Source organism: Rhizobium sp. PDO1-076 (genome assembly GCF_000247475.1).
GTDB lineage: Bacteria > Pseudomonadota > Alphaproteobacteria > Rhizobiales > Rhizobiaceae > Allorhizobium.
In genome coordinates, this window is the sequence record NZ_AHZC01000397.1 from 1 (window position 1) to 56768 (window position 56768).

General features: G+C 61.2%; 54 protein-coding genes and 1 tRNA gene (1 of these 55 running past the window's edge). 35 read left to right on the forward strand and 20 right to left on the reverse strand.

Translation table 11 applies throughout. From position 1 onward, the window contains the following. Positions 1–3: 3 nt before the first annotated feature. From PDO_RS20315 to mnmA, 3 genes are all read right to left on the reverse strand, one after another. Complete coding sequence (locus PDO_RS20315) at positions 4–588, reverse strand: transglycosylase SLT domain-containing protein (RefSeq protein ID WP_007606308.1); 585 nt, start codon at positions 586–588, stop codon at positions 4–6. Positions 589–845: 257 nt separating this feature from the next. Beyond that, a tRNA-Met gene (locus PDO_RS20320) sits at positions 846–922 on the reverse strand. 134 nt (positions 923–1056) lie between these two features. Then, complete coding sequence (mnmA, locus tag PDO_RS20325) at positions 1057–2253, reverse strand: tRNA 2-thiouridine(34) synthase MnmA (RefSeq protein ID WP_037074888.1); 1197 nt, start codon at positions 2251–2253, stop codon at positions 1057–1059. A 201-nt stretch (positions 2254–2454) separates the two neighbouring features. On the opposite strand from mnmA, the gene dgcA reads away from it, so the two are divergent. Beyond that, on the forward strand, positions 2455–3438 hold the full coding sequence (gene dgcA / locus PDO_RS20330; protein ID WP_007606310.1) for an N-acetyl-D-Glu racemase DgcA: 984 nt from the start codon (positions 2455–2457) through the stop codon (positions 3436–3438). A gap of 12 nt (positions 3439–3450) precedes the next feature. On the opposite strand, the gene PDO_RS20335 is transcribed toward dgcA, so the two are convergent. Further along, complete coding sequence (locus PDO_RS20335) at positions 3451–4143, reverse strand: spermidine synthase (protein ID WP_007606318.1); 693 nt, start codon at positions 4141–4143, stop codon at positions 3451–3453. A gap of 169 nt (positions 4144–4312) precedes the next feature. On the opposite strand from PDO_RS20335, the gene PDO_RS20340 reads away from it, so the two are divergent. Both PDO_RS20340 and PDO_RS20345 read left to right on the forward strand, forming a co-directional pair. Beyond that, positions 4313–5083 (forward strand): HpcH/HpaI aldolase family protein, encoded by a 771-nt coding sequence (locus PDO_RS20340; protein ID WP_037074893.1) that lies wholly within the window; start codon positions 4313–4315, stop codon positions 5081–5083. Between the two features lie 17 nt (positions 5084–5100). Then, entirely contained in the window at positions 5101–6093 is a 993-nt protein-coding gene (locus PDO_RS20345) for an Ldh family oxidoreductase (protein ID WP_007606321.1), read from the forward strand. 29 nt (positions 6094–6122) lie between these two features. Here PDO_RS20345 and PDO_RS20350 read toward each other — a convergent pair whose 3' ends face one another. Next, positions 6123–7487 carry a sigma-54-dependent transcriptional regulator gene (locus tag PDO_RS20350; RefSeq protein ID WP_007606322.1) on the reverse strand — a complete coding sequence of 455 codons (1365 nt, stop codon included), beginning with the start codon at positions 7485–7487 and terminating at the stop codon, positions 6123–6125. Next, positions 7484–9346 carry an ATP-binding protein gene (locus tag PDO_RS20355; RefSeq protein WP_052023483.1) on the reverse strand — a complete coding sequence of 621 codons (1863 nt, stop codon included), beginning with the start codon at positions 9344–9346 and terminating at the stop codon, positions 7484–7486. The genes PDO_RS20350 and PDO_RS20355 overlap by 4 nt, the downstream gene beginning before the upstream one ends. 243 nt (positions 9347–9589) lie before the next feature. Here PDO_RS20355 and PDO_RS20360 point away from each other — a divergent pair, with 243 nt between their 5' ends. Next, entirely contained in the window at positions 9590–10921 is a 1332-nt protein-coding gene (locus PDO_RS20360; RefSeq protein WP_007606328.1) for a dicarboxylate/amino acid:cation symporter, read from the forward strand. Positions 10922–10992: 71 nt separating this feature from the next. Here PDO_RS20360 and PDO_RS20365 read toward each other — a convergent pair whose 3' ends face one another. Then, complete coding sequence (locus tag PDO_RS20365; RefSeq protein ID WP_007606331.1) at positions 10993–11301, reverse strand: ribbon-helix-helix domain-containing protein; 309 nt, start codon at positions 11299–11301, stop codon at positions 10993–10995. 236 nt (positions 11302–11537) lie between these two features. On the opposite strand from PDO_RS20365, the gene PDO_RS20370 reads away from it, so the two are divergent. From PDO_RS20370 to PDO_RS28070, 9 genes are all read left to right on the forward strand, one after another. Next, positions 11538–11933, forward strand: coding sequence for a VOC family protein (locus tag PDO_RS20370; RefSeq protein WP_007606332.1), 396 nt, complete (start codon positions 11538–11540; stop codon positions 11931–11933). Between the two features lie 133 nt (positions 11934–12066). Beyond that, positions 12067–12597, forward strand: coding sequence for a hypothetical protein (locus tag PDO_RS20375; RefSeq protein ID WP_007606333.1), 531 nt, complete (start codon positions 12067–12069; stop codon positions 12595–12597). A gap of 125 nt (positions 12598–12722) precedes the next feature. Further along, a complete protein-coding gene (locus PDO_RS20380; protein WP_007606334.1) occupies positions 12723–14294 on the forward strand; it encodes a GMC family oxidoreductase in 1572 nt (523 codons plus the stop codon). 138 nt (positions 14295–14432) lie between these two features. Then, entirely contained in the window at positions 14433–15125 is a 693-nt protein-coding gene (ung, locus tag PDO_RS20385; protein WP_007606335.1) for a uracil-DNA glycosylase, read from the forward strand. Positions 15126–15276: 151 nt separating this feature from the next. Further along, positions 15277–16563 carry an NAD(P)/FAD-dependent oxidoreductase gene (locus PDO_RS20390; RefSeq protein ID WP_007606336.1) on the forward strand — a complete coding sequence of 429 codons (1287 nt, stop codon included), beginning with the start codon at positions 15277–15279 and terminating at the stop codon, positions 16561–16563. A gap of 131 nt (positions 16564–16694) precedes the next feature. Continuing rightward, positions 16695–18122, forward strand: coding sequence for an aldehyde dehydrogenase family protein (locus tag PDO_RS20395; protein ID WP_007606337.1), 1428 nt, complete (start codon positions 16695–16697; stop codon positions 18120–18122). Between the two features lie 39 nt (positions 18123–18161). Then, positions 18162–19067, forward strand: coding sequence for a DMT family transporter (locus PDO_RS20400; protein ID WP_007606339.1), 906 nt, complete (start codon positions 18162–18164; stop codon positions 19065–19067). A 199-nt stretch (positions 19068–19266) separates the two neighbouring features. Beyond that, positions 19267–19665: a DUF1236 domain-containing protein gene (locus PDO_RS20405; protein WP_007606341.1), complete on the forward strand. Its 399-nt coding sequence runs from the start codon at positions 19267–19269 to the stop codon at positions 19663–19665. A gap of 100 nt (positions 19666–19765) precedes the next feature. Next, a complete protein-coding gene (locus PDO_RS28070) occupies positions 19766–20122 on the forward strand; it encodes a hypothetical protein (RefSeq protein ID WP_007606343.1) in 357 nt (118 codons plus the stop codon). A gap of 136 nt (positions 20123–20258) precedes the next feature. Here PDO_RS28070 and PDO_RS20415 read toward each other — a convergent pair whose 3' ends face one another. Then, on the reverse strand, positions 20259–21149 hold the full coding sequence (locus tag PDO_RS20415) for a DMT family transporter (protein WP_458574665.1): 891 nt from the start codon (positions 21147–21149) through the stop codon (positions 20259–20261). Between the two features lie 213 nt (positions 21150–21362). On the opposite strand from PDO_RS20415, the gene PDO_RS20420 reads away from it, so the two are divergent. Both PDO_RS20420 and PDO_RS20425 read left to right on the forward strand, forming a co-directional pair. Further along, positions 21363–22661 (forward strand): adenylosuccinate synthase, encoded by a 1299-nt coding sequence (locus PDO_RS20420; protein WP_007606351.1) that lies wholly within the window; start codon positions 21363–21365, stop codon positions 22659–22661. A 59-nt stretch (positions 22662–22720) separates the two neighbouring features. After that, the gene (locus tag PDO_RS20425) at positions 22721–25126 is read left to right on the forward strand and encodes a hypothetical protein (protein WP_007606353.1); all 2406 of its coding nucleotides are present in this window, start codon (positions 22721–22723) and stop codon (positions 25124–25126) included. A gap of 72 nt (positions 25127–25198) precedes the next feature. Here PDO_RS20425 and rpoH read toward each other — a convergent pair whose 3' ends face one another. Together rpoH and PDO_RS20435 are read right to left on the reverse strand one after the other, a co-directional pair. After that, a complete protein-coding gene (gene rpoH, locus PDO_RS20430) occupies positions 25199–26101 on the reverse strand; it encodes an RNA polymerase sigma factor RpoH (protein WP_007606354.1) in 903 nt (300 codons plus the stop codon). Between the two features lie 174 nt (positions 26102–26275). After that, entirely contained in the window at positions 26276–27511 is a 1236-nt protein-coding gene (locus tag PDO_RS20435) for an NAD(P)/FAD-dependent oxidoreductase (RefSeq protein WP_007606356.1), read from the reverse strand. Between the two features lie 212 nt (positions 27512–27723). Here PDO_RS20435 and PDO_RS20440 point away from each other — a divergent pair, with 212 nt between their 5' ends. Continuing rightward, complete coding sequence (locus PDO_RS20440; protein WP_007606358.1) at positions 27724–28605, forward strand: DMT family transporter; 882 nt, start codon at positions 27724–27726, stop codon at positions 28603–28605. A 26-nt stretch (positions 28606–28631) separates the two neighbouring features. Here the strand turns inward: PDO_RS20440 and PDO_RS20445 are convergent, their stop codons facing one another. Further along, positions 28632–29657 (reverse strand): RluA family pseudouridine synthase, encoded by a 1026-nt coding sequence (locus tag PDO_RS20445; protein WP_007606360.1) that lies wholly within the window; start codon positions 29655–29657, stop codon positions 28632–28634. A gap of 185 nt (positions 29658–29842) precedes the next feature. Between PDO_RS20445 and PDO_RS20450 the strand changes: the two genes are divergently transcribed. Beyond that, complete coding sequence (locus PDO_RS20450) at positions 29843–30232, forward strand: hypothetical protein (RefSeq protein WP_007606361.1); 390 nt, start codon at positions 29843–29845, stop codon at positions 30230–30232. Positions 30233–30238: 6 nt separating this feature from the next. Continuing rightward, positions 30239–31072, forward strand: coding sequence for a TrmH family RNA methyltransferase (locus PDO_RS20455; RefSeq protein WP_007606363.1), 834 nt, complete (start codon positions 30239–30241; stop codon positions 31070–31072). A gap of 11 nt (positions 31073–31083) precedes the next feature. Here PDO_RS20455 and PDO_RS20460 read toward each other — a convergent pair whose 3' ends face one another. Together PDO_RS20460 and PDO_RS20465 are read right to left on the reverse strand one after the other, a co-directional pair. Continuing rightward, a complete protein-coding gene (locus PDO_RS20460; RefSeq protein ID WP_007606365.1) occupies positions 31084–32229 on the reverse strand; it encodes a hypothetical protein in 1146 nt (381 codons plus the stop codon). A gap of 199 nt (positions 32230–32428) precedes the next feature. Then, on the reverse strand, positions 32429–32959 hold the full coding sequence (locus PDO_RS20465; RefSeq protein ID WP_442981145.1) for a DUF1134 domain-containing protein: 531 nt from the start codon (positions 32957–32959) through the stop codon (positions 32429–32431). A gap of 248 nt (positions 32960–33207) precedes the next feature. On the opposite strand from PDO_RS20465, the gene chpT reads away from it, so the two are divergent. Both chpT and PDO_RS20475 read left to right on the forward strand, forming a co-directional pair. Then, complete coding sequence (gene chpT, locus PDO_RS20470; RefSeq protein WP_007606368.1) at positions 33208–33849, forward strand: histidine phosphotransferase ChpT; 642 nt, start codon at positions 33208–33210, stop codon at positions 33847–33849. Positions 33850–33964: 115 nt separating this feature from the next. Then, positions 33965–34327: a response regulator gene (locus tag PDO_RS20475; protein ID WP_007606369.1), complete on the forward strand. Its 363-nt coding sequence runs from the start codon at positions 33965–33967 to the stop codon at positions 34325–34327. A gap of 175 nt (positions 34328–34502) precedes the next feature. Here PDO_RS20475 and ctrA read toward each other — a convergent pair whose 3' ends face one another. Further along, on the reverse strand, positions 34503–35204 hold the full coding sequence (gene ctrA / locus PDO_RS20480; protein WP_007606371.1) for a response regulator transcription factor CtrA: 702 nt from the start codon (positions 35202–35204) through the stop codon (positions 34503–34505). A gap of 439 nt (positions 35205–35643) precedes the next feature. Between ctrA and PDO_RS20485 the strand changes: the two genes are divergently transcribed. After that, the gene (locus PDO_RS20485) at positions 35644–35994 is read left to right on the forward strand and encodes a hypothetical protein (RefSeq protein ID WP_007606373.1); all 351 of its coding nucleotides are present in this window, start codon (positions 35644–35646) and stop codon (positions 35992–35994) included. Positions 35995–36114: 120 nt separating this feature from the next. On the opposite strand, the gene PDO_RS20490 is transcribed toward PDO_RS20485, so the two are convergent. Next, positions 36115–36402 carry a GNAT family N-acetyltransferase gene (locus tag PDO_RS20490; protein ID WP_007606375.1) on the reverse strand — a complete coding sequence of 96 codons (288 nt, stop codon included), beginning with the start codon at positions 36400–36402 and terminating at the stop codon, positions 36115–36117. 105 nt (positions 36403–36507) lie between these two features. Here PDO_RS20490 and PDO_RS20495 point away from each other — a divergent pair, with 105 nt between their 5' ends. Further along, a complete protein-coding gene (locus tag PDO_RS20495; protein WP_007606377.1) occupies positions 36508–36987 on the forward strand; it encodes a paraquat-inducible protein A in 480 nt (159 codons plus the stop codon). 84 nt (positions 36988–37071) lie between these two features. Here PDO_RS20495 and sciP read toward each other — a convergent pair whose 3' ends face one another. After that, positions 37072–37347 (reverse strand): CtrA inhibitor SciP, encoded by a 276-nt coding sequence (sciP, locus tag PDO_RS20500; protein ID WP_007606379.1) that lies wholly within the window; start codon positions 37345–37347, stop codon positions 37072–37074. Between the two features lie 459 nt (positions 37348–37806). On the opposite strand from sciP, the gene PDO_RS20505 reads away from it, so the two are divergent. Continuing rightward, positions 37807–38484: a helix-turn-helix transcriptional regulator gene (locus PDO_RS20505; protein WP_244426493.1), complete on the forward strand. Its 678-nt coding sequence runs from the start codon at positions 37807–37809 to the stop codon at positions 38482–38484. A gap of 83 nt (positions 38485–38567) precedes the next feature. Here the strand turns inward: PDO_RS20505 and PDO_RS20510 are convergent, their stop codons facing one another. Both PDO_RS20510 and cysQ read right to left on the reverse strand, forming a co-directional pair. After that, positions 38568–39593, reverse strand: coding sequence for a DUF2793 domain-containing protein (locus PDO_RS20510; protein WP_007606382.1), 1026 nt, complete (start codon positions 39591–39593; stop codon positions 38568–38570). Between the two features lie 136 nt (positions 39594–39729). Next, positions 39730–40536 carry a 3'(2'),5'-bisphosphate nucleotidase CysQ gene (gene cysQ / locus PDO_RS20515; RefSeq protein WP_007606384.1) on the reverse strand — a complete coding sequence of 269 codons (807 nt, stop codon included), beginning with the start codon at positions 40534–40536 and terminating at the stop codon, positions 39730–39732. A 237-nt stretch (positions 40537–40773) separates the two neighbouring features. On the opposite strand from cysQ, the gene PDO_RS20520 reads away from it, so the two are divergent. From PDO_RS20520 to PDO_RS20575, 12 genes are all read left to right on the forward strand, one after another. Then, a complete protein-coding gene (locus tag PDO_RS20520; RefSeq protein ID WP_007606385.1) occupies positions 40774–42027 on the forward strand; it encodes a sarcosine oxidase subunit beta family protein in 1254 nt (417 codons plus the stop codon). A 9-nt stretch (positions 42028–42036) separates the two neighbouring features. Then, positions 42037–42318 (forward strand): sarcosine oxidase subunit delta, encoded by a 282-nt coding sequence (locus PDO_RS20525; protein ID WP_007606387.1) that lies wholly within the window; start codon positions 42037–42039, stop codon positions 42316–42318. Then, complete coding sequence (locus PDO_RS20530) at positions 42315–45269, forward strand: sarcosine oxidase subunit alpha family protein (protein WP_007606389.1); 2955 nt, start codon at positions 42315–42317, stop codon at positions 45267–45269. The genes PDO_RS20525 and PDO_RS20530 overlap by 4 nt, the downstream gene beginning before the upstream one ends. Positions 45270–45280: 11 nt before the next feature. After that, positions 45281–45835 carry a sarcosine oxidase subunit gamma gene (locus PDO_RS20535; RefSeq protein ID WP_007606391.1) on the forward strand — a complete coding sequence of 185 codons (555 nt, stop codon included), beginning with the start codon at positions 45281–45283 and terminating at the stop codon, positions 45833–45835. Positions 45836–45954: 119 nt separating this feature from the next. Further along, on the forward strand, positions 45955–47076 hold the full coding sequence (locus PDO_RS20540; RefSeq protein WP_007606392.1) for a metallophosphoesterase: 1122 nt from the start codon (positions 45955–45957) through the stop codon (positions 47074–47076). 148 nt (positions 47077–47224) lie between these two features. Then, complete coding sequence (locus PDO_RS20545; protein WP_007606393.1) at positions 47225–49651, forward strand: GcvT family protein; 2427 nt, start codon at positions 47225–47227, stop codon at positions 49649–49651. 278 nt (positions 49652–49929) lie between these two features. Then, positions 49930–50832: a branched-chain amino acid ABC transporter permease gene (locus PDO_RS20550; RefSeq protein ID WP_007606394.1), complete on the forward strand. Its 903-nt coding sequence runs from the start codon at positions 49930–49932 to the stop codon at positions 50830–50832. Between the two features lie 4 nt (positions 50833–50836). Beyond that, positions 50837–52228: a high-affinity branched-chain amino acid ABC transporter permease LivM gene (gene livM, locus PDO_RS20555; protein ID WP_007606396.1), complete on the forward strand. Its 1392-nt coding sequence runs from the start codon at positions 50837–50839 to the stop codon at positions 52226–52228. After that, entirely contained in the window at positions 52228–53112 is an 885-nt protein-coding gene (locus PDO_RS20560; protein ID WP_037074874.1) for an ABC transporter ATP-binding protein, read from the forward strand. Before livM ends, PDO_RS20560 begins: the two co-directional genes overlap by 1 nt. After that, the gene (locus PDO_RS20565) at positions 53112–53840 is read left to right on the forward strand and encodes an ABC transporter ATP-binding protein (protein WP_007606399.1); all 729 of its coding nucleotides are present in this window, start codon (positions 53112–53114) and stop codon (positions 53838–53840) included. The genes PDO_RS20560 and PDO_RS20565 overlap by 1 nt, the downstream gene beginning before the upstream one ends. A gap of 18 nt (positions 53841–53858) precedes the next feature. Then, a complete protein-coding gene (locus PDO_RS20570; protein ID WP_007606401.1) occupies positions 53859–54212 on the forward strand; it encodes a DUF6867 family protein in 354 nt (117 codons plus the stop codon). Positions 54213–54353: 141 nt separating this feature from the next. Beyond that, positions 54354–55469 (forward strand): branched-chain amino acid ABC transporter substrate-binding protein, encoded by a 1116-nt coding sequence (locus PDO_RS20575; protein ID WP_007606404.1) that lies wholly within the window; start codon positions 54354–54356, stop codon positions 55467–55469. Positions 55470–55593: 124 nt separating this feature from the next. Here PDO_RS20575 and PDO_RS20580 read toward each other — a convergent pair whose 3' ends face one another. Both PDO_RS20580 and PDO_RS20585 read right to left on the reverse strand, forming a co-directional pair. Further along, positions 55594–56517 carry a response regulator gene (locus tag PDO_RS20580; protein ID WP_007606407.1) on the reverse strand — a complete coding sequence of 308 codons (924 nt, stop codon included), beginning with the start codon at positions 56515–56517 and terminating at the stop codon, positions 55594–55596. After that, positions 56510–56768, reverse strand: the 3' end of a protein-coding gene (locus PDO_RS20585; protein ID WP_007606410.1) for a hybrid sensor histidine kinase/response regulator. 3125 nt of this gene lie beyond the right edge of the window; the window shows 259 of its 3384 coding nt (coding positions 3126–3384); its start codon lies beyond the right edge, outside the window — the gene reads right to left on this strand; the stop codon is at positions 56510–56512. Before PDO_RS20585 ends, PDO_RS20580 begins: the two co-directional genes overlap by 8 nt.

Below are 56768 nucleotides of genomic sequence, written 5' to 3' on the forward strand. Positions count from 1 at the left end.
ACCTCAGCCCGGGCACTGCTTCAGCTGGGACGCATAGGTATAAGTAATGCTGGTGAAGCGCTTGGCGCCTTTCAAGGCTTCCGGGCGGTTCTTGTAGGCGCCGCGCAGATAGCCGGCCTGGCCGGAATGATAGGCGAGATAGAGCTTGTAGGGGTCGTTCAGCGGGATGCCGGTCTTGGACGCGCTTTCGCGGTGGTACCAGCCGATGAACTGCATGGCATCGCCGAAATCGGTGCGGCGGGCGCCCCAGCGGCCGGTTTCGCGCTGGTAACGCTCCCAGGTGCCGTCGAGCGCCTGCGAATAGCCATAGGCGCTGGATTGCCGTTTCCACGGGATGAAGCCCAGGAGCTTCTTGCGCGGCGGTCGCGCCGTCGCGCGGAAACTCGATTCGGTATAGATCGTCGCCATCAGGATCGGCACCGGAACGCCATATTCGCGTTCGGCCTTTTGCGCCGCACTGCGCCAGTTGTTGAACAGCCCGTCGCGCTGCTCGAAGATCGCGCAGGCATTGCGGGTCTGGCTCGGGGGCTTGGCACAGGCCGACAGCATCAGCATGACGCCAATGGCGGAAACAACAGCGGTACGCATAACAAAACCTCGCTTCGTCCGGCTCAGTTTATTACCTAAAATTTAACGAAAGGTTTTCTTAACAGACCGGATCTTGCATCACCGGAAATGGTGATGACGGGTACGAGGAGCACGCTATCCATTGGTGGACGCACATCCCGCGTGCTTGTCGTGACATGTCAGGTCCAGAGGCGGTGCATCAGCAAAGTGCATACACTTCATTGCTGGCCACAAACCGAATTGCACCGTTGATCTTGCCAAATTGCATTTGAGAAATTTGGTAGCGGGAGGCGGACTTGAACCGCCGACCTTGGGGTTATGAATCCCACGCTCTAACCACCTGAGCTATCCCGCCACACATTCGGATCATTGGCTTTTGCGGCCCGCCGTCCGAAGCGTTGGGCGGCTTATAAGGCGTTGCTCCGACCAAAGTCAAGCGCAGTGAAAGCAAAAAGAACTCTGCTTTCACTGCCTTTTTCTTTCCCGACCTTAAGCTGCGACCGGGCTTGCCAAAAGTGCCTTGAGCGAGGCTTCGGCGCTGTCCGAGCGGGCCGAGCGCTCGATGAAGCCGCCGCCATAGACGCGGGCGTCGGGGCCGGGGGCCGAATAGAGCACGCAGGCCTGGCCGGGGGCGACGCCGGCTTCGCCGATTTCGAGATCGACATAGACGCCGGTTGCGTCTGCATGCAGCACGGCCGGTGTCGGCGGGCGGGTCGAACGGACCTTGGCAAAGCAGGCAAAACCGCTGGCTGCTTCTTCTTCCAGGGTGAAGTCGCCAAGCCAGTTGATGTCACGCAGATAGACGCGGTGCGTCTCCAGCGCTTCCTTCGGGCCGACGATGACGCGGCGCGAGCGGGCGTCGAGATAGACCACGTAGAGGGGATCGCCGGTGGCAACGCCGAGGCCCTTCCGCTGGCCGATCGTGTAGTGCAGGATGCCTTCGTGCTGTCCCAGAATTCGGCCATCCAGATGCACGATGTCGCCGGCCAGAGCCGCATTCGGCTTCAGCTTGTTGATGATATCGGCATATTTGCCCTGTGGCACGAAACAGATGTCCTGGCTGTCGGCCTTCTTGGCGACGACGAGGCCCATGTCTTCGGCGAGCGCCCGGGTTTCGGCCTTGGACAGGCCGCCAAGCGGGAAGCGCAAATAGTCGATCTGTTCCTGGGTCGTGGCGAACAGGAAGTAGCTCTGGTCGCGCTCGTTGTCGATCGGGCGGAACAGGGCGCGGTGGTTGGGATCGTTGGCCAAGGGCACCGATTTCGAGCGGATATAGTGGCCGGTTGCGAGCGCATCGGCGCCGAGTTCCTTGGCGGTCGCCAGGAGATCGGCGAACTTGACTGTCTGGTTGCAGGCAACGCAGGGGATCGGCGTTTCACCGGCGACGTAACTTTCCATGAACGGGTTGATCACCGTGTCGCGGAAACGCTGTTCGTAGTCGAGCACGTAATGGGGAATGCCGAGCGTCTCGCAGACGCGGCGGGCATCGTCGATATCCTGGCCGGCGCAACAGGAGCCAGCGCGGTGGACCGCGGCGCCATGATCGTAGAGCTGCAGCGTGATGCCGAGCACGTCATAACCTTCGCGTTTCAGGATGCCGGCCACGACGGAGGAATCGACGCCGCCCGACATGGCGACGACAACGCGCGTATCTTCCGGTCTCTTGTCAAAATCCAGCGTGTTCACGGGCTTCGTCTCTGTGCGTTCGAAAGACCGTTTGTCGCCGCCATTTTGCGGGATCAGGGCGTATTCCAAAGGGCGAAAACCCATTTGCCGATACCGGTCCGATTGTTGAGGGATATAGAAAGGAATGCCCCTTCATGCAAGAGCGCTGATTCGCACAAAGCCTTGTGGCCGGGGCGAATGTGCCGAGGAGACCATAGCACCATGTCCGTCATGCTTACCGTCAGCCCCGAAATTTTCCCGATTGCCGGCGCTTTTACCATCTCGCGGGGGTCGCGGACCGAAGCCAGGGTGGTGACGGTGACGCTCACGGATGGTCCTCATGTTGGTCGCGGGGAATGCGTGCCCTATGCGCGCTACGGTGAGACGGTCGAGGGTGTGGTGGCGACGATTGCGGCCGTGGCGGACGAGATTGCCGGCGGACTTGACCGCATCGGCCTGCAGGCGCGGTTGGAGCCGGGTGCTGGGCGCAATGCGCTCGACTGCGCCTTCTGGGATCTGGAGGCCAAGCGGGCGGGCCAGCCCGTCTGGCAATTGGCGGGGCTTGGCGCACCCGGGCCGCTGCAGACCACCTATACACTGTCGCTCGGAACGCCAGCCAGCATGCGGGCAGCGGCCGAGCGCGAGGCGGGCAGGCCGCTTTTGAAGGTCAAGCTCGGCGGAGAGGGCGATATCGAACGGATCGAAGCCGTCCGCTCCGGCGCGCCGCAATCGGCGATCATCGTCGATGCCAACGAGGGCTGGACGCTGGATCAATACAAGGCGCTGGCGCCGGTTTTCCTCAAACTTGGCGTGACACTGGTCGAGCAGCCGTTTCCGGCCGGGGCCGACGATGCGCTGCTCGGGCTGGAACGGGTGCTGCCGGTCTGCGCCGACGAAAGCTGCCATGACCGGCATTCGCTGGACGCGCTGACGGGCAAATATGATGCGGTGAACATCAAGCTCGACAAGACAGGTGGCCTGACCGAGGCGCTTTTGATGCGCGACGCAGCCATGGCCGCCGGGTTCGAGATCATGATCGGCTGCATGGTCGGCACGTCGCTGGCTATGGCGCCTGCCTTCCTGGTTGGCCAGGGGGCGGCTTTCGTCGATCTCGACGGGCCGTTGCTGCTCGCAAAGGATCGTGATGCGGCGATCGTCTACGAGGGGTCGACGATGCAGGTGCCACCCACCGCACTTTGGGGATGACGTAGCGCAGCCTCAGCGCCTGACGGGCGCTGCCGGGCCGTTGACCGCAAGCCAGATCATATGTTTCGCCCCGCCGCCCTTGCGGCTGGCCCGGGTCGGCACTTCCTCGGCGGCAAAGCCGCATTCCTTGATACGTTTGGTAAAGCGCGGATCGGGGCCTGACGACCAGACGGCGAGCACGCCGTTGTTGCGCAATGCGGCTTTGGTCGCGCGCAGGCCGCGCAAATCATAGAGGCTGTCGTTTTCTGCGCGGGTCAGGCCATCCGGGCCGTTGTCGACATCGAGCAGGATGGCGTCATAGGTGTCGCGCGACCTGGCGATCAAGGCCCCGACATCGCCGACATGAATGCTGACGCGCGGATCATCGAGACTGCCCTTGTAGATCTCGGCCATCGGACCGCGTGCCCATTCGACAACGCCCGGCACCAGTTCGGCAACTGTCACTTTTGCGTCTTCAGGCAGGACATCCAGCGCCGCGCGCAGGGTAAAACCCATGCCGAGGCCGCCGATCAGGATATGGGCCTTACGGGTCTCTTTGATGCGATCCCAGGATAGGGTGGCCAGCGCTTCTTCCGAGCCGCTCAGCCGACTGTTCATCAGTTCGTTGGCGCCGAGCATGATGGAAAACTCGCTGCCGCGCTGTTTCAGGCGCAGTTCACCGCCGCCGGGGATACTGGCGCTATCGAGCTGGATCCAGGGAAGCATGGTGTTCTCTCATTGCTGGCAAGATGGGCCGTCGCCGGCAAGAGCAGCCGTCCTATCACGAGGCTTGCTGCCATTTCAATTGCGGCGCGTCTGCGACCGGGTTTTGTCTTGGACAGGGCCGATGGTTTCGCTATCGTCGCGGCCATCTGTTCACGAGATTCTGGAAATCATGCCCGCACCTGTCAATACTTTCAAACGCGCTCTGGCCGCGAACGATACCCTGTTGGTTGGCCTCTGGGTGGCCCTTGCCAGTCCGCATGCTGCGGAAGTCTGTGCCGGTGCCGGGTTCGACTGGCTGCTGATCGATGGCGAGCATGGACCGAACGATATCCCGCTGATCGCAAGCCAGCTTGCAGCGATGGCGCGGCATTCGGCCCATGCGGTGGTCAGGCTCGTCGTCGGTGAGCCCTGGTTGATCAAGCAGGCGCTTGATGTCGGCGCGCAGACACTGATGATCCCGATGGTCGAGACCGGCGCGCAGGCGGAACTTCTCGCCAAGGCCTGCCGCTATCCGCCGGAGGGTATGCGCGGTATGGGCGCAAGCCTCGGCCGGGCATCGGATTTCGGCCGGATTTCCGACTATGCCGAAACCGCCAATCGCGAGATCTGCCTGATTGCCCAGATCGAAAGCCGGATGGGTATCGACAATGCCGATGCGATCATCGCCACCGAAGGGGTCGATGCGATCCTGATCGGTCCGGCGGATCTCGCCGCCGACATGGGCTTTCCCGGCCGGTCGACTGCGCCGGAGGTCATGGCAGCGGTGGATGCCCTGATCCGCAAGATCGTCGCGGCCGGCAAGCCGGTCGGCATCATGTCCGGCGATCCGGCGATGATTGCGCTGGCGAAAGCAGCGGGCATCCGGTTCCTTGCGACCAGTTCCGATGTCGGGCTGCTGATGAAGGGTGCCGCGGCGCTTGCAACCTCGATGCGCAGCTAAGCGGTAGTGGATTTCTGATGAAGCTTTCTCTTGATGCCGCGCAGTCCCTTGTGGTCGGCGCTCTCTTGCGGTCCGGCGTGGATGCTCACAATGCCGCATCGGTCGCCCGGGCGCTGGTCAGTGCCGAGGCCGCCGGCCAGGGCGGCCACGGGCTGCGGCGCGTGCCGGCCTATTCGGCGCAGGCCAAGGCCGGCAAGGTCGATGGACAGGTGATGCCGCGTGCTGTGTCACCACGCCCTTCCGTGCTGGCCATTGACGCAATGAACGGCTTTGCCTACCCGGCACTGGATCTGGCGGTGGCCGAACTGCCGGAAATCGCCAAGGCACAGGGCATTGCGATTGCCTCGATCTATCGTTCGCATCATGCCGGCGTGATGGGGCTCACCGTCGAACGGTTTGCCGAACAGGGGCTGGCGGCGATGATGTTTGCCAATGCGCCGGCATCTATTGCGCCGTGGGGCGGCAAGAAGGCGCTCTATGGCACCAATCCGATCGCATTTTCAGTGCCGATCGCGGGCGGCGATCCGATCACCGTTGATCTCGCTATTTCCAAGGTTGCGCGCGGCAAGATCATGGCGGCGCGGCAGAAGGGCGAGGCCATTCCGGACGACTGGGCGTTCGACCTCGACGGCAATCCGACCACCGACGCCGAAGTTGCGATGACCGGCATGATGGCGCCGCTCGGTGGCGCCAAGGGTGCGGCGCTGGCGATGATGGTCGAGATCCTGTCGGCCGGGATCACCGGGGCCAATTATGCCTTCGAGGCCTCGTCGCTGTTCGACGACAAGGGACCGCCGGTGGCGCTCGGCCAGACGATCATCGCCATCGATGCCACAGCGACCGGTGGCGCGGGCGTGTTCAAGCGGCTGGCGCTTTTGGCCGACGAGATCGATGCGCAGGAGGGTGTGCGTATTCCCGGCCGTCGTGGCCAGGGGCTTTCGCGCACGGCCGAGGCCGAGGGCATCGAGATCGAAGACGACGTGATTGCCGCGATCGACGCCATCGCCTGAGTTTTGCCGCAAGGGCCATGTGGAGGGGATCAGTCCTGATCGGTGTAGTCGTTGCGGTTGATGCCGTGGCGCTGCAGCTTGTCGTAGAAGGTCTTGCGCGGAATGCCGAGCGCTTCCAGCGTCCTTCGCACGTCACCGTCATTGTCGCGCAAAGCCTTGCGGATCAGGTTGCCTTCGTGGCGTTCCATGCGTTCCGGCAGGCTCAGGCCCTCATCCGCCGAGGATGGCTCCAGCAGGGGCTCCGATGCCATCTGCGGCGGCGGCGTGATGCCGAGCACGACACGCTCGGCATAGTGGGCAAGCTCGCGGACATTGCCGGGCCAGGCATGGCTGTCGAGGTGGCGGGCGATCTCGCCGGTCAGCACCGGCACATCGCGCTTGAAACGTTCTGCGGCGCGGGCGGCGAAATGTGAAAACAACAGCGGGATGTCGGCGCGCCGTTCCCTAAGTGGCGGGATAGAGACGGTGACGACGTTGAGCCGGTAATAGAGATCCTCGCGAAAATCGCCCCGTTCGGCCGGATTGCCGAGATCGACCTTGGCGGCGGCAACGACGCGCAGGTCGACCGGCCGCACGTCGTTGATGCCAAGCGGCGTGACTTCGCGCATTTCCAGAACACGCAGCATCTTCACCTGGGTGGCTGGCGGCATGCTTTCGATTTCGTCGAGAAACAGCGTGCCGCCACTGGCATGTTCGATGCGGCCGATGCGTTTCTTCTGGGCGCCGGTAAAGGCCCCCGCTTCATGGCCGAAGAGTTCACTTTCGATCACGGTCTCGGGCAGCGCGCCGCAGTTCAGCGCGACAAAATTGCCGCGGTTGCGACGGCTCCAGCGGTGCAGGAGGGTGGCGACGACTTCCTTGCCGCTGCCGGTCTCGCCTGCGACCAGCACGTCGATATCGGTGTCGGCGATCTGGCGCAGCGTCTGGCGCAGATGTTCCATGGCCGGCGTCTGGCCGATCAGCGGCAGGTCGTCCTGACTTGCCTCGGCGGCCTGGCGCAGGCGGCGGTTCTCGATGACCAGCTTCCGCATGGCGGCGGCGCGGCTGACGCTTTGCACGAGACGATCGGCAGCAAACGGCTTGGCGATGAAATCATAGGCGCCGTCCTGCATGGCCCGGACCGCCATGTCTATGTCGCCATGGCCGGTGATTAAAAGGACCGGAAGTTCGGGATCGAGGGCCTTGATCCGGGAGAACAGTTCCAGCCCGTCCATGCCGGCCATGCGGATGTCCGTGACGACGACGGCGTCGAGGTCGGGCGAGAGCAGGGCGAGGGCCTGGGTAGCGGATGGAACGTCGCGCACGGCGAAACCGGCAAGCTCCAGCGTCTGGCGGGTGGCATGCCGCAGGGCGGCATCGTCGTCGACAAGGATGATGTTGGTGTCTTTTTTCATCGGCCGGCACGCTTCAGGGTGACGGTGAAGGCGGTTCCGGCAGTCGTGCTTTCGACATCGATGCGACCTGCGTAGTCGCTGACGATGTCCTTGCAGATAACAAGACCCAGGCCGAGGCCACTATCCTTTGAGGTGTTGAACGGGGTGAACAGGTTTTCGAGGACTGTCGGCGGTATGCCCGGCCCGTTGTCGGCGATGGCGATCGCCACCTCGTCAGGGTTTGCGGGGGCGAGACTGACGGAGATGCTGCCGTTGGCGCGGCCGTCCACGGCTTCCAGGGCATTCTGCAGCAGGTTGATCAGTACCTGTTCCAGGCGGATGCGGTTGGCCGACACGGTGATGCCCTCGGGGATCGACTGCACCTTCAGCATATCGAGGTTGCCGGCAAAGCGGCTGCGCAAGAGCAGCAGCGCACCGTCCACGGCGGTTTTCAGGCTGACGGGCTCGGCGGCGGCGCGTCCTTTCCGGGCGAAGCCGCGCAATTCGTTGGTGATGGCACCGATCCGGTCGGTCAAGGCGCCGATGGCGTTCAGGTTTTCCGATGCCGGCGCGGTTTCCCCCCGGGTGAGATAGGTGCGCGCGTTGTCGGCATAGGCGCGGATCGTGGCAACGGGCTGGTTGATCTCGTGGGCGACGCCGGCCGCCACCTGGCCGAGAATGGCAAGTCTGTTGGCCTGCACGAGTTCATGCTGGACGGTCTGCAGGCGTGTCTCCGTCGAGCGGTGTTCGCTGATTTCGGTCTGCAGCCTATCCCTTGCCATGGTCAGTTCGCTGGTGCGGGCGGTGACCTTACGTTCCAGATCGTCGCGGGCGGCTCGCTCGGCTGCCTGGCGACGCAGTGCCCTGCCGCGACGATAAAAGAGGAGGGCGGCCAGCGCGATCAGCGGGAGAACCACCATGAGTGCGGCAAGCCGGGCCTGCCAGATACCCGCAGTCATGACATCTGCCGCCGGCGCGAAGACGTGCATCTTCCACGGCGTGCCGGGCACATCCAGCGTCACGGACATATGCGGCTGTTGCGGCATGCCGTCGCCCGGTTCGGTTGACGCCATGTGGTGACCATCGAGATCCATCAATTGCCAGACCGGCAGCGGCTCTAGGGAGGCCTCGCCGAATTGCAGGCTTGCGCGCACGGCAACCCGTTCCTGCGGTGGAATGTCATCGGTGCTGAGGAAGCGCCATTCCGGCCGGCTGGTGATCAGCACGATGCCGTGGTTGTCGGTGACGAAGGTGGATCTGCCGGTCTTGCCCCAGTCACGCTCAAGCGCATCGAATTCGACCTTGACGACCACGATGCCTACGGCGACATCGTTTTCATCGCTGACCCGTTGCGCCAGATAGAGACCTGGCCGCTTGCTGACATTGCCCAGCGCATATTGTTCGGCGCGCCCCAGGGACATGCCACGCGTGAAATATTCGCGGAAATTGTAGTCATTGCCAACGAAGCTGTCGGGCTCCTGCCAATTGCTGGCCGCAATCGCGATGCCATCACGACCTATGACATAGATGACCGCAGTCTTCGTGCCGAGGACCAGCGCCTCGAGTTTCCTGTTCAGGGCTGCGACCGCTTCGGCCGTCGGATTGGTCAGCGCGCCGCTGACCTGCCTGTCGGCGGCAAGCACCAGCGGCAGCGCGCGGGGGCGTTCGAGCGTTGCCTGCAAGAGTGCGCGTTTCAGTTCGGCATCTTCGGTCACATCGTCGGCCAGCGTCGAAACAGCGCTGCGCATGCCCGCTTCGCCGGCGAAAAAGAGGGTACCGGTAAGTGCGAGCACCGACAGCAACAGGAAGACCAGCCAGAATGCCCGGCGTCTGACAGACGATGGTGGCAGATCCAGTGAAGATTGCGTGTTTGAGGCCATGACGAATTGTGCGTCAAACCGCACTGTTTGCCAAGTATGGCGTGCGAACATCCGCACGCCTTCAGTTAATTCAATCTGAAGAGATAATTTTATCCAATTATATCAGTGGCTTGAGTTTCGCCGTCGCAATTGGCACGCGCCTTGCTTATGAAACGGCAACGGGGTCCGCTCCGTGTTTCACTCACTATCGCAGTGCCCGGGAGGCCGGAACGAGTTCCGACAGGGGCGACAACGGAGGAAAGCATGCAGATCGAAGCCACGGGCCATGCGCCCCAGGGTAAGCAGCCCTTTTACAAACATCTCTATGTCCAGGTTCTGGCAGCAATCATCGCCGGCATCCTGCTCGGCCATTTCTATCCGGAAATCGGCACGCAGTTGAAGCCGCTCGGCGATGCCTTCATCAAGCTGGTCAAGATGATCATCGCGCCGGTCATCTTCCTGACGGTGGCAACCGGGATTGCCGGCATGTCCGACATGAAGAAGGTCGGCCGCGTCGCCGGCAAGGCGATGCTCTACTTCCTGACCTTTTCGACGCTGGCGCTGGTCGTCGGCCTGGTGGTCGCAAACGTCGTCCAGCCGGGTGCCGGCATGCATATCGACCCGGCCTCGCTCGATGCGTCGGCTGTGGCGACCTACACCGAAAAGGCGCATGACTCGACGATCATCGGCTTCCTGATGGGCATCATCCCCACCACCATCGTCGGCGCATTTGCCGATGGCGATATTCTGCAGGTGCTGTTCTTCTCGATCCTGTTCGGCATTTCTCTGGCGCTGGTCGGCGATGCCGGCAAGCCGGTGACGGATTTCCTGCATGCCGTGATCAGCCCGATCTTCAAGCTGGTTGCCATCCTGATGAAGGCGGCCCCGATCGGTGCCTTCGGCGCCATGTCGTTCACCATCGGCAAATATGGCATCGCCTCGGTGACCAACCTCGCCATGCTGATCGGCACCTTCTACCTGACCGCGTTCCTGTTCGTGGTCGTGGTGCTCGGCGCGGTCGCTCGCTACAACGGCTTCTCGATCTTCGCGCTGATCCGCTACATCAAGGAAGAACTGCTGCTGGTGCTGGGCACCTCTTCTTCGGAAGCGGCGTTGCCGGGTCTGATGAACAAGATGGAAAAGGCCGGCTGCAAGCGCTCGGTCGTCGGTCTGGTCATCCCGACCGGCTATTCCTTCAATCTGGACGGCACCAATATCTACATGACGCTGGCGGCGCTGTTCATTGCCCAGGCGACCGACATTCATCTGCCGCTCGGTGACCAGATCCTGCTGCTCGCCGTTGCCATGCTGAGTTCGAAGGGTGCTGCCGGCATCACCGGCGCGGGCTTCATCACCCTGGCGGCAACCCTGTCGGTGGTTCCGTCCGTTCCAGTTGCCGGCATGGCGCTGATCCTCGGCATCGACCGTTTCATGTCGGAATGCCGTGCACTGACCAACTTCATCGGCAATGCGGTGGCGACCGTGGTCGTTGCCCGTTGGGAAGGCGAACTCGACGAGAGCCTGTTCCATGAAGCACTCGGCGGCAAGGTACTTGAGGAGGCCGAAATGCAGCCGGTGCTGCAGGCGGCGGAGTAACATTCGGCGCCGACCCAAGACGGTTTGCCGAAATCAAGGCGCGGTCCGGTTCGTCCGGATCGCGCTTTTGTTTATTCAGCAGCGATGATGTGAAACTGCGGCGGGCTTTCCGGATGCTGCGCCTTGCCCATCAGGTAAATCAGACAGCTTGTGCGCAGCAGCGATGCAAAATTGCTGACCTGACCGTTGATTTCCAACGCTTCGTCGTAGAGCGTCGACAGGAAACGCGACGTCGACAACTGCTGGCCTGCCGCGATTTCATCGATCAGATCCCAGAAGGCCGCCTCGATCTGGATGCTGGTCGAATGACCGCCGATGCGAACCGAGCGATTGACGGCGCGATAGCGAGCCGGATCCTGTCCGGCGAAAACCTCACACATGCGCATTTCCTCCATCATTTCTTGTTTTGAAGCATAGTATGCGACCGGCACGCACAGGGGTCAATTTCGATCTTTCTCATACGTGCCTGTCCGATCGACGCCGAATTTGACCCAGCACGCAGCAAAATCGCAGATGCGGTAATGGGCTGCTACCCGCACCGCGCTTCCCGGTAGCACACTCTGGTCATTGCATGATTTGACGCAGACTGAATTTGACGCAGACTAGGGAGTTTGACTTGGCCAAGATGATCCATTCGATGGTGCGGGTGCTTGATGAGGCGCGGTCCATTGAGTTCTACCAGAAGGCCTTCGGTCTTTCGGTTGCCGAAAGACTGGATTTCGACACCTTCACGCTGATCTATCTGAGCAACGACGAGAGCGAATTCGAGCTGGAGCTGACGGTCAACAAGGGCCGGGCAGACGCTTACAATCCTGGCGATGGCTACGGCCATCTTGCCGTTTCGGTCAGCGATCTCGACAGCGAGCATCAGCGGTTTACCGATCTCGGGCTCAATCCGGGAAAGATCATCGATTTCAACCGCGATGGTGCGCTTCTGGCCCGGTTCTTTTTCGCCACCGATCCCGACGGCTACAAGATCGAGGTCTTGCAGCGGCACGGCCGGTACAAATGACGGCAAGTCCGGCCGGGTTGGAGGACCGGGCCAGACACCGTTTCGACAAAGGGTCGCGCGGCTGCCGCGCCGTCCGATGCAGGTCGGAGCAAACGACCTGCCAATAACCACAGGACTTTGGGAGGAGACTGACGTGGTAACAGTGTATGAAAAGACAAAAGGCCTGTCCCGCCGCGAGCTTTTGAAACGCGGCAGCATCGGTGCCGCGCTGGTGATCAGCGGGACGGCAGTAATCAGCCCGCAGAATGCCTGGGGGCTGGAGACCACGGCACTGAAGCCGGACAGCATGGCGACGCTGATCCAGCTTGCCCGCGATATTTATCCGCATGACCAGCTTGCAGACCGTTTCTACGCGATTGCCGTGAAGGGGCAGGACCAGCGCGCGGCCAAGGAAGACGCCCACAAGACGCTGATCGAGGACGGCATTGCCGATCTCGACAAGCGGGCCGGCGTAACTGGCTATCGCGGCCTGGGCTGGGAAGACGATCGCGTCGCCATCCTGCGCGATATCGAGACGACGCCCTTCTTCCAGGCGATCCGCGGCGATCTCGTGGTCAGCCTCTATAACCAGAAGGAGCTGTGGCCGATCTTCGGCTACGAGGGCGAGTCCTATTCCAAGGGCGGTTACATAGAGCGCGGTTTCAACGACATCGAGTGGCTCTGACGACCGCAGACGCGGCAGTAATCAGCATTGCAAACAGCATCGCCGCCCGAGGAGGCCCATCGCGGATGGGAAGGGAGTGGCGGCGCAGTCTCGACATGCCGAATTGACATTCCTGGGAGGAAATCATGGCAGCGCCTTACGATCTCAACGACGACAGCGTGGTCGTCATCATCGGTTCGGGTGCGGGCGGCGGAACGCTCGGCAACGAACTTGCCCAGAAGGGCATCGACGTCGTCATTCTCGAAGCGGGCGGACGCATCGAACACGAAGACTTCATCAACGACGAATGGGACAGCTTTTCCCAGCTTGCCTGGCTCGACAACCGCACAACCGGCGGCGGCTGGCGGGTGTCGAAGGATTTTCCCAACCTGCCGGCCTGGATCGTCAAGGCCGTCGGCGGGACGACGACGCATTGGGCCGGGGCGTCGTTGCGGTTCCAGGAGCACGAGTTCAAGACCCTGACCAACTATGGCAAGGTCGAAGGCGCCAATCTGCTCGACTGGCCGATCACGCTCGCCGAACTGGAGCCGTATTACGCCAAGGCCGAGGACAAGATGGGCGTGACCCGGACCAACGGTATCGAGGGGCTTCCGGGCAACAACAATTTCAAGATCCTGAAAGCCGGTGCCGACAAGCTGGGCTACAAGGAATGTCACACCGGCAATATGGCGATCAATTCGGCCGATCGCGATGACCGGATGAGCTGTCAGCAGACCGGCTTCTGTTTCCAGGGCTGCAAGTGGGGCGCCAAGTGGTCGACGCTCTACACGGAAATCCCAAAGGGCGAGGCGACCGGCAAGCTCGAAGTGAGGCCGAACGCGCATGTCGTCAAGATCGAACATGACGCCACCGGCAAGGTGACTGTCGTGGTCTATGCCGACAAGGATGGCAAGCTACACAGCCAGAAGGCGCGGATCGTCTGTCTCGCCGGCAATTCCATCGAGAGCCCGCGGCTGCTGCTCAATTCGGCGTCGTCGATGTTTCCCGATGGTCTTGCCAATTCGTCCGGCCAGGTCGGCAAGAATTACATGCGCCACACGACCGGTTCGGTCTACGGCGTGTTCGAGAAGCCGGTACATTTCTACCGCGGCACGACCATGGCCGGCATCGTCCGCGACGAGGCCAAGCATGATCCGTCGCGCGGCTTCGTCGGTGGCTATGAACTGGAGACGCTGGCGCTCGGCATTCCGTTCATGGCGGCTTTCCTCGACCCGGGCGGCTGGGGCCGATCCTTTGCCTCTGCGATGGACCAGTATGCCAATATGGCCGGCCTCTGGATCGTCGGCGAGGACATGCCGCAGGAGCAGAATGCGGTGAAGCTGCATGGCGAACTGAAGGACAAGTACGGGATGCCGATCCCCGATGTCTGGTTCACGGACCATCCGAACGACGAGGCGATGCGCAATCACGCCTACAAACAGGGCATGGCGATCTATGAGGCGGTTGGGGCGACCCGTACCTTCCCGACGCCGCCCTATCCGTCGACCCATAATCTCGGAACCAACCGGATGAGCGAGAAGGCGCAGGATGGCGTGGTCAACAAGTTCGGTCGCAGCCACGACATCAAGAACCTGTTCATTTCGGACGGGAGCCAGTTCACCACCGGTGCGGCTGAAAACCCGACATTGACTATCGTATCCCTGGCCATCCGACAGGCGGAACACATCGCCTCCGAAATGGCAGCAGGCTCGATCTAACCTCCCCCCGTCCAGTGCGGAGGGGCGGCCCGCGTGCCGCCCCTCCAACTTGTCGTAGACGGGCCTTGCGCATACTTGACAGACAGAGCCGGCGTCCTTCAATCAAGGCGATTGCAATGGCACGGGGCTGGGTCACTGATGACTGAAACGGACGTCAAACTGGATGAGAGCTGGAAACGCGTGCTGTCGCCGCAATTCTCAAGTTCCTACATGCAGGCGCTGAAGGCCTTCCTTGTCGAGGAGCGGGCTCAGGGCAAGCACATCTTCCCGAAGGGCCCGGAATATTTTCGCGCTCTGGACCTGACGCCTCTTGATCAGGTTCGCGTGGTGATCCTCGGACAGGACCCCTATCACGGTGCGGGCCAGGCGCATGGCTTGTGCTTCAGCGTGCGGCCGGATGTGCGAATTCCGCCGTCTCTGGTCAACATTTACAAGGAACTGAAGGCCGATCTCGGCATTCCGCCGGCGCGGCACGGCTTTCTCGAAAGCTGGGCAAGACAAGGCGTTCTGCTGCTCAACAGCGTGCTGACGGTCCAGGAGGCGCGCGCCGCATCGCATCAGGGCAAGGGCTGGGAGCAGTTTACCGATGCGGTCATTCGCGCCGTCAACGACGACTGCGAACATGTCGTCTTCATGCTCTGGGGCGCCTATGCGCAGAAAAAGGCAGCCTTCGTCGACCGCAATCGCCATCTGGTGCTGAAGGCGCCGCATCCGTCGCCGCTGTCGGCGCATAACGGTTTCTTCGGATCGCGGCATTTCTCCCAGGCCAATGCCTATCTGGCGGAGCATGAGCGGCAGCCGATCGACTGGCGCTTGCCGGATGCGGCATAGTCTTGGCTCCGGTCAATTTTTCGATCCCGGTTGATTTTTATGGTTTCACTATGGAACAATAGTGTCTGCATTGCCCGATGTTTGTTGATTTTCGTCATTTTCGCGTCCAGTTTACTTGTGTTTTCAGCTATCGATTTTCAGGGCGCATCTCATGATACATGACCCTGTTGCCGTGTCGCCCTGGCGGCGGCCCGCGACAATTCCTGCTGACCTCGTGCGTGCACCTGCGCGAGGAGCGGTCGATCTCGCTGTAATCGGTGCCGGGTTCCAGGGGCTTTCGGCGGCGCTTCAGGCGGCGCGGCGCGGACTATCGGTTCAGGTGATCGAAGCGGCCAGCCTGGGCGAGGGTGCCTCCGGCCTGAATGGCGGGCAAGTGATCCCGGGTCTGAAGTTTGACCCGGAAGCGCTGGTCGCGATGCTCGGGCCTGAACAAGGTGCCCGACTGACAGAGTTTTCGGCCGGCACCGCCGATGCGGTCTTCGACCTGATCTCGAACGAGAAACTTGCTGTGCCCCACTGTCGCACAGGCTGGATCCAGGCGGCTCATACCGAGACGGCAATGGCAGCGGCTGCCCAGCGCAACCGGCAATGGCGGGCGCATGGCGCCGACGTCACCCTGCTCAATCAGGCAGAAATCGCGTTGTTGACCGGGGCCAAAGGTTACAAGGGCGGCTGGCTGGACCGGAGGGCTGGTACGATCGATCCGCTTGCCTTCGTCTTCGAGCTGGCGCGACTTGCCGTAGATCAGGGCGTTGGTATTGTTCTCAACCAGCGGGTGACGAGCCTGCGGCGCGATGACGGAAGCTGGCGGGTCACGATGGCCGGCGGCGGCGAGGTACGGGCAGCCAAGGTGCTGGTTGCGACCAATGCCTATTCCGAGGCGCTGGTTCCGGGCCTGGCGCAAAGCCTTGTCTGGCTGCATTCGTTCCAGATCGCCACGGCGCCGCTGCCGGCCAGCCTTGACGATATCATCCTGCCGCATGGGCAGGCGGTGTCCGACAGCCGCCGCATCCTCATCTATTTCCGCAAGAGCCCCGACAACCGGCTGGTGCTCGGCGGGCGGGGTCCGATGCGGGTGCCGACAGGTCCGCAGGACTGGCAGCATCTCGAGCGAGCGTTGACGCGTCTCTATCCGGTCCTTCAGGGGCTGCCGATCGAACGCCGCTGGTTCGGCCGCGTCGCAGTGACCGCCGATTTCCTGCCGCATCTGCATGAGCCACAACCGGGATTGCTGATGGTTGCCGGATGCCAGGGGCGCGGTATCGGGTTGATGACCGCCCTTGGCACGCCGCTCGCCGACTATATCGCCGGCGGGGATCCGCGCCTGTTGCCACTGCCGGTTTCGCCGATCCGACCGATCCCGCTACACCGGTTCCGTCGTGTCGGCGTGGCCGCCAGGATCGCCTGGTTCCGGATGCTCGACAGGCTGGAGCGATAGCAAGCGTATTCTGATTGGGGATTGCAGATCTGGCGGAACAGGACCGCTTGCGGAGCGTGATGGCTTGGACAATAGTGCAGGCCCGCCTGCCAAGGCCTGCCATGACCTGCAATGTCCCCTCCGGAGCGCTTATGTCCCATCACTTGAAGTTCTTTATCGACGGCGCTTGGGTGGACCCGGCAGTTCCAGCTTTGCTCGACGTGATCGATCCCTCGACGGAGGAGGCGTTCACGCAGATTTCCGTCGGCGGCAAGGCCGATGTCGATCGGGCCGTGGCGGCGGCGAAAGCGGCCTTCCAGAGCTTTGCGGTGACGGATCGTTCCGAGCGGCTGGCGCTGCTCAAGCGCATCCTGGAGATCTACAACGAACGCTACGAGGACATTGCTGCTGCCGTCAGCCGTGAGATGGGCGCGCCGCTTGCCTTTGCACGCGAAAGCCAGGCCTGGGCGGGGCGGGCGCATCTGGAGGCGACGATCGCTGCCTTCGAACGTTTCGAATTTTCCGAAAAGCGCGGCTCGACGATGGTGGTCAAGGAGCCGATCGGCGTCTGCGCCCTGATCACGCCGTGGAACTGGCCGCTCAACCAGATCGTCTGCAAGGTGGCGCCGGCGATTGCTGCCGGCTGCACCGTGGTCTTGAAGCCATCGGAAATCGCGCCGATATCGGGCATCATCTTTGCCGAGGTCATTGAGGCTGCCGGAACGCCGAAGGGTGTGTTCAACATGGTTAACGGCAACGGCCCGGATGTCGGCCAGGTCATGGCCGGGCACCCGGATGTCGACATGGTTTCGTTTACCGGCTCGACGCGGGCCGGAATCATCGTTGCGAAGACCGCAGCCGAAACAGTCAAACGCGTGGCGCAGGAACTGGGCGGCAAGTCGGCCAATATCATCCTGCCGGATGCGGATCTCGAGACGGCGGTGCGCAAGGGCGTCGAAGGCTGCTTCGGCAATTCCGGCCAGTCCTGCGATGCGCCGACCCGCATGCTGGTACCCGCAGACCGGCATGACGAGGCGCTGTTGTTTGCCCGCGATGTGGCCGAGGCATTCATCGTCGGCGATCCGCAGGCCGAGGATACGGTTCTGGGACCGGTGGTCAGCGAAATCCAGTTCAACAAGATCCAGCGGCTGATCGAAGTGGGCATCGAGGAGGGCGCGCTGCTGGTCACCGGCGGGCCGGGCCGGCCGGAAAACCTCAATCGCGGCTACTATGTGCGCCCGACGATCTTTGGCCACGTCTCGCCCGACATGACGATTGCGCGCGAGGAGATTTTTGGCCCGGTGCTGTCAATCCTGCCGTATGAGACGGAAGAGCAGGCGATCGCGATTGCCAATGACACCGTCTATGGCCTGGCTGCCTATATCCAGTCCGGCGATATCGAGCATGCCCGCAAGGTCGCGGCCCGGATGCGGGCGGGCTCGGTGTATCTGAACTATCCCGAGTGGGACACGTTTGCGCCATTCGGCGGCTACAAGCAGTCAGGCAATGGGCGGGAATACGCGGACTGGGCTATCCATGATTTCCTGGAAATCAAGGGTATCGTCGGCTGGGATGGCTGAGGTGCCGATGTTGTCCATGCTCTTGCCTGCACCTTTGCCATGACGCTCGATGACCAGCGTCACTACAGACTTGGCGTCCTGTTCGGCGCGATTTCTGCACTTGCCTGGTCTTCATCAGGCCTGTTCGTCCGCCATATCACCACCGACCTGATGACCATGCTGTTCTGGCGCGGCCTGTTTTCGGGCACGTGCGTGTTTCTGTTCTTCATCTACCTGGAACGGGGTCGGGTGCCGGGCATCCTGCGCCGCATGGGTTGGCCAAGCCTGCTTGCGACGATCTTTTCGGCAACCAGCATGATCTCCGGCATCGGATCGATGTATTACACGTCGATCGCCGATGCGATGGTGATTTATGCGACGGTACCGTTTGTGACAGCCGCGCTGGCCTTCGTTTTCATCGGGGAACGGCCCAGCCGTTCGACGCTGATCGCCAGCGGTGTGGCCATGGTCGGCGTTCTTGTGATGCTGACCGATGGGCATGGCGGCAGCGGCGGTGGAAGCGGGCTGTTTGGCAAGCTGCTGGCGGCAGTGATGACGCTTTCGGTTGGTGCGATGGCCACCGTCATGCGCAAACATCGCGAGGTGCCGATGTTGCCGGCTATGGCCGGATCGGCCTGGCTCTGCTCCTTCGTCACATTCTGGTTTGCCGCGCCGCTGGCTGTCTCGGCACCGGACCTCCAGTTGATCGTGATCTTTGCGATCGTGCAGAACGCGATGGGCCTCATTTTGTATACCGCCTCGACTCGGAGACTGCCGGCGGCGGATGCCAGCCTGTTGACGGCGCTCGAAGTGCCGCTGACTCCACTGTGGGTCTGGCTCGTGCTCAACGAGGTCCCGTCCCCGGCAACGCTGATCGGTGGCCCGATCGTGTTGGCGGCGCTGTTTGGCCATATTCTCTACGAAGTCCGACGCAACCGGGCCGTACCGGTGGTGCCAGCGCCCTGACATCGGGGTCGGCACGCAGATCTGAGATAATATAAGTCCATTGATTGACGTGTTTTTCGTATTTCCGATGCGCGGATTTCGGCATGGCGCATGTGTTGCAGATTTGTACATCTATAAAATTCCACGATCCAGCGTGGGGAACAAACTCCATCTCCAGGTGTTCTAGCGTCCATGGTAATCAAACGGAAAGGATGAAGCCATGAAGACGAAGATGCTTGCTCTCGGAGCTATCGTACTTGGCTCTATTGTGTCGCCTGTACTTGCTCAGGAAGGTACGATGACCGGCGCTGCCGGTGGCGCGGTCACCGGTGCGATCGTTGGCGGCCCGGTCGGTGCCGCCGTTGGTGGCGTGGTCGGTGCAATCGCCGGGACTGCTATCGATCCGCCGCCGCCGACCGTCGTCACCTATGTACGCCAGCAGCCGGTTCCGGTTGAGCCCGTTGTCGTCGAGCAGAGGATCGCTGTTGGCCAGCCGTTGCCGCAGCAGGTCGTGCTGACACCGATCCCGGAAGATCCGACTTACGCCTATGCCTTCGTCAACAACCAGCGTGTGATCGTTGACCCCGAGACCTACGTGGTTGTCGGCGTGGTGCAGTAATTCAGAATGGAACACAAAGTTCCCGCCCACGTTTAGATCTCTAGCCGAGGCTTGTCGCGCATCTGGCGAGACGAGCCTCGCTTTCCAAGGAGGAAAACCCATGCAGGACCAACGTCCAAACGTCACCCCGCCAAACGTCACGCAGAATGCTGGCATGAGTGGAACCGCAGTTGCCATCGCGGCGCTGCTTGTCGTCGTCATTGCGGCCGGTGCTTTCATGCTGTTCGGCGGATCGACCACTGAACGGGAAACCACGACAATGCCGGCCACGGAAAGCTCGGCACCGGCAGCAACGCCGCCCGCGGCACCGACGCCGCCGGCCGCAAGCACCGAGGCTCCGACCCCTCCGGCGGCCACTGATGTTGCTCCGGCTGCACCTGCCGAGCCGGCCCCTGCCGCGCCGGCCCCGGCAACGTCCGCCCCTAGCGGTGGCGCGGCGGCCCCGACCACGCCGTAACCTGAAAGCAGACGAGCCGGCCGAGATGGCCGGCTCGTTTACTCGTGGTCTTGATTTGCCCTGTCGATCCACCCCGAGTCCAGGCTCGATCAGCCAATGTGGATGAGCGCAATCCGATCCGGAGCAAGATCGCTCCCTAGTTCACCTTGGCCGGCTTGCCCCATTCGGCAATGGCGATACCCCCAAGCACAAGCGCCAGGGCGATGATGTGGAAGAGTTCGAGCGTTTCGCCGAGCAGGCTGATCGACAACAGTGTTCCGAACACCGGGACGAGATTGATGAACAGACCGGCACGGTTGGCGCCGATGCCTTCGACGCCCTTGATGTAGAGAATCTGCGAGATCAGCGACGGAAAGACCGCGCAATAGAGAATGATCAGCCAGCCGCGCGTGTCAGGCAGGATCATCTCTGCATTTCCAGCCTCCCAATAGAGCAGCGGCAGGCAGGTGAGGGCGGCGGCAAGGGCTGGCCCTGCCATCAGGCTCTTCCAGTGCACGGCCGGCTTCCAGCGCAGGGCGATCGTGTAGACGGCGTAGCTGAGGCCGGCAAACAGCATGATCAGGTCACCGTAGTTCAGTGACAGCGTCAGCAGGGTCATCAGGTTGCCGTGCGAGGCGGTCAGGGCCGCGCCGATAAAGCTGATCAGGAACCCAAGGATCTGTACCTTGGAAACGGGAATGCGGAAGAGCAGGAAATTGATGACGAAGATCAGCACCGGTATGGCGCCCTGCTCGATGGCCCCGTTGACGGCGCTGGTGTATTTCAGTGCCGTATAGAGAAAGCCGTTGAATGCGGCGTAGCCGACCGCGCCATAGGCCACGAGCAGCATCCAGTTGGCCTTGAGGACCGGCCAGTCCTTGCGGATTTGCGGCACCGAGATCGAGATGATCAGGCCTGCTGCGAGAGCCCAGCGGCCGAAGCTCAGCACCATGGGACTAACATGGCCGAGCGCGAGCTTGCCGGCAACCGTATTACCACCCCATAGCAAGGTGGTGATGACCAGATAGACATAACAGCGAATGGACAGAGGCATCACAATTCCCGGCATGAACCGCGCCTTGACGAAGCAGCCTGCTCAACTGTTCAAGCGCGAATGGTGTCGGAAATAGGGGAGGGCTGCCGCTTTGTCACGCAAAAAGCCAAATCACGCGTCAATACGGGTCGATTTCCGAAAAACAACACAGTATAGATGCGCGGGTTTGGGTAGAGCGCAGCGTTGCGCGATAGACAGGATTACGAAATGACGAATGTCGTGGTGATTGGTTCGCAATGGGGTGACGAGGGCAAGGGCAAGATTGTCGACTGGCTCTCCGAACGTGCGGACATCGTGGTTCGCTTCCAGGGCGGACACAATGCTGGCCACACGCTCGTCATCGACGGCGTCTCCTACAAGCTGTCGCTCCTGCCGTCGGGTGTAGTGCGCCCGGGCAAGAAGGCGGTGATCGGCAATGGCGTGGTCGTTGATCCGCATGCGCTGATCGCCGAAATCGGCCGCCTGAAGGACCAGGGCGTCGAAGTGACCCCGGACAATCTGCGAATCGCCGAAAATGCCACGCTGATTCTGTCGCTGCACCGCGAACTGGACGGCATGCGCGAGGACGCTGCCTCCAACAGCGGCACCAAGATCGGCACCACCCGTCGCGGCATCGGCCCTGCTTATGAAGACAAAGTCGGTCGTCGCGCCATCCGCGTGATGGATCTGGCCGATCTGGACGCACTGGGCGGCAAGGTCGAGCGCATCCTCACGCACCACAATGCCCTGCGCCGTGGCTTCGGCGCCGTGGAAGTCGAGCACAAGACGATCATGGAGGAACTTTCCTCGATCGCGGAACGCGTCCTGCCCTTCATGGACAGCGTCTGGCGTCTGCTCGACATCGAGCGCCGCAAGGGGTCGCGCATCCTGTTTGAAGGCGCGCAGGGCTCGCTGCTCGACATCGACCACGGCACATATCCGTTTGTGACCTCGTCGAACACGGTTGCCGGCCAGGCCGCTGCCGGTTCCGGCATGGGTCCCGGCTCGCTCGGCTATATCCTCGGCATCACCAAGGCTTACACGACCCGCGTCGGCGAAGGTCCGTTCCCGACCGAACTGACCGACGAGATCGGCCAGTTCCTCGGCGAGAAGGGCCATGAGTTCGGTACCGTGACGGGCCGCAAGCGCCGTTGCGGCTGGTTCGATGCTGCACTGGTGCGCCAGTCTGTCGCCACAAATGGAATCACCGGCATCGCGCTGACCAAACTCGACGTTCTCGACGGGCTGGAAGAGCTGAAAATCTGCGTCGGCTACAAGCTGGACGGCCAGGAAATCGACTATCTGCCGGCAGCGCAGGCTGCCCAGGCGCGCGTCGAGCCGATCTACATCACGCTCGAAGGCTGGAAGGAATCGACCGTCGGCGCCCGCAAATGGGCGGATTTGCCGGCTCAGGCGATCAAGTATGTCCGTCAGGTCGAGGAGCTGATCGGTGCGCCGGTGGCTTTGCTGTCGACCAGCCCAGAACGCGACGACACCATACTTGTGACAGACCCTTTCGAGGATTAATAAGATTCTGTTAGTGTTTTGCTGGTCCACCCCGGATCGGCGATCAAGAGAAAGTGCTGATGGCTGACTTTATCGCAGTGATTCGACGGGCCGTGGACGGCCTGTCGAACAATACTCCGGAGATGCGCGCGAAGGTCTATGAGAAGGCACGCGCTGCCGTGGTCCGGCAGCTCGAGAACATGTCGCCGCGTCCACCGGAGCAAATGCTGCAACGCCAGCTCTCCAAGCTGGATGCCGCGATTCTCGAGGTTGAAGCGGAGCATGCCGAGGCCTTGCCTGCGGCCGATGAGGCTTTGGCTGATGAGCCTGCGGCCGATCCAGTTGTGGAAACTGCCGTCGCAGCCGAACATCCCGCATGGAGCCAGGAAGAGCCGGAGGCCGAAACCTCTGCGCATCCCGATGACGCCAGCGCGTATCATGAGCCGGAAACTGTGGCGAACGATGCGACGACGGCCGAGCCCGAGGCTCCGGTCGCCAGCGGCGATGACTGGGCCGATGCGCATATGGCGGATGAACGGCCTTTGGAGCCGGCTGACGCGCCAGCGTTCGAGCCGGTTGCAGAGCCGGTCGAAGCTGATGTGCCGGAGCCGTATTCTGCGCCGCAGGTCTGGGAAGAGCCGGCTTATGCCGCTGCTGACGAGCCGCATGCCGAGGTCGTCGAGACGCCGGACTATTATGCGCCGTCCGTTGACGATGAGCCGTTTGCATCCGAGCCGGAACAGGAGCCGGTACCAGAGCCCGCTCCGGAGCCCGAGCATTACTACGAGACGCCTGCCGCCGCAGAGCCAGACGCACCCGAAGGTGTTGTTGACGAACCGCGTGCGTGGCAACCGGGCGACGACCCCGCATCGCTGATCTGGGACGAAGAAAGCCACGCGACTCAAGCTGCTGCGACCTATGAGAATGATGCAGCGGTTGCGCGTGCGCCGGTGGTCGATGCTGTCGATGACTGGCTTGCCGATCGCAATCCGGAATCGGGCCAACCGGCCATCCCCACAGCCAGCTGGGATCTTCCGGAGATCGGTGCAGAACGCCCGGCATTCGATCCGCATGAACTTCCCGAAGTAACGGCAGAGCCGTCGGCGATTTCGTTCACACCGGCCAGCGGCTTTCCGGCCTATGATCCGGAAAGAACCGAAACCACTTCAGTCGCAAACGATCCGCACGACATCCTGCTTGGCGATGCTGCCTATGGTTCGGAGCCTGCCACTGCCTATCCGGCAAAGGTCGAGAGCGAAGATTTCAGCCAGTGGTTCAACGATACGGCAGGTGACCTGAGCAAGGTTCCGCCGACGTCGGTCGAGGCTGCTGCCGTCTTGCCTGCAGGCGGTGAATGGGACGACCAGCTGTCGACATTCTCGACGCATGCCGAAGGTGAAGCGGTCGAGCCTTCGGGCGAACCGGATGCCTACGGCGCCTACCGGCTCGAGCCGAAGAAGCCACGCAATTTCGCCCCCCTGATCTTTGGCGTACTCGGCGCCATTCTCGTGGTTGGCGGAGGCTTTGCTGCCTGGACCTATCGCGGCGAGATGGGCGAGATGGTCTCCAGTCTGACCGGCTCTTCCGCATCGACCACGGACACCGCGACGACACCGCCCGTTGACAGCGATCCGGCGGCGACGACGCCTGCTGCAACGACCGAGCAGCCGACGACAACGCCAGCACCTGCTGCGACGACCGAAGACGGAGCCGTCAGCGGTCAGAAGTTCACCCAGAGGCTGCTGGCCGACGGGACGGAGACGGATGCCGGCGCAGGTGCAACCGTTGCCGCCGATGCTCCCGCTGAAGGACGCTCGGTGTCTGCCCAGACGCTGGCCTCGACGGTAGAGCCGGGTGATGCTCCGCCCTCGACCGCGCCCGCGCCGACGCAGAACCCGCCGGCAGCCGGCAGCACGGCTGCGGCCCTGTCGGGTGACAAGGCTTTCCTCTACGAGGAGAAGCTTGGTCAGACGACACCGGTTGCCGTGCCCGGAACCATCACATGGTCTGCGGTGCGCGAAACCGGCGAAGACGGCAAGCCCAATCCTCAGATCCAGGGCAGGATCAATGTGCCGGAACGCGGCATGTCGGCACTGGTGACGATCAAGCGTAATGCCGACAGTTCGTTGCCGGCAAGCCATATCATCGAGGTTGTCTTCTCGGTGCCACCGGATTTCGAAGGCGGCGCAATCGAGAACCTGCAGCGCATCGCGATGAAGCGTACGGAGCAGGATCGCGGCGACCCTCTGGTCGCGGTTTCGGCCAAGGTCACCGATGACACCTATCTGGTGGCGTTGAACGATTTCGAGGATGTGGTGAAACGCAATCTCGACCTGCTCGCGACCCGCGGCTGGATCGACATTCCTGTCATCTACCGAAATGGACGGCGTGCGCTGCTGACCCTGGACAAGGGGACGGATGGCGCTGCGGTGTTTACCCAGGTGATGAAGGAATGGGCGGCGCTTGCGGCCCCTGCCGGAAACTAAACGACCTGTCATTCAGGCAAAATAAAACCGGGTGTGGCGACACACCCGGTTTTTAGTTGCGGATTTTTGGCCTCAGGCTTCGACGACGCGCAGGGCCTTGGCACGTTCCAGAGCATCCTTCTGAACGGCTTCCTGGACCTTTTCAAAGGCGCGGACCTCGATCTGGCGGACGCGTTCGCGGCTGATGTCGAATTCCGACGACAGCTCTTCCAACGTGACCGGGTCTTCAGCCAGGCGACGGGCCTCGAAGATGCGGCGTTCGCGCTCGTTCAGAACGCTCATGGCACGCGCCAGCATGCGGCGGCGGGTTTCGAGCTCGTCCTGTTCGATCAGGACGGCTTCCTGGCTTTCGTGGTCGTCGACGAGCCAATCCTGCCACTGGCCGCTCTCGCCTTCGCTTGCCCGTAAGGGTGCGTTCAGCGATGCGTCGCCCGACAGGCGGCGGTTCATCGAGATGACTTCTTCCTCGGAGACCTTCAGCTTGGTGGCGATTTCCGTCACCTGGTCCGGCTTCAGGTCGCCTTCCTCGATCGCCTGGATCTTGCCCTTGAGGCGGCGCAGGTTGAAGAACAGGCGCTTCTGGTTGGCGGTCGTGCCCATCTTGACCAGCGACCACGAACGCAGGATGTACTCCTGGATCGAGGCCTTGATCCACCACATGGCATAGGTTGCGAGGCGGAAGCCGCGTTCCGGGTCGAATTTCTTGACCGCCTGCATCAGGCCGACATTGCCTTCCGACACGACTTCGCCGATCGGCAGGCCATAGCCACGATATCCCATGGCAATCTTCGCCACGAGACGAAGATGGCTGGTCACCATGCGGTGTGCGGCGTCGCGGTCGCCATGCTCAGCGTAACGTTTCGCGAGCATGTACTCTTCCTGCGGCTCCAACATCGGAAATTTGCGGATTTCATCCAGATAACGATTGAGACCGGCTTCGCCGGCTGTAATGCTGGGCAAACTATTGCGGGCCATAAAGCACCCCCTTCTTGTGCGGGGCTCCCTATATCGGCGAGCCCAATCTCCGTGGATCTGTCTCTTTCCCACAGAAATCCAGCTAACAAATAAGTATGGCAAAACCGCGTTTCAAGCGGTTTGTTCCATCACGAGACTGTGACGAAGTTGCCCCGGCGTGCAAGCGCCAAACGGTCATTCCGGATAGCGGAACAGATCCTGGTCGGCATCCTTTTTCCCGCCTAGGCGATTGGCTAGGATCTCGGCTGCAATCGTGGAGAAGGTGATGCCATTGCCACCGAAACCCATGATGGCGTGGACATGCTCGGTGCCGGGCAGGCGATCGATGATCGGCAGGCCGGTCGTGGTCGTGCCGAAGGGGGCGGACCAGCCATAGGCGGGTTTGCCGATGTCGATGCCGACCATGTCGCGCAGTTTGTCAGCGATTTTTGCAAATTTCTGCTTCGCCTTGGCCGGATCCTGATGGGCGAGCGGGTCGATTTCGTCTTCACCGCCGGCAATGATGCGGCCGTCTGGGGTCGAGCGGAAGTAGAGGTAGGGATCGGAGCCTTCCCAGACGAGAAAGTCCTTCAGCCATTCAGGGCGCGGCGTATTGGGTTGCGAGGCGATGGCCCAGGTCGAGATGACCTGGTGCGACTTGCTCTCCAACTTGGTCAGGTATTCGTATCCGGTGCAGGCGATCAGGTCGGCCGTGGTCAGCAATTCGCCTTCGCTGGTTGCCACCACCACGCCGTCGCGCGTTTCCTTGTAGTCGGTGATCGTCAGCGGCGAGACGATCTCGACGCCGCGGCTGACGGCGACCTGCAGCAGGCCAGCCGTCAACTGTGCCGGATTGGCGGACGCCGAACAGTTTGAGACGATGGCGGCGGTGCGATCAATGCCGAAGCGCTCGGCCAGCGCGGCGCCGTTCAGATACTCGGCATCGAGGCCGATGGCGCTGCGCATCTCGGCTTCCTGTTTCAGCGCGCGCAAGCCGTAGCTGTCGCCAGAGACATAGAGGGTCTTGCGTGCCTCGAAGCTGCAATCCAGCTGCAATTCCTTGACCAGCTCGGACAGGCGGGCAACCGATGCCGCAGAGCGCCGCCAGGCACGGGCGGCGTGCTTGTCGCCGATCATCTGCGACAGTTCGTGCAAAGGCGTGTCGATCTCGTGCTGGATCATCGCCGTACTGGCCATTGTGCTGCCACGGACGGGATCGCGCCGATCGACAATCAGGATGCGCAGCTTGCGCCGCGACAGCGCCTCGGCCATCAAGGCGCCGCTGATGCCGGCCCCGATGATGATCGCATCATACTCTTTGCGGCTGGCCTTGCTGGCGGCGTCTACGGTTATGTTGGGTGTGGCACTCCAGAACGGTCTGGCGCTGCGCAAATCGCGCGATCTGTTGATCGTCTTGCCACGGTCACTCATACGGAATCCCCTTGCCCAGGCAGCAAAAGGGCTGCCTCTGTTCCCCCGACAACGCGCTCGCGGCAAGGGGGTTTCGTCAGGCTTGCGAAAATTCCGCCGACCTACCGGATTTCCACACCCTGCTGTCTGCGCCGGTGGGTTTTCCTGTTGCCAGAGCGGTGTCAGTAGCGTTGTGCTAGATCACAATTGTCGTCTAATACCGGAGGTCCCGCGTGACATTGTCTTCCTATGCGCAGGGGCTGCTTGCGGTGACGATTGCGACCGTCGCGCTGAGCACGGCGGGCCTGATGACGCGTCTAGTCGCGATCGACGGGCCGACACTTCTGTTCCTGCGCGGCGCGATCGCCAGTGTATTCCTGCTGGTCTGCCTGCTGGCGAGCGCCAGGGGCCGGGTCTTTGCCGATTTTGCGCGGCTTGGCTGGTCAGGCCTGGTGATCTGCGCAACATCGGCCGCCTGCGCCATGCTGTTCATCGGCGCGCTCTACACGACATCGGTGGCCCATGTCGCGATTATCTTTGCCACGTGTCCGTTTGTCTCTGCTGGCCTTGCTTTCCTCATTCTGGGCGAGCGCCCGAGCCGGTCTGCACTTGTTGCCAGCGGCGTGGCGCTGGCCGGTGTCCTGGTGATGATCGGCAGTGGCGAGGAGGGGACACTGGCCGGCGATGCGCTTGCCTTTGCCATGACGTTCATGGTGGCACTCTGGACCGTGCTGGTCCGGCGTCATCCCGACAAGCCGGCCTTGCCGAGTACCATTGTCTCCTGCCTGATGAGTGCAGCGGTGGCGCTGCCATTGGCTAGTCCGCTTGCCGTGTCGTCGCATGACCTGCTGGTCGTGCTTGTCTTCGGGGTGTTTGCCTTTTCCCTTGGCTTCCTGCTGCTGACCATCGGGTCGCGTTACCTGCCGCCGGTGGAATCGGCACTGATCGGGGCGCTCGATGCGCCGCTTGCACCTTTTTGGGTCTGGCTGTTCGTCGGCGATACGCCGGCGGATACGACGCTGATCGGCGGCGTGATCGTGCTGGCGGCGGTCTGCATTCACATCCTGTCGGCCAGGTGGACGGCGGCCGGCTCTGTGGCCCCCGCCGACAACTGATCGGCTCTGCCGCGGGGAATGAGCGATCACATGGCTTGCAGGGCTTCGATGACGGTTTGCAGGTCTTCCGGAATGGGCGCCTCAAAATGCATGGTTTCGCCGGTGCTCGGGTGTTCGAAGGCCAGCAGGTAGGCATGCAGGGCCTGGCGGTGGAAGCCGTTGACGATCGCCTTGGCGGCGTCGGGCAGCAGGTTGACCTTGGTCTTGAAGGCCATGCCGTAATCCTGGTCACCGATCAGCGGATGGCCGATATGAGCCATATGCACGCGGATCTGGTGGGTACGGCCGGTTTCGAGCCGGCATTCGACCAATGAGGCGAGGCAGGTCGCGTCCGGTTTTTCGCCATAACGCTCGATCACGGTGTAGTGGGTGATGGCCTCGCGCGCGTCGTCGGTGTCTTCCTTCTTCACCGTGCGCTTGGTTCGGTCGCCGGCGCGGCCAAGCGGCGCGTCGATCGTACCTGTCAGTGTGCGTGGACGACCCCAGACAATCGCCCGGTAAGCGCGCTCCAGAGGCCCGGTGCGGCCATGGTCGGCAAACTGGTCGGCCAGGTGGCGGTGAGCGAGGTCGTTCTTGGCGACGACCATGACGCCGGACGTGTCCTTGTCGAGACGATGGACGATGCCGGGACGCTTGACGCCGCCGATGCCCGAGAGGCTGTCGCCGCAATGATAGATCAGCGCATTAACCAGCGTGCCGGTCCAGTTGCCGGCGCCCGGATGCACGACGAGGCCGGGCGGCTTGGCGATGACGATCAGGTCGGCGTCTTCATACAGCACGTCGAGCGGGATGTTTTCGCCCTTGGGTTCCGGATCTTCGGGTTCGGGCAGTTCGATCGTCAGGGTGTCGCCGGGCTTGATCTTGCGCTTGGGTTCGGTGACGGCCTGGCCATTGATCTTGATCGCGCCCTGTTCGATCAGCGCCTTTACCCGGTTGCGGGAAAACTCACCCTCCAACTGTGCGGTCAGCCACGCATCGAGCCTGCCTTCGGCATCTTCGCCGGCAATCAGCTCTTTCATTGGCGCGGCTGCTTCGTTAAAGGGGTCGTTCATAATGTCATCCCGTGTGAGAACACCCGGCGGTGCGGCAGGTGTCTGGTGCCATTTGGCACAGGTTTTCGCCTTCCACAATCGACAGCCACAGCGCTTGGCTGATTTTCCCTGAATGGTTCGCATCAGGGAAGGTGCCTGTTTGACTGCGAACCTGACTGCGAACCGCTAGGAAAAAGACTGCTGCCATGTCTCATCTCGATCAAGAAAACCAGGACGAAAAGCCGCTGGATCCGGTCATGGAAGGCGTAAGGCGCAAGATGATCAAGCTACAGCTGATCTCGGGCGGTATCATGGCGGTGATGTTCATGGCCGTGCTGGTGGCGATCGCCTACAAGCTGACCCGCAGTGACGGAAAGCAGCCGGTTGCCGCGCAGACGACGCCATTTCTGGTGCCGTCCGATCAGCCCCTGGCGCTGACCGCGAACCTGCCGGCCGGTTTCAAGGTCGTGTCGACCTCGCTGTCCGGCAACCAGATCCTGATCTACGGCGAAACCGCTTCTGCGGAACGCAAGGCGCTGGTTCTCGACCTTTCTGTCGGGCGCGTCATTGCCGACATTACGCTTGGCGGAAACTGAGCTCTGATGGCCGCTGCCCATCTGATCGAGATCACCGATCCGGCCGATCCGAGGATTGCCGAATTTTCGTCGATCAGGGAGCGTGATCTGACCGGCCGTCAGGGCCGGTTCATCGCCGAAGGTACGGTCGTGCTGTCGATGCTGGCAAAAGCGCATCTGGCTGACCGCGGGGTGCGGGCAGAAAAGATCCTGCTGCTGAAAAACCGGGTGGAGGGTGTTTCCACTCTTTTGACCCAGTTTGCCGCCGATGTTCCTGTGTATGTCGCGGAAGGAAGTGTCCTCGATGCGATTGCCGGCTTCCACCTGCATCGCGGCGTTCTGGCGGTCGGCTGCCGCCATGAGCCGCCTGCACTTGCAGCACACGTGGCGGCGTTGCCGGAGCATGCACTGGTGCTGGTTGGCTGCGGCATTTCCAATCACGACAATATCGGCTCGCTGTTTCGCAATGCTGCCGGCTTTATAGCCGATGCCGTGCTGCTGGACGAGACCTGCTGCGATCCGCTGTACCGGAAGGCACTGCGCGTTTCTGTCGGTTCGGTGTTGACGACCCCCTATAGCCGGCAGGGCTCGGCGGAGGCCCTGCTGGGTACGCTTGCCGAAGCCGGGTTCGAGATCTGGGCTTTGTCACCGTCGGGCAGTGTTGAGATCGGAGAGATCAGGCCGGGGCGGCGCGTTGCGCTGGTCATGGGCACTGAGGGAGAGGGGCTGTCGGCGTCTATCCTCGATCGCTTCCAGTCAGCCCGCATTGCGCAGGCGCCTGGCCTCGACAGCCTGAATGTCGGTACGGCAAGCGGGATCGCGCTCTACCATCTCTCCCGGGCGATGGGCAGGCTTGGCTGAATTCCTGATCGTCACTCAGCCGGGGAAGGCTGGCTTGTCTGGCCTGGCTGGCTGCGGGCAAGCTTCGGGTCCATGGCAATGACCCGGTCGACGAGGCTCTTCTGCACGCCAGGCTTCTGCGCCTGAGCCAGGAGGTCAGAGATAGGCGAAGTCGCCCCTTCTGTCGCTGCGGTCAGGACGATCATCTTGGCAGCAATGTCGCTCAATTCTTCGCGCAACGCGTTGTCGTCGGTTGTCGCCTTGGCGCGCAGCAGCCGGTCGGTCAGGGCAGCCTGGCGGGCACGGATCTCTTCGGCAAGGCGTTCAGGGTCGACCTGTGCAGGTGCCGGCAGGGTGTCGTCTTCGGTCATGTCGAGATCCTTGATGTCGGGGACCGGAAGATCTGCCTGCTTCAGGGCGCGAAATGCGGTTCGAAGCTGAGCGTTTGCAGTCTTCAGTTTGGCCTTGAATTCGGCGGCTTCGCGCGTGCGGCGTTCCAGCGACGTTTCGAGATCGGCGCGATCGGCCATCTTGCGGGACAGGTGATCATCGAGCCGGAGTGCCTTGTGCTCCTCCTGGGTGAGGCGGATTTCGGCATCCCTTGCACGCTTTACCAGCAACTTGTTCTCGCGGCGCAGTTCTTCGCGCTCGTCGCGCATCGATTGAACGCGGGTCTTGAGCACATCGATCTCGGTGTCGCGGCTGATGGCCTCGATGCGCATGCTGTCAACGTCGGACATGATGCGGCCGATACGGCGTGCCAGATCCTCAAGCTCAAGGTCTTTCGCCGCGCTGGCGATTTCGGCGCGCTTCAAGGTTTCCCTGACCGTCGAGGCGTCCACCTCCGAGCGGCGCAGCCTGGAGCGGAGGTCGGCTGCCTCCGTGCTCATCTCGTTGATCTGGCCCTTGTGTTCCTGATTGTCGGCAACCAGACGGCTGGCCTCGCTGGCAAGCGTCTCGTTCGACAAGGTCAGTGACAGGGACTTTTCCCGCTCGCGGGTGAGTTCATGCATGGTGCGGGCGTTTTCGGCGGCGTAGAGCGCGCGGACCATGTCCTTCTGCGCGCGGATCTCCTGCGGGCTGAGCGGCATGGTCGCTTTCAGCCTGTTCTCCGTATAGAGAACGACGCGTTGATGGATCGCAGGTGCAAGCAGCATCACCAGAAGCGCTGCGGCCATAAATCCCAATCCGAAAAGCAGGGCATATTCAATCACGGTCGCGCGCCATTTCAGCGTTCAGGCATATGTTAGAAGATATTTAACCACGGCCATCTGCCCTCGACAAGCCTCGGAGGCAAGCGTCAGGATCAGATTGCGTCGTTATGGCTAACGACATCAAAGTGAGCTTGTGCGAGCCTGAGTATGGAAATGTCCGAGGTCAGAAAGGGTTCCAGGTCGGGGCACGGGTCAGCTTCAGATAGCCGACATTGATGCCCAGACGGGCACCGATGCCCGTGCGGATCGGGACGAGGACAACGTCACGGCTCTTCAGGACCGTCATGCCGACGCCGGCGACGACGTAGGCCGAACCACTGACGCCGCCGTAGCGGGCATAGAGCGTATCAACCGCGGGCAGGTCGTAGACCAGCATCATCGTTCGCGTGCCATTGCCACCATAATCGATGCCGAGCGAGGGCCCCTGCCAGAAGACTTCATGCTGGCCGACATTCTTGGTGTAGAGCATGCCCTCGCCATAGGTCAGACCGGCAATCAGTGCGCCGGAGCCTTCCTGTCCAAGGATGTAGCCATTTGGCAGGCCGTGGGTTTCGAAGGCCTGTTCGATGACCTTGGCAAGAGCGCCGCTGGTTTCACCGAAGAAGCCGTGGCCGGCATCGACCACTTCCTGGATTGAGTATTCGCCTGCGGCTTCGGCTGGACGCATGGTCGTGACAAAGCCCGCGATGGCCATGGCGGCTGCGATCATGAGACGCGCGGCCGAAAGATGACGGGTTGGCAAAAGACGCATGGGGCCTCCTAGATGCGAAGCCGATGGATTCGGCCTCTCCGATGGGGGTAATCGAACTTACCGAGGATCGTCTTAATAATCGGTTTACCAAATATGGTGTCATTATGACCATATGGTATCCGACCGGTTCGCAACCCGTGCCAGACACGACTGCGCTCTGTATCGTCGGTTAAAATCTTCTGGAGAGACCGATGGCGAAAAATATCAACCTCACCCTCGCAGGCCCCGATCTCGCGGCACTGCTGTGCAGCCGTGTGTGCCACGACGTGATTTCGCCGGTCGGTGCGATCAACAACGGCCTGGAACTGCTCGACGAGGGTGGTGCGGATGCCGATGCGATGGACCTGATCCGGACCAGCGCGCTGAATGCTTCGGTCCGGTTGAAGTTTGCCAGGCTTGCCTTTGGCGCCTCCGGTTCCGTGGGCGCCTCGATCGACACCGGAGAAGCGGAAAAGGCGGCGAAGGATTTCGCGCTCGCCGAAAAGAAGACTGAAGTCACCTGGAGCGGACCGCGCGCGATCATCGCGAAGAACCGCGTCAAGCTTCTGATGAACCTGTTTCTGGTCGCCTACGGTGCCATTCCGCGCGGCGGTTCGCTCGACATCTCGCTGGAGAACCCGGAAACGGATGCCAAGTTCAAGATTGTCGCCAAAGGCCGCATGCTGCGCGTCCCGCCAAAATTCGCCGAAATTTTGACAGGCACCCTGGAGGAGGCGGTCGATGCCCATACGATCCAGCCTTACTACACCATCCTGCTGGCCGACGAATGCGGAATGGAGCTGAAATTCATCCCCAGCGAGGGCGAGATTGCCTTTACCGCCGAGGTTATCTGACATCGTCCCGTTTCGAGACGAAGTTGTATTCCCATCGGTAACATTTCCTTAGTTGAACTCGGATAGGCTTATCGGGATTAATCGTTGTCTCCTGGCGGAGACAGAGGAGTTTACCATGCAGCGTTTGATGATCGCAGATGGCTCCGACATTGTGCGCAAGGTCGGCAAGAAGATCCTGTCTGAGCTCGGTTTCGATATATCCGAAGCCGGATCCGGCCGCGAGGCATTGGCTCGTTGCGAGCGCGAACTGCCGCATATTATCATCGTCGATGCCGGCATGGACGATGCTCTCGACCTGATCACCAATCTGCGCGCCCTGCCTGACGGCAAGGCCGTCAAGATCTACTACTGCGTCGTCGAGGCAGACCTGAAGACGATGATGGCGGGCAAGCGTGCAGGCGCCAACGAGTTCCTGCTGAAGCCGTTCGACCGCAAGATCCTGACGGATACTTTTGGCGGCAAGGCGATCGCTGCCTGAAGGCACAGACCTATGATTCGAAGGAGAAGGGCGGGCCATCGGCGCCGCCCTTTTTGCATGGGTTTTCCGGCGTCTATCCCCGCGCTATCGCCCAGGCCGGGCACGATCGACCTGTTTCAGGACACAAAAAAGCCCGCGTCGTTAAACGCGGGCTTTGTCTGGAAGTATGATCGAATCAGGCGGTTTCTGAGTATTCCGCACCGTCCGGCTCGCGCAGCACGTAGCCGCGGCCCCAGACCGTTTCGATATAGTTCGCACCGCCAGCCGCATTTGCGAGCTTCTTGCGCAGCTTGCAGATGAAGACGTCGATAATCTTCAGTTCAGGCTCGTCCATGCCGCCGTAAAGGTGGTTCAGGAACATTTCCTTGGTCAGTGTCGTGCCCTTGCGCAGCGAGAGCAGTTCGAGCATCTGGTATTCTTTGCCGGTCAGATGAACGCGCTGGCCGCCGACTTCGACGGTCTTGGCGTCGAGGTTCACGATCAGTTCGCCGGTGATGATGATCGACTGGGCGTGGCCCTTCGAGCGGCGGACAATGGCATGAATACGGGCAACGAGTTCGTCCTTGTGGAACGGCTTCGTCATGTAATCGTCAGCGCCAAAACCGAGACCGCGCACCTTGTCTTCGATGCCTGCCATACCGGACAGGATAAGGATCGGTGTCTTAACCTTCGACAGGCGCAGAGTGCGAAGCACTTCGTAGCCGGACATGTCGGGGAGATTGAGGTCGAGCAGAATGATGTCGTAGTCGTAGAGTTTGCCCAGGTCGACGCCTTCTTCGCCCAGGTCAGTGGTATAGACGTTGAAGCTCTCGGACTTCAGCATCAATTCGATGCTCTGAGCCGTAGCGCTGTCGTCTTCAATGAGTAGAACCCGCATATTTATCCCCTTTACCGCCGCCGAAAGGTCGAGTTGGCCCCCTACGCGATACGGATCCAGTCGTTGCCTGATTTGAAGGCTGCCACCAAATGGTTAACAAATTCTGATTCCCTCTGGCAAGGTGTAACGAATTTATTAAGCAAAGAAAGCAGTCTCCTGATTTTTCATGTGTTTCGGTCATCGCCACACTTGAATCAGAGCAACAGGAAATTCCCGTAACCGATTCATTTGACTCATCATTGTCATCAGCCGTTTTGAGGCCCTGGCATTTACTGACCCTTAAGTGATCGGGCTTATCATTAACGATGCCCGTAAACGAAAGGTTACCAGCGGTAGCTTTTTGTTAACGTCGCGGACTTTTTTTGGACGAATCGTTTGCATGCGGGTGTGTTGAGTAAGCAAGTGTGGCGGGGGGTCTCGCATCACGGGAGTATTGCGTATGAAGTCGCGTGAGAGCCTGGTACGCCTGAAAGGTTTTCAGGTTACCGAAAAGCGTCGGCAATTGCAGCAGTTGCAGTCAATGATGGCGGAGTTCGAAAGGATGGCGAAAGAGCTTGAGGCTCAGATCGGCATCGAGGAGAAAAAATCCGGCATTACCGACCCTAACCATTTTGCCTATCCCACCTTTGCCAAGGCAGCTCGCCAGCGCGCGGACAACCTTCAGGTCTCTATCCGGGAACTGAAAGTCCAGCAGGAAGCGGCCGATTTGGCGTTGGAAGAAGCCGAGGCAGAATATGCCAAGGCATCGGCTCTTGAAGAGCGGGACAGCCAGATGCGGGTTAGAGCCTGAACATCGTGTCTGCAATGTTCAAATAGACGGGCGCAGTTTTCACTGCGTCCGTCACTTTGGCTCATCGACTTGAGCCTGTCGCCCCCAAGCGCATGAAGCGATCGGGCCAGGGCCGGCGGTTTATCCGTTGAGCACATCACGCCATTCGGGATGGCGATCCATCTGGGCATGGAAAAAAGGGCAGAGCGGAATGATTTTCCAGCCGCCCTTGCGAGCCTCCTCCACAGCATAGAGCGCAAGAGCCTGACCGGCGCCGGTGCCCCGCATCGCATCCGGGACTTCCGTGTGATCGATGATGATCAAGGCGGGCGAAGCGCGCGAAAATGTCATGATCGCGGGGTCGACGATCCCGTCCGCCTTGCCAAGATAACGTCCGCCCGAACCGGTCTGCTCAAAAGTGATGTTCATCAATGCCTCCGTTGCCCCGTTGATGGTTCCTGAATAGCATCGGCCCGTGCCAAGCGACAATTGCCTGTCTGGCACACGCAGCGTTCACACTTGGCGGAAGTTTGCGTGTTGATCTGGTTGAAGGCCCTGCTGTTGATCCTGGCGCCGGCATTTCTGGCACTGGGGATCAGCCTGCCGCTGATGCGTTTTGAAAGTTTCTATGTCTTTTCCGAGGAGCCGTCGCTGCTGTCGATCATCGGCTCAATCTGGCACGGGGGAGACGGACTGCTGTCGGTGATCGTCGGGCTTGTCTCGGTGGTGTTTCCGGCGGTCAAGCTGCTGGGGCTTGCGGCGGAACATCTGAATGCGGCCGAACACCGGCAGGGCGGATGGATCGGAACGCTTGTTCCTGTCCTGTCGCGCTGGTCGATGATGGATGTGCTGCTGGTGGCGCTGGTGATTTTCGCGGCCAAGACGACGGGGCTGGTGCAGGCTTTTTCCCAGCCGGGACTGTGGTTCTATGCCGGATCGGTTGTGCTTGCCGCCATTCTGCATCGGCTGCCGGCCCGCGGAACTTTGTCGGAGCCCATGCCGCAAAAAGGGTAAAACCGGCAGGGCGAGCCGTGCCGGTTTTCCGATGGGGTCTGTTTCAAAACTGTCTTGCGCCGCTGACTTGCGGCGCCCAATAGCTTAATGACGATATTGCTGAATTCTGGTTGTCCGCAGGCCCGGCAAGCCATGGTCAGAAATGGAGGACTGCCAGGAGAGGAATTCCTCGACTGTCAGGGTATAGCGTTCGCAGGCTTCTTCCAGGCTCAACAGGCCACCGCGAACAGCGGCGACAACCTCGGCCTTACGACGGATCACCCAACGGCGCGTATTGGCCGGGGGCAGATCGGCAATCGTCAGCGGGCTGCCATCGGGACCGATGACATATTTCACTCGGGGGCGGATCATTTCGGTCATTGGACTCTCTATACATACTCAAGACCACACACCCGCATCCTAGAGCCGAGGCTTTAAAATTTGCCTAAGCACGTTGTAAGCATTTGATAATAATTTTTGCCGTTCGCGGTAGGCATGTTTTGCTGATTCTACCTCACTCTGCGTAAACTTGCGGCATGTGCATAGGAGTTATGCAATTACCCCTCTACTCGGGCGCAACCATTCATGGCATTACACCTGCGAAATCTCTGGTTCCTCTGGATTTGACAAGGCCGGGCGGCAAAGCTGCCCGGTTGATTGTCGTTTTTCAGTCGCCGCAAGATCGGCAACAGGCCCAGTGGATACAAGTCCCTGCATGGGATGCATTCTAGTTCACATGCTTTCAATTTCCGGCTGGGCACATGCCCTGTCGAAAGGAGCTTTATGTTCAGGCCGACTGATTTGACTCGTCGTCAAGAGACTGACGAAGACGTTTTCCCTTTGGATGCGTTCGTATCCGGACAGTGGGCCGGCAAATTGCTGGCACTGGCACGCGAGCATGGCTTTCGCCACTGCCTGCTTGCGAGTTTCCCCAAGGGTGATCGGCCGGAGTTCGCTGCCAATCTTCTGGTGACGAATTGGCCACAACCGGTGCGCGAGGCTTATGAAGCGGCCGAAATTTTTGCCGGAAGCCTGCTGGTGGCGCGCCTCAAGCAGACCATCATGCCGGTGTTCTCCACCGAGAACCTGTTCGTCGGCCAGGCTCCGACAGAGCAGCGGGCCAAGTTGCTTGCGCTTTTTGACCAGCATGGACTGGGCGGCAGCCTTGCCTTCAGCCTGCATGATCGGCATCTGGCGCAGTATGTTCTGGTTTTTTCCGGACGGCTGGAACAACCCGATCGCGCCGAACTGGCGATCATGCAGCTTGCGGCAATGGAAATGCTCGACCTTGGTGCGGACGAACTCGTGCCGCGGTATGGCCCGCGGGAAAAGCTTTCGGCCCGCGAGATCGAATGTCTGCGCTGGTCGGCTGCGGGCAAGAGCAGCGACGAGATCGCCATCATTCTCGATATTTCAACCCATACCGTGGTCAGCTATCTGAAGAGCGCCATGCGCAAGCTCGAGGCAGTCAACCGCATGCAGGCGGTTGCGCGGGCCTGTCGTTTCCGGTTGCTGTGACGGCGCTCCACCCCGAATATCGATCACTCAAGACGCCGCACATGCCATGTGCGGCGTCTTTTTCATCGCGGTCGATGCCATAGCTAAAGCAGCATCACATTGAGTTCAGTCCTGCCATAGCCGAAGACATATTCTGTCGTGCTATTGTGAAGCAGGGTGATTGTATCACCGCTGTCCAGCCATGCGAGCGTGACGACCGTCGAGGTTCCGGCACCGCCGGCGTGGTGGACGAGATCTTCTCCGCCATTGCGTCGCAACGCGACCGAATGGTTGCCGCTGCTATTGGCAGTCACCGTCAGAGCCAGCAGGTAGAATCCTGTTGCCGGGACTAGAAGCGACTTGCCGAATCCCGAGGCAAGGGGTGGGCCGAGCGTGACATCGCCTCCCGACAGATGTAGCAGGTCGAAGCCGGTCGCCGTGCCGCTCGCCGGCGTCAGTGTTGCAGCCGCCAGGGCCGCGCGCGCCAGCGGTCGCTGATCGTGGCGCACATAACCTTCCGGGGAAATTCCAATTGCCTGGCGCCAGCCGGTCACGTCGCTGTTCACCTTGATCGAGAAGCGATCTTCGCCAGCCAAGCCCATTTCGGCGCGGCCCTGCCAGTTGGACTGGAAGAGCAGACTTGCAGTGTCGGCAGCCGATTGCTTGTTGACGGTCAACCGGTGGCTGTCGCCAGCGTGGTTGAACAGGCTGGCGGGCGAGGATATCGCCAGTCGGTTGGAACCGTCGGGGGTGGCGGCGACACCGAGTCGATTGAAACTTGCCGTCGATGGCAAGGGAGGGGCGATCCATTGTTCCCCGTCGAAGACCGTCGGGCGTTGGTCGCTGGCGATATAGCCGCGCCAGCCGATGCGAGGGGCGATGAATACCCAGGCGGCATCCTGATAGAGTGCCAGTTGGCCCTCGCGACCGGTCCAGGCACCGCTGGTCGGGGCGACCAGCCAATAGATATCGCCCTCGGATGGCGCCGCCGGAGGTTCCGACGCTTCGCCTTGGATGACCAATTGTACCAGCGCATCCAGACGCTGCAGGGCTTCGTTGTGCGTGACGTGTTTCTGGGCTTGGGCGGGAAGGATGAAAGGCAAGTCGAGATTGCTGGTCGTATCGGACATCGGCGTCTCCGTTTCTCTGTGCCTGCATCCGGCGTGATGACGGAGCGTGGCGTGGAAGGAGAAGTGTGCGCCGGATTTTACCGAGGGGGATGAAATCACCCTGATTTTGTTGAAATCATGAGGTTATTTGGAAAACTCATCCCCGCTGCGGCGGGCTTGCCCAGGCAATGAAGTCGGGATTGGCGAAATCGGTCTCGTGAATTCGGTTGCGCTTGCCGTAGACGAGCGGCTGGTGATCGGTCGTCAGCGTGATGCCGCCCGCTGCTCTCAGGACGGCATCGCCCGCGGCTGTGTCCCATTCCATGGTGCGGCCGAAGCGCGGGTAGAGATCGGCTTCGCCCTCGGCCAGAAGACAGAATTTCAGTGACGAACCAACGGTGCGGCGCTCCGGAATGCCGTTGTCGCGGATATAGGCCTCGGTCGCTTCGCTGTTGTGCGAGCGGCTGACCAGGGCGCAGGCCTTGGGATGGGTCGGGCGCCCCTTAATCGCGGACCGCGCCGTCACCTGGAAATGCTCATCGATGATCAGCTTTTCCGCCTTGTTCCCGAAGCCGAGATAGGCAATGCCCAGAGCCGGTGCATAGACCATGCCGATGGTCGGCACACCGTGTTCGACGAGGGCGATGTTGACGGTGAAATCGTCATGGCCGGCGATGAATTCGCGTGTGCCGTCAAGCGGATCGACCAGCAGGAAGCGCTGGCCTTCGGTTGCGGGCACATCGCCTGCGGCAACTGCTTCCTCGGCCACCACCGGCAGGTGCGGCAGATGGGCGATCAGGTCTGCCAGGATCAGGTTTTCGGCGGCCTCATCCGCCTCGGTCACCGGTGTGCTGTCGCCCTTGAGGCGGACATCGGGACCGGCTCGATAGATATCGAGAATGATCCGGCCGGCGCCAAGGGCTGCCTGCTCGAAAATCCGCGCGATCGCTGCGTCGTCGGCCACTGGTCCGTTTCCTCTGTCGTCCATCCGTGATTTCACGTTCGCACGGTTGGTGTAAAGTGATCTTTCACCATATGCGCAGGAGATTGGCAGGAGATTGCGGCATCGTTGCGCGTGTCCACGCTGCACCGCCGTGGAACAAAGCGCGGCATGTCTCAAACAAAACAATTTTCGTCCTGATTGCGCTTGCTCTTTGTGACGCCTATGCGAATGTGCGGCGATATTTTCAGAGGATGGTTGATGCGTTATTCGGCCCTTTCAATCTTTCGACAGGCACTTTCCGGCAATCGCAACTGGGCGCCGATGTGGCGTGAGCCGGAGCCCAAGCCGCATTATGACGTGATCATCGTCGGCGGTGGCGGGCATGGTCTGGCGACCGCCTATTATCTCGCCAAGGAATTCGGCATCACCAATGTCGCGGTGCTGGAAAAAAGCTATCTCGGCTCGGGCAATGTCGGCCGCAACACGACGATCATCCGCTCGAACTACCTGCTGGAAGGCAATGAGCCGTTCTACGAGTTCTCGATGAAGCTCTGGGAAGGGCTGGAGCAGGACTTCAACTACAATGCCATGGTGTCGCAGCGCGGCATCGTCAATCTCTTCCATTCCGACGGCCAGCGCGACGCCTATGCGCGGCGCGGCAATGCGATGATGATGCATGGCGTGGCCGCCGAGCTGCTCGATCGTGAGCAGGTGCACAAGATGATGCCCTATCTCAACTACGATCATGCGCGTTTCCCGATCCTGGGCGGTCTCCTGCAGAAGCGCGGCGGTACGGCGCGCCATGACGCAGTTGCCTGGGGGTATGGCCGCGGCGCCGACAGCCGCGGCGTCGACCTGATCCAGAACTGCGAGGTCACCGGCATCCGCCGCGACGAGGCGGGCAATGTTCAGGGTGTCGAGACCAGTCGCGGCTTTATCGGCTGTAACAAGCTGGCGCTGGCGACGGCGGGCCACACGTCCGTCACCGGCCAGATGGCCGGGCTGGAACTGCCGATCGAGACGCATGTGCTGCAGGCCTTCGTGTCGGAAGGCATCAAGCCGGTGATCGACAATGTCATCACCTATGGCGCCGGGCATTTCTACATCTCGCAGTCCGACAAGGGCGGCTTGGTCTTCGGTGCCGACATCGACTATTATTCGTCCTATGCGCAGCGCGGTAACCTGGCGACGGTCGAGCACACGATTGAGGAGGGCGTTTCGCTGATACCCGGGCTTTCGCGCGTCAGGGTCCTGCGCGCCTGGGGCGGGGTGATGGACATGTCGATGGACGGATCGCCGATCATCGACAGGACACCGATAGACAACCTCTATTTGAACTGCGGCTGGTGTTACGGCGGCTTCAAGGCGACGCCGGCTTCAGGCTTCTGTTTCGCCCATCTGATCGCCAAGAACGAAGCCCATCCCGTTACCCGTCTGCTCCGGCTCGACCGCTTCAAGCGCGGTTTTGCCGTGGATGAAGGCGGCAAGGGCCCGCAACCGAATTTGCATTGAGATCCGATCATGGCCAGCCTCATCACTTGCCCGCATTGCGGGATTCGTCCGAAGGAAGAGTTCTCGATCCGTGGAGACGCGAGCCCGGTGCGTCCCGCGGCAGCGGCATCCGACGATGCCTGGTACGCCTATGTATTCGTTCGTGACAATCCGAAGGGCCGGATCATCGAGCATTGGCATCATTCGGCCGGATGTCGTCGCTGGCTGGTGGTCGAGCGCGATAACGCGGCTAGTCACGAGGTCTATAGCGTGACGGATGCCAGCGTGCATGCGAAGGGAGCTGCCCGATGACCGGTTCGCGTCTGTCTTCCGGCGGCCTCGTCAATCGTGGCCGCAGCCTTTCCTTCACCTTCGACGGCCAGACGATGAAGGGGTTCGAAGGCGATACGCTCGCTTCGGCACTGATCGCCAATGACCAGATGCTGGTCGGCCGTTCGTTCAAGTATCACCGCCCGCGCGGCATCGTCACGGCCGGCTCTTCGGAGCCCAACGCCCTTGTGACGATTGGTTCCGGCGGCCGCGCCGAGCCCAATACGCGGGCGACCATGGCCGAGCTCTACCAGGGCATGGAAGCGACGAGCCAGAACCGCTGGCCGTCGCTGAAATACGATGTCGGCGCGGTCAACAGCCTGCTGTCGCCATTCCTCAGTGCCGGTTTCTACTACAAGACCTTCATGTGGCCGAAGCCGTTCTGGGAAAAGGTATACGAGCCGATCATCCGCCGCGCGGCGGGTCTCGGCAAGACGCCGTTCGAGGTTGACCCCGATCGCTACGAAAAATCCTGGGCGCATTGCGACCTGCTGGTGATCGGCGCAGGGCCAACCGGCCTGATGGCAGCCAGGGCTGCGGCGCGGGCGGGCATGCGCGTGATCCTTGCGGACGAGAGCTTCCGTTTCGGCGGCTCGCTGCTCAGCGAGCGGGTCTCGGTCGGCGGCATGGCGGCTGCCGACTACGCCCAGAGCGTCGTCGACGAACTGAAGACCCTCGCCAATGTCACCTTGATGCCGCGCACGACCGTATTCGGCTGGTATGACGACAATGTCTTCGGAGCCGTTGAAAAGGTGCAGAAGCATGTGGCGCAGCCGTCGTCCGACCTGCCGGTCGAGCGGGTCTGGCGGATCGTCGCCAAGCGCGCGATCCTGGCGTCGGGTGCCGAAGAGCGGCCGCTTGTGTTCGGCGGCAATGACAAACCCGGCGTCATGACGTCCGGCGCGGTTCGCACCTATCTCAACCGCTATGGCGTGGCGGCTGGTCGGGAAGTGGCGATCTTCACCAATGGCGGTGCCGGTTATCGGACCGCTGCGGATCTGATAGCCGCCGGCGTCAGCATCTCTGCAATCATCGATGGGCGTGTGCAGTCGGGCGATGAAGCGCCGACGGGCGTTCGGGTCATTCGCGGCGGGGCTGTGGTCGATACCAAGGGACGCCACCGCATTTCCGGCCTGATCGTCGAGCGCTCCGGCCATCAGGAGGAGATATCCTGCGATGCTCTGGCAATGAGCGGCGGCTTCAGTCCGATCGTGCATCTTGCCTGCCAGCGCGGGGAAAAGCCGGTTTGGTCGGACGCGCACCAGGCATTCCTGGCGCCGGATGTCGGCGGCGGGCTGCGGGTTGCCGGTTCGGCCGCGGGCGTCGCTTCGCTCACCGCCTGCCTGCGCGACGGCGCTGAAAAGGCACATGATGCGATTGGCGATCTCGGCCGGTTGGTCGGGCTAGTCGATGTGCCGGAGGTCGAGGGTGAATTCGATGCGGATTTTGCGCCGCTCTGGTACGTGCCGGGCGCAAAGGGCAAGGCCTTTGTCGACTTCCAGAACGACGTGCATGTGAAAGACCTGAGCCTTGCCCAGCGCGAGGCGATGGGCCATGTCGAGCACACCAAGCGCTACACCACGGGCGGCATGGCAACCGACCAGGGCAAGCTCGGCAATATCAACACCATCGGCATCATGGCTGGCATGCGTGGCGTGTCGCCGGCCGAAATCGGTACGACGACCTTCCGGCCTTTCTATACGCCGGTTTCCTTCGGGGCGATGGCAGGGACGTCCCGGGCCGAACATTCGCGGCCGGTGCGCACCTCGCCGCTGCATGGCTGGGCGAAGAAGCAGGGGGCCGTCTTCGTCGAATCCGGCCTGTGGTATCGGTCCTCCTGGTTCCCGCGTGAGGGGGAAAAAACCTGGCGCGAGGCAGTAGACCGCGAAGTGCTGAACGTGCGCGCCAATGCCGGTCTCTGCGATGTGTCGACGCTCGGCAAGATCGAGGTGTTCGGCAAGGATGCGGCGGAATTCCTCAACCGGCTCTATTCCAATGCCTTCCTCAAGCTTCCCGTCGGCAAGGCCCGCTACGGGCTGATGCTGCGCGAAGACGGGATGATCTATGACGACGGCACGACCAGCCGGCTGTCGGACGAGCATTTCTTCGTCACCACGACCACGGCCTATGCCGGCGAGGTGATGACGCATATGGAATTCTGCGCCCAGGCCCTATGGCCGGATCTCGACGTGCGTTTCGTGTCTTCGTCCGACGAATGGGCGCAGATGGCGATTGCAGGCCCCAAGGCCCGCATCATCCTTGAGCAGATCGTCGATCACGACATTTCCAATGAAGCCTTCCCATTCCTGTCGGCGCGTGAAGTGCTGCTCAAGGGCGGCCTAAAGGCGCGGCTGTTCCGGATTTCTTTTTCCGGCGAACTCGCTTTCGAGCTGGCGGTGCCGGCCAACTACGGCGAGGCAGTTGCCGACGCGATCATGGCGGCAGGAAAGCCGCATGGCATCTGCGCCTATGGCGTCGAGGCGTTGAACGTGCTGCGGATCGAGAAGGGCCATATTACCCACAGCGAGATCGATGGCGCGACGACGCCGGACGATCTGGGGCTCGGTCGCATGTTCTCGACCCAGAAACCGGACTTCATCGGCAAGCGTCTGTCGAGTCGTTTTGGCCTGACAGCTGCCGATCGTCCGCAACTCGTCGGCCTGCGGCCGATCGAGAAGGAGGAGATCAAGGCGGGGGCGCATCTTCTGAAGGATGGCGTGGATCCCTCGATGCGCAACGACCAGGGCTATGTCACCTCGGTCTGCTATTCTCCGTCGCTGGGATCCTATATCGGGCTTGCTCTGTTGAAATCGGGACGCGAGCGGATCGGCGAAAAGATCGTCGTCTGGGATGCCCTGCGTCGCAGCGAAACGGTGGCCGAGGTGTGCAATCCGGTGTTCTACGATCCAGACAACAAGAAACTTCACCTGTAAGGAGCAGCGCCATGCCCATGACCTATGCCAGCCGGCACGTGCTCGAGGATCATATTGCCGGTTTCGAGGCGACAGCCAATCCGCACCATTTGTCGATTGTCCGGGCGCCGACGGTTTTCTCAGTTCTGGTGCATGAGGGCCATCAAGCCGATATTGACGAAGCGCTGAGCAATCTGGAGGACGTCTCGGTGCGCTTTGCCGGACCGAATGAATGGCTGCTGGTCAGCGAAGACGTGTCGAGTGATGCTCTGGCTCGCCAGTTGAGCGATCTCGGATCGACCAGGGTGTCGTTTGTCGAGCAGAGCGATGGCCGTGTGGTGCTGAGGATCGGCGGTCCAAGGGTTCGCTCGATCCTGGCAAAATGCGTGGCCGTTGATCTGCATGCCGATGTATTCGAAGTCGGCCAGTCCGCCAATGTGCTGTTCTGCCATGTTGCGGCAAACCTTACGCGGACTGGTGCCGACAGTTTCGAGATCGTTGTCATGCGCAGTTTTGCCGGCTTCGTGTTCGACGAGGTCTGCGAGATGGGCCGCGAATTTGCGATGACGGCGGGTTTTGCCAGGTAAGGCCCCCCTCTGACGAGAGTTCATCCACAGCGACGTGGCTCATCGTCGGTCCTCGACGGGGTGATCTACGCGTGCATTCCGTGCGTAGCGTAGGTGAAAGTCGTATTTAAAGGCATTTGATGTTTCATATTATCTTCGGGCTGCCGTGGCTGGTGGTCGTCTCAAGATTCATCCAACCTTTGCCGTGGATCTGGACCGTCAAGCTGTCGCTTGCGGCACTGCTGTTGATTGCATCCCAGTACCATTTCTTCAGCCGTCTCTCATCGGGATCGGTTTTCTCTCCCGAATTTCCGCGATATGTCGTGATCGGCTTCAATGTCCTGTTCGGCGCGATCCTGCTGCTGGCCGTCTTCCAACTTCTGCTGGACGCGGTCTCGCTGCTGATCCTGGTGGCGAAGGGCTCGTTTCCTGTCGTGCCGGTCGGTGTGCGATACGCCATGGGCATTACGGCCATTGCGCTGTCGGCTCTCGGTGTCAGCCGCGCCATCGTCGTCCCCCCGGTCAAGGACATGGAAATCGCCATACCCGGCTTGCCGGCCCCGTTTGACGGCTATCGTCTCGTGCAACTGACCGATCTCCATATCAGCCGGCTTTTTCCGGCCGCATGGACGGAAGCGGTGGTGTTGCAAACGAATGCGCTCGATGCGGACCTGATCGTGATCACCGGTGATCTGATCGACGGAAGCGTCGAGCATCGGCGCAACGATGTCGCAGCGCTTGCCAGACTGCAGGCGCCGGATGGGGTTTATACCATCCCGGGAAACCACGAATACTTCTTCGGCGTCGATAACTGGATGCGACATTTCGAAGGCCAGAACATGCGAATCTTGTCGAACAGCCACGTTGTCCTTGCGCGGGGCGGGGCCGAACTGGTTCTGGCAGGGGTCACCGACCTGTCGGCAGCGGCAACAGGCTCGCCCGCTCCGGACCTGTCTGCGGCCTTGCGCGGCGCTCCTGCCAATGTGCCGGTCGTGCTGCTCGATCATCAGCCGATGCAGGCGGCAAAGGCAGCCGAATCCGGCGTGGCGCTGCAGCTTTCCGGGCACACGCATGGCGGCATGATCGTCGGTCTGGACCGGGTGGTCGGCGCGGCGAACAATGGTTTCGTGTCAGGCCTCTACCAGGTCGGGGGTATGCAGCTCTACGTCAACAATGGCACAGGGCTGTGGCCCGGTTTTGCCCTGAGGCTCGGAACGACGGCCGAACTCACCCGCATCACGCTCCGGCGGGCGGCCTCATGAGAACCTGCCGCGGTCTTGCTCTGGCCGCGGCGTTATCCGGATAATTTCTTTGTCTTGCGCGACATGTTTCGTCGCAGCATGGGCTTCCGACTTTTCCCGTGCCGCTCTAGCTTCGGACAACAGCCTGTCCGCGCCAAAGGAGCGTTTTATGAAAAGCCATGCAAGGGTCGTCGTCATCGGTGGTGGTGTCGTCGGGTGCTCGGTCCTCTACCATCTGACCAAGTTCGGCTGGACCGATGTCGTGCTTCTGGAGCGCTCGGAACTGACCTCCGGCTCGACCTGGCATGCGGCGGGCGGCATCCATACGATCAACGGTGATCCGAACGTTGGCAAGCTGCAGAAATACACGGTCGAGCTTTACAAGGAGATCGAGGAATACTCCGGCCAGGACATCGGCATGCATATGACCTCTGGCCTGATGCTGGCGGCGACTACGGAACGTTTCGACTGGATGAAGTCACTGCTGGCCAAGGGCAAATATGCTAATGGCGACGCGCGGCTTATCTCGGCCGAGGAAGCCTATGAGATGATGCCGCTGCTTGATCCCAAGCAGTTCGTCGGCGCGGTCTTTGATCCGCACGAAGGCCATCTCGACCCCTATGGCACGACCCATGCCTATGCCAAGTCGGCAAAGAAGAACGGCGCCGAGATCTATCTGCATACCAAGGTCGAGGATCTGGTGCAGCTTGAAGACGGCACCTGGCGGGTGATCACCGACAAGGGCGAAATCCGCGCCGAGCATGTCGTCAATGCCGCCGGTCTCTGGGCACGCGAAGTCGGGCGCATGGTCGGGCTGGAACTGCCGGTGCTCGCCATGGAGCACATGTATCTGATCACCGAGGACATGCCCGAGGTCATCGAATTCAACAAGACATCGGGCAAGGAGCTGATGCATTGCGTGGACTTTGACGGCGAGATCTACATTCGTCAGGAACGCAACGGCATGCTGATGGGCACCTATGAGAAGGATTGCCGGCCGTGGTCGCCGATCGAGACGCCCTGGACCTTTGGCCATGAGCTGCTGGCGGAAGACCTTGAGCGCATCACATCAGAGCTGGAAGTCGGCTTCCGGCATTTTCCGGCGTTCAACAATGCCGGCATTAAGAAGATCATCAACGGCCCGTTCACCTTCTCGCCGGACGGCAATCCGCTGGTCGGTCCGGTGCGCGGCATGACCAACTTCTGGTCGGCCTGCGCGGTCATGGCCGGCTTCAGCCAGGGTGGCGGCGTCGGGCTGGCGCTGGCCAACTGGATCATCGAGGGCGATCCGGGCTTCGACGTGTTTGCCATGGACGTTTGCCGCTACGGCGACTATGCGACGCTCGGCTATACCAATGCCAAGGTGCGCGAGAACTATTCCCGCCGCTTCTCGATCCGCTATCCGAACGAGGAACTGCCCGGCGCGCGTCCTCTGCTGACCTCGCCTATCTATGACAAGCTGAAATCGGCCGGTGCCGTGTTCGGCGCATCCTACGGGCTGGAGACGCCGCTGTGGTTTGCGCCGGATGGTGTCGAGGACAAGTTCTCCTGGCGTCGTTCGACCGATTTCGTGGCCGTCGGTCGTGAGGCTCAGGGCGTGCGCGATAGCGTCGGCTTGATGGAGACTTCGGGTTTCGCCAAATATACGGTGAGCGGCGAGGGCGCACGGGAATGGCTCGACCACATGCTGGCCGCCAAGATCCCGCAGGTCGGTCGCATGACGCTGGCGCCGATGCTCAACGACGCTGGCAAGCTGATCGGCGACTTCACCGTTGCCAATCTTGATGACGAGGAATTCCTGGTGATCGGTTCCGGCATTGCCGAGGACTATCACATGCGCTGGTTCGAGCAGCATCTGCCCGACGACGGCTCGGTCGAGCTCAATCCGCTCAATCTCGGTCTGCTTGGCCTGTCGATTGCCGGACCGAAGGCGCGCGACGTGCTGGCCAAGCTGACGCATCTCGACGTCTCTGACGAGGCCTTTGCCTTCATGGACATTCGTGAAATGGATCTCGGCATGGCGCCGGCCATCGTCGGGCGGGTCAGCTATACCGGTGATCTCGGCTATGAAATCTGGATGCGGCCGGAATATCAGCGCTATATCTTCGATCTGCTGATGGACGCCGGTGCCGAATTCGGTATCTCGCTGTTTGGCCTGCGGGCGCTGAATGCACTGCGGCTGGAAAAGAGCTTCGGCAGCTGGTCACGCGAGTATCGCCCACTCTACGGGCCGCTGGAAGCCGGACTTGGCCGCTTCGTTGCCCTGAAGAAGGAGGCGAATTTCATCGGCAAGACGGCAGCGATCGAAGAAAAGCTTTCCGGCGGCACGCTGCGCTTGCGCACTTTCATTGTCGATGCCAAGGACGCCGATGTCATCGGCGACGAGCCAATCTCGTTCAAGGGCGAGGTGAGGGGCTGGGTCACGTCCGGCGGCTATGCGCATCCGAGCGGCGTCTCGGTTGCCATCGGTTATGTGCCGAAGGACATTGCCGACGAGATCGAAGGCTGGGGAATCGAAATCCTCGGCGAGGTTCTTCCCGCGCACCTGCAGGCTCTGCCGCTTTTTGACGCAAATGGGTCGCGAATGAGAAGCTGAACCTTTTTCCACAAAGATGGGCTTGCATTAGTGAATGCACAGGCAAAGCAGGTCGCTCTCGGGCGGCCTGCTGATTTCATGGGCTTTTTCTGCCGTTTTTTTCAGTTCGCTGGTTTTATCCGCGCCAAACGGCCGGATGGCGGTAACATTTTGCCGCCTTTTCGCCTTTTTGGCTTCACATTTTCGGACAAAGCGATATGGAATCTCCCGACACCTAGAACCCGCAAGGGATCAACAAAAATGAGACGCACCACCAAGGCGCGTCCGGGGGATAATATATGGAGTACTTTATCCAGCAGCTCATCAACGGGCTGACTCTTGGATCCATCTATGGCCTTGTGGCTATCGGCTATACGATGGTCTACGGTATCATCGGCATGATCAACTTCGCCCATGGTGATATCTTCATGCTCGGCGGCTTCGCCGCTCTCATCGTCTTCCTCATCCTGACAACCTTCTTTGCCGGTATCCCGGTCGCGCTTGCGCTGCTGATCATGCTGATCGTCGCGATGGTGATGACGAGCTTGTGGAACTGGACGATCGAACGGGTTGCCTATCGTCCGCTGCGCGGCTCCTTCCGGCTGGCTCCGCTGATCACGGCGATCGGCATGTCGATCGCCCTGTCGAACTTCATCCAGGTGGCGCAGGGACCGCGCAACAAGCCGATCCCGCCGCTGATCAGCGACGTGCTGCATATCGGTGCGGTCACGGTCTCGCTGAAGCAGGCGATCATCGTGATGATCACCAGCGTCCTGCTCTTCGCATTCTGGTACATCGTCAACAAGACGCCGCTTGGCCGCGCCCAGCGCGCCACCGAACAGGATCGCAAGATGGCGGCGCTGCTCGGCGTGGATGTCGACAAGACGATTTCCATCACATTCGTCATGGGTGCTGCACTGGCCGCGGTCGCGGGCACGATGTACCTGATGTATTACGGTGTTGCCTCGTTCAACGATGGCTTCGTTCCGGGCGTGAAGGCTTTCACGGCAGCTGTTCTCGGTGGTATCGGCTCTCTGCCGGGCGCTGTTCTCGGCGGCCTGCTGATCGGCCTCATCGAGTCGCTCTGGTCGGCTTACTTCAGCATCGCCTACAAGGATGTCGCCACGTTCGGTCTCCTGGCATTCGTGCTGATCTTCAAGCCCACCGGCATCCTCGGCCGGCCGGAAGTCGAGAAGGTTTGATCCCATGACAACTTCTGTAAATGAAACTGGTGCCGCTTCGTCCGGCACGATGGCGCGCGCGCTGAAGGAGGGCCTGTTCGCCGGTCTTCTGTCGCTCGGCCTGTTCAGTCTGTTCATCGGCATCAAGACCGACCAGAACATTTCGAACCAACTGATCTGGTATCCGCGCTGGGGCCTGCTGGCGATCTTCGTCATCATCGCAGCCGTCGGCCGGTTTGCCATGGTGGCCTTCGTGCAGCCATGGAATGCCGCCCGCAAGGCGAACAAGGCTGCTGCGCCGGTCACTGATCTCGATGCCCAGCCGTCCTTCTTCAAGACGCATTTCCTGAAGATCGCCCTGGTGGCGCTCATTCTCTATCCGCCGGTGATCGTCGCCCTGACCGGTGTTCAGGGCTCCCTGAAATATGTCGACAATTTCGGCATCCAGATCCTGATCTACGTCATGCTGGCCTGGGGTCTGAACATCGTCGTCGGTCTCGCCGGTCTGCTCGACCTTGGTTATGTCGCCTTCTATGCGGTTGGTGCCTATACCTACGCATTGCTGTCGCAGAACTTCGGCCTGTCCTTCTGGATCCTCCTGCCGCTGTCGGGCATTCTGGCTGCGTTCTGGGGTATCATGCTCGGCTTTCCCGTTCTGAGGCTTCGCGGCGACTATCTCGCCATCGTGACGCTGGCATTCGGTGAAATCATCCGTCTGGTGCTGATCAACTGGACCGATGTCACCAAGGGCACGTTCGGCATTTCCAGCATTCCGAAGGCAACGTTGTTCGGCATGCCTTTCGATGCGTCGCCGGGCGGTTTTGCCAAGACATTCGGCCTGCCGATGTCGTCCGCCTATTACAAGATCTACCTGTTCTACGTGATCCTGCTCCTGTGCGGCATCACTGCCTATGTCACCATCAAGCTGCGTCGCATGCCGATCGGCCGTGCCTGGGAAGCGCTTCGTGAAGACGAAATCGCCTGCCGCTCGCTCGGCATCAACACGGTGACGACCAAGCTGACGGCGTTCTCGATCGGTGCAATGTTCGGCGGCTTTGCCGGTTCGTTCTTCGCCGCCCGCCAGGGCTTCGTCTCGCCGGAAAGCTTCGTCTTCCTCGAGTCGGCTGTTATCCTTGCCATTGTCGTGCTCGGCGGCATGGGCTCGCTGACTGGTATCGCCATCGCTGCTATCGTGATGATCGGCGGCACCGAGGCACTGCGTGAAATGGAGTTCCTGAAGCATGTCTTTGGACCTGACTTCACCCCGGAACTCTACCGCATGCTTCTGTTCGGCCTGGCGATGGTCGTGGTCATGCTGTTCAAGCCTCGCGGCTTTGTCGGCAGCAGAGAACCGACAGCCTTCCTCAAGGAGCGCAAGGCCGTCTCGGGCAGCTTTACCAAGGAAGGTCACGGCTGATGACTTCCGGAACTGAAACGATGAACAAAGACACCATCCTGAAAGTCGAGCATCTGTCGATGCGCTTTGGCGGCCTGATGGCCATCAATGACTTCTCCTTCGAAGCCAAGCGCGGTGAGATCACCGCGCTGATCGGCCCGAACGGCGCCGGCAAGACCACCGTGTTCAACTGCATCACCGGCTTCTACAAGCCGACGATGGGGATGATTACGCTTAACCAGAGGGACGGCAGCCAGTATCTGCTCGAGCGCCTTCCGGATTTCGAGATCCCCAAGAAGGCCAAGGTCGCCCGGACGTTCCAGAACATCCGGCTGTTTTCGGGTCTGACCGTTCTGGAAAACCTTCTGGTCGCCCAGCATAATGCGCTGATGAAGGCCTCGGGCTATACGGTCCTTGGCCTGCTGGGTCTGCCGGCCTACAAGAAGGCTGCGGATCTGGCCATCGACAAGGCGCGTTACTGGCTGGAAAAGGCCGATCTGGTCGATCGTGCCGATGACCCGGCCGGCGACTTGCCCTACGGCGCCCAGCGTCGTCTGGAAATCTGCCGGGCCATGTGCACCGGACCGGAACTTCTTTGCCTCGACGAACCGGCTGCCGGTCTCAATCCGAAGGAATCGCTGACGCTCAACGCTCTGCTGCGCAGCATCAGTGCGGAAGGCACGTCTCTGCTCCTGATCGAGCACGACATGTCGGTCGTCATGGAGATTTCCGACCACGTCGTCGTTCTGGAATACGGCAAGAAGATTTCCGACGGTACGCCGGATCATGTGAAGAACGACCCGAAGGTGATCGCCGCCTATCTGGGTGTCGAGGATGAAGAATTGGAAGAAGCAATTTCCGAAGTGGAGGCTGTTGCCGAAGAAGTGTCGGGGGAGAAGAACTGATGTCCTCCGAAGCACTTCTCAAGGTCCAGGGTGTCGAAACCTATTACGGCAATATCCGGGCGCTTGGCGGCGTCGATGTCGAAGTCAAGCAGGGTGAGATCGTTGCGCTGATCGGCGCCAATGGCGCCGGCAAGTCGACACTGATGATGACGATCTGCGGCAGCCCGCAGGCGCGTGCCGGCCAGATCATCTTCGACGGCGAGGATATCACCAAGCTGCCGACGCATCTGATCGCGCGTCGCCGCATCGCGCAGTCGCCGGAAGGTCGCCGGATCTTTCCGCGCATGACCGTCATGGAAAACCTCCAGATGGGGGCTGGCCTCGACAACCTGAAATATTTCAGCGAGGACGTGGAGAAGATCTTCACCATGTTCCCACGCCTCAAGGAACGCCATGCCCAGCGTGGTGGAACATTGTCGGGTGGCGAGCAGCAGATGCTGTCCATCGGCCGTGCGCTGATGTCGCGTCCGAAACTGCTGCTTCTCGACGAGCCTTCGCTCGGTCTGGCACCTCTGATCGTCAAGGGGATCTTCGAGGCGATCAAGAAGCTCAACAAGGAAGAAGGGTTGACCGTCTTCCTCGTCGAGCAGAATGCATTTGCCGCACTGAAGCTGTCCGACCGTGCCTATGTCATGGTCAACGGCAAGGTGACGATGAGCGGCAGCGGGAAAGAGTTGTTGGCGGACCCGCAGGTCCGGGCGGCTTATCTCGAAGGCGGCCATCACTGAGCGCGCGGAGGAACTGACATGCAAGGATTGTTTTTCGAGACGGATACCGGTGTGCGCACTGTGTTGCGCTTCCTCGTTCTGCTGATCGGCTTCTGGACCGCATGGCGGACCGGCAAGGCCGTGGCCGAGGGCTGGGAAGGCTATGCAAGGGTGTTCATCTATGTCCTTGGACTTGGTGTGGTGATGCGCTTCCTGCACTTCTCCCTGTTTGCCGGACCCTTCATCAGCCCCTTCTACTACGTCATCGACGTGGTGCTTCTGCTCGCTTTTGCGGTGGCTGGATTCCAGTCGCGCAGGACGACCCAGATGGTCGATAACTACTACTGGCTCTACGACAGAACTTCCTACTTCTCGTGGAAGAACAAAGATTGACAAGCTGTTGTTTTCTGTCCCAGATTGGCGGCAGAGGCGATGGCCCCTAATAAAGAGTGGAACAGTTTTCCGGCGCAGTGTCAGCGGGTGTTGCGCAGGGTTTCAAGAACCAAACCCGCATAAAAACTTGGGAGTTACAATATGAAGAAGTCTCTTCTCTCGGCAGTTGCCCTGTCGGCGATGGTCGCCTTCAGCGGCAACGCTTGGGCTGATATCCTCGTCGGCGTCGGCGGCCCGCTGACAGGTCCGAACGCGGCATTCGGCGCTCAGCTCCAGAAGGGTGCTGAACAGGCTGCTGCAGACATCAACGCTGCAGGCGGCATCAACGGCGAGCAGATCAAGATCGTTCTCGGCGACGACGTTTCCGACCCGAAGCAGGGCATCTCGGTTGCGAACAAGTTCGTTGCTGACGGCGTGAAGTTCGTGGTTGGCCACTTCAACTCGGGCGTTTCCATCCCGGCGTCTGAAGTCTATGCCGAAAACGGCATCCTCGAAATCACCCCGGCTGCTACCAACCCGGTCTTCACCGAGCGCGGCCTGTGGAACACCTTCCGCACCTGCGGCCGAGACGACCAGCAGGGCGCCGTTGCCGGTGCTTACCTTGCTGAGAAGTTCAAGGACGCCAAGATCGCTGTCGTTCATGACAAGACCCCGTACGGCCAGGGCCTTGCCGACGAAACCAAGAAGGCAATGAACGCTGCCGGCCTGACGGAAGTCATGTACGAAGGCGTCACCACCGGTGACAAGGACTTCTCGGCCCTCATCGCCAAGATGAAGGAAGCCGGCGTTTCGATCATCTACTGGGGTGGCCTGCACACCGAAGCTGGTCTGATCATCCGTCAGGCTGCTGACCAGGGCCTCAAGGCTACGCTCGTCTCGGGCGACGGTATCGTCTCGAACGAACTGGCTTCGATCGCCGGCGACGCTGTCGAAGGCACGCTCAACACCTTCGGTCCTGACCCGACACTGAACCCGGCCAACAAGGAACTGGTCGAAAAGTTCAAGGCTGCCGGTTTCAACCCGGAAGCTTACACCCTGTATTCCTACGCTGCTCTGCAGACGATCGCTGCCGCTGCCAAGGCTGCCGGCTCGAACGATGCTGAAGCCGTTGCTGCTGCAATGAAGGAAAAGGGCCCGTTCCCGACAGCTCTCGGCGACATGTCCTTCGACGAAAAGGGTGACCCGAAGATCCCGGGCTACATCATGTACGAATGGAAGAAGGGTGCCGACGGCAACTTCACCTACGTCCCGCAATAATTCGATCTTTGATCGGAAAACGGAAAACCCGGCCTTGTGCCGGGTTTTCTGCATCTGGAGACTGTCGTTGGAGACTGTCGTCGCCGAGTGCGCAAACAAGCGCTGTGCGCATAGGAAACGGAGGTCAGCCCTCGTGCAGAACCTGTGCTGCGCGCACGGCGGCTGATGCGCGATTTTCGACGCCGAGCTTGGAGTAGATCTGCTCGAGGTGCTTGTTGACGGTGCGCGAGGACAGGCCGAGGATTTCGCCGATGTCGCGGTTTGCCTTGCCCTTGGCGATCCATAGCAGCACCTCGCTTTCGCGGTGCGTGAGGCCGAAGCGCTGGCGCAGCAGTTCGTCCTCGCTTTGCCGGTTGGCCGAGGTGATGCGGAAGAGATATTCGTCAGCGCCGATCGTGCCCAGGAAGGAAAGCTGCAGGGCGATGCCGGAAGCGCTGGCGAAGGGGAAGGTGCCTTCGCTTGTCGTTCCACCGGTGGCGCGCCGCTGGGCAAGCCATGTGGCCGTGGCGCTGGCGACCTCGTTGATGCCATCGGCTGTGCCGGTGGCGCTTTCAATCAGGCGGCTGGCCTGCGGGGTGGTCCAGTGAACCTGACCGTCGCCACGCACGGCAAGCAGATGGCGACCGGCGGCATCGAGCGCCACGCGGGCGCTCTGGGCGGAACGGGCGTTGGTCAGATGTACGCGAATGCGGGCGCGCAGCTCATCGATATTGATTGGCTTGGTCAAATAGTCGACGCCGCCGCTTTCGAGCGCATTGACCACATGCTCTGTTTCGGTGAGGCCGGTCATGAAGATCACGGGGACCTGGGCAACCACCGGATCGGCCTTCAGGCTGCGGCAGGTCTCGAAACCGTCCATGCCGGGCATGACGGCGTCGAGCAGGATCAGATCCGGACTGATGCGGTTGACGATCGAGAGTGCGGCATGGCCGGAAGTGGCGATCAGCACGGAAAAGCCGGATGCCTCCAGCGCCTCGGTCAGGAAGCCGAGCGCATCGGGGCTGTCATCGACGAGCAGAACGATGTCGCGCCTGCTGGCTTCAACCATGGATCGGCTCCTTGACGGTTGCAAACGAAGTCAGGTAGCCGCGCAAGCCGGCCAGATCGAATACCTGCAGGTAAGCGCGGGCACCTTCGACAAAGGCGGCATGGGTGGTAGCGCCGGATAGTTCGGCAAGCTTTGCTTCTATCCCGCGCACATAGCCGATTTCGCAGAGCTGGATCAACTCGTCCAGATGGGTGTGGCCGGGAGAGGCCGGTTTCAGCGCTGGAGCCGGCGGCTGAAACAGGCGCGGATCG

Bases quoted from the DNA above. Each gene is read 5' to 3' on its own strand.
- PDO_RS20315 (WP_007606308.1), bottom strand. From the start codon at position 588: ATGCGTACCGCTGTTGTTTCCGCCATTGGCGTCATGCTGATGCTGTCG.
- PDO_RS20365 (WP_007606331.1), bottom strand. From the start codon at position 11,301: ATGTGTGAGGTTTTCGCCGGACAGGATCCGGCTCGCTATCGCGCCGTC.
- PDO_RS20345 (WP_007606321.1), top strand. From the start codon at position 5,101: ATGAAGCTTTCTCTTGATGCCGCGCAGTCCCTTGTGGTCGGCGCTCTC.
- PDO_RS20550 (WP_007606394.1), top strand. From the start codon at position 49,930: ATGGAGTACTTTATCCAGCAGCTCATCAACGGGCTGACTCTTGGATCC.
- PDO_RS20570 (WP_007606401.1), top strand. From the start codon at position 53,859: ATGCAAGGATTGTTTTTCGAGACGGATACCGGTGTGCGCACTGTGTTG.
- PDO_RS28070 (WP_007606343.1), top strand. From the start codon at position 19,766: ATGCAGGACCAACGTCCAAACGTCACCCCGCCAAACGTCACGCAGAAT.
- PDO_RS20405 (WP_007606341.1), top strand. From the start codon at position 19,267: ATGAAGACGAAGATGCTTGCTCTCGGAGCTATCGTACTTGGCTCTATT.
- PDO_RS20560 (WP_037074874.1), top strand. From the start codon at position 52,228: ATGACTTCCGGAACTGAAACGATGAACAAAGACACCATCCTGAAAGTC.
- PDO_RS20540 (WP_007606392.1), top strand. From the start codon at position 45,955: ATGTTTCATATTATCTTCGGGCTGCCGTGGCTGGTGGTCGTCTCAAGA.
- ctrA (WP_007606371.1), bottom strand. From the start codon at position 35,204: ATGCGGGTTCTACTCATTGAAGACGACAGCGCTACGGCTCAGAGCATC.
- PDO_RS20435 (WP_007606356.1), bottom strand. From the start codon at position 27,511: ATGAGTGACCGTGGCAAGACGATCAACAGATCGCGCGATTTGCGCAGC.
- PDO_RS20425 (WP_007606353.1), top strand. From the start codon at position 22,721: ATGGCTGACTTTATCGCAGTGATTCGACGGGCCGTGGACGGCCTGTCG.
- PDO_RS20510 (WP_007606382.1), bottom strand. From the start codon at position 39,593: ATGTCCGATACGACCAGCAATCTCGACTTGCCTTTCATCCTTCCCGCC.
- PDO_RS20465 (WP_442981145.1), bottom strand. From the start codon at position 32,959: ATGGCCATCGCGGGCTTTGTCACGACCATGCGTCCAGCCGAAGCCGCA.
- ung (WP_007606335.1), top strand. From the start codon at position 14,433: ATGACTGAAACGGACGTCAAACTGGATGAGAGCTGGAAACGCGTGCTG.
- PDO_RS20450 (WP_007606361.1), top strand. From the start codon at position 29,843: ATGTCTCATCTCGATCAAGAAAACCAGGACGAAAAGCCGCTGGATCCG.
- PDO_RS20485 (WP_007606373.1), top strand. From the start codon at position 35,644: ATGAAGTCGCGTGAGAGCCTGGTACGCCTGAAAGGTTTTCAGGTTACC.
- PDO_RS20380 (WP_007606334.1), top strand. From the start codon at position 12,723: ATGGCAGCGCCTTACGATCTCAACGACGACAGCGTGGTCGTCATCATC.
- livM (WP_007606396.1), top strand. From the start codon at position 50,837: ATGACAACTTCTGTAAATGAAACTGGTGCCGCTTCGTCCGGCACGATG.
- PDO_RS20400 (WP_007606339.1), top strand. From the start codon at position 18,162: ATGACGCTCGATGACCAGCGTCACTACAGACTTGGCGTCCTGTTCGGC.
- PDO_RS20355 (WP_052023483.1), bottom strand. From the start codon at position 9,346: ATGGCCTCAAACACGCAATCTTCACTGGATCTGCCACCATCGTCTGTC.
- PDO_RS20525 (WP_007606387.1), top strand. From the start codon at position 42,037: ATGGCCAGCCTCATCACTTGCCCGCATTGCGGGATTCGTCCGAAGGAA.
- PDO_RS20580 (WP_007606407.1), bottom strand. From the start codon at position 56,517: ATGGTTGAAGCCAGCAGGCGCGACATCGTTCTGCTCGTCGATGACAGC.
- PDO_RS20455 (WP_007606363.1), top strand. From the start codon at position 30,239: ATGGCCGCTGCCCATCTGATCGAGATCACCGATCCGGCCGATCCGAGG.
- PDO_RS20340 (WP_037074893.1), top strand. From the start codon at position 4,313: ATGCCCGCACCTGTCAATACTTTCAAACGCGCTCTGGCCGCGAACGAT.
- PDO_RS20460 (WP_007606365.1), bottom strand. From the start codon at position 32,229: ATGGCCGCAGCGCTTCTGGTGATGCTGCTTGCACCTGCGATCCATCAA.
- PDO_RS20475 (WP_007606369.1), top strand. From the start codon at position 33,965: ATGCAGCGTTTGATGATCGCAGATGGCTCCGACATTGTGCGCAAGGTC.
- PDO_RS20575 (WP_007606404.1), top strand. From the start codon at position 54,354: ATGAAGAAGTCTCTTCTCTCGGCAGTTGCCCTGTCGGCGATGGTCGCC.
- PDO_RS20335 (WP_007606318.1), bottom strand. From the start codon at position 4,143: ATGCTTCCCTGGATCCAGCTCGATAGCGCCAGTATCCCCGGCGGCGGT.
- PDO_RS20390 (WP_007606336.1), top strand. From the start codon at position 15,277: ATGATACATGACCCTGTTGCCGTGTCGCCCTGGCGGCGGCCCGCGACA.
- PDO_RS20520 (WP_007606385.1), top strand. From the start codon at position 40,774: ATGCGTTATTCGGCCCTTTCAATCTTTCGACAGGCACTTTCCGGCAAT.
- PDO_RS20350 (WP_007606322.1), bottom strand. From the start codon at position 7,487: ATGAAAAAAGACACCAACATCATCCTTGTCGACGACGATGCCGCCCTG.
- PDO_RS20530 (WP_007606389.1), top strand. From the start codon at position 42,315: ATGACCGGTTCGCGTCTGTCTTCCGGCGGCCTCGTCAATCGTGGCCGC.
- PDO_RS20490 (WP_007606375.1), bottom strand. From the start codon at position 36,402: ATGAACATCACTTTTGAGCAGACCGGTTCGGGCGGACGTTATCTTGGC.
- PDO_RS20420 (WP_007606351.1), top strand. From the start codon at position 21,363: ATGACGAATGTCGTGGTGATTGGTTCGCAATGGGGTGACGAGGGCAAG.
- PDO_RS20545 (WP_007606393.1), top strand. From the start codon at position 47,225: ATGAAAAGCCATGCAAGGGTCGTCGTCATCGGTGGTGGTGTCGTCGGG.
- PDO_RS20360 (WP_007606328.1), top strand. From the start codon at position 9,590: ATGCAGATCGAAGCCACGGGCCATGCGCCCCAGGGTAAGCAGCCCTTT.
- chpT (WP_007606368.1), top strand. From the start codon at position 33,208: ATGGCGAAAAATATCAACCTCACCCTCGCAGGCCCCGATCTCGCGGCA.
- PDO_RS20565 (WP_007606399.1), top strand. From the start codon at position 53,112: ATGTCCTCCGAAGCACTTCTCAAGGTCCAGGGTGTCGAAACCTATTAC.
- sciP (WP_007606379.1), bottom strand. From the start codon at position 37,347: ATGACCGAAATGATCCGCCCCCGAGTGAAATATGTCATCGGTCCCGAT.
- dgcA (WP_007606310.1), top strand. From the start codon at position 2,455: ATGTCCGTCATGCTTACCGTCAGCCCCGAAATTTTCCCGATTGCCGGC.
- PDO_RS20445 (WP_007606360.1), bottom strand. From the start codon at position 29,657: ATGAACGACCCCTTTAACGAAGCAGCCGCGCCAATGAAAGAGCTGATT.
- rpoH (WP_007606354.1), bottom strand. From the start codon at position 26,101: ATGGCCCGCAATAGTTTGCCCAGCATTACAGCCGGCGAAGCCGGTCTC.
- PDO_RS20395 (WP_007606337.1), top strand. From the start codon at position 16,695: ATGTCCCATCACTTGAAGTTCTTTATCGACGGCGCTTGGGTGGACCCG.
- PDO_RS20535 (WP_007606391.1), top strand. From the start codon at position 45,281: ATGCCCATGACCTATGCCAGCCGGCACGTGCTCGAGGATCATATTGCC.